Below are 45,333 nucleotides of genomic sequence, written 5' to 3' on the forward strand. Positions count from 1 at the left end.
CGGATGCACCGGTGGTGACGCTGAAGGTCAGAGAGGCAGAGTCGTCAGCATCGGTGGCTGTCAGCTGGCCAGAAATTGCTGAATCGCCTTCGTTTACTGTAGCCGTCACATCCGCACCGGCCACCGGTGCGTCGTTGGTGCCGTTGACAGTAATCTTAATCTGCTGGGTATCAGTAGCACCGTTCTCGTCGGTCACTGTTACCGGGATGGTCAGGGTCTGAACATCGCCTGCATCTAAACCGTCGTAGGCAGCATCCTGTGGATCAAAACTATAGGAGCCATCCGCATTCAGGGTGAAACCGGCCGGTACGCTGGCACCGTTAGTTACACTGAAGCTCAGGCTTGCAAAATCATCAGCATCTGTCGCGGACAGTTGGCCAGAGATAGCGCTGTCGCCTTCGTTCAAGGAAGCCGTCACATCCGCACCGGCGACCGGCGCATCATTGGTACCGTTGACGGTAATCTGGATTTGCTGAGTATCAGTGGCGCCGTTCTCATCAGTTACGGTCACAGGAATGGTCAGGGTCTGAACATCACCCGCATCTAAGCCGTCGTAGGCAGCATCCTGTGGATTAAAGCTATAGCTGCCATCGCTATTCAGCGTAAAGCCTGCCGGCACAGAAGCACCGCTGGTTACATTGAAGCTTAAGCTGGCAGAGTCATCTGCATCCGTCGCGGACAGCTGGCCAGAGATAGTGCTATCGCCTTCATCAACAGATGCTGTTACATCCGCACCCGCTACTGGGGCATCATTGGTGCCGTTGACGGTAATCCGAATCTGCTGAGTATCAGTGGCACCGTTCTCATCAGTAACTGTTACCGGGATGGTCAAGGTCTGAACATCACCGGCATCCAAACTGTCGTAAGCGGCATCCTGAGGATTAAAGCTGTAAGAACCGTCGGCATTCAGCGTGAAGCCTGCCGGAACAGACGCACCGTTGGTTACGCTAAAGATCAGGGACGCAGAGTCGTCAGCATCGGTAGCAGAAAGTTGGCCGCTGATAGCGCTGTCACCTTCATTTACAGAAGCTGTCACATCCGCACCAGCCACTGGCGCATCGTTGGTGCCGTTAACAGTAATCTGGACCTGCTGGGTATCAGTAGCACCGTTCTCGTCGGTCACTGTTATCGGTATGGTCAGGGTCTGCACATCACCCACATCCAGGCTGTCGTAGGCTACATCCTGTGGATTAAAACTGTAGCTACCATCTGCATTCAGGGTGAAACCTGCTGGTACGCTGGCACCGTTGGTTACACTGAAGCTCAGGCTTGCAGAATCATCCGCATCGATGGCAGATAGCTGGCCAGAGATAGCGCTGTCACCTTCGTTCACATTGGCAGTGACATCCGCACCGGCTACCGGCGCATCATTGGTTCCGTTAACGGTGATCTGGATCTGCTGTGTATCAGTTGCACCGTTCTCGTCGGTCACAGTGACCGGGATGGTCAGAGTCTGGACATCACCCGCATCCAGGCTGTCATAAGCAGCATCCTGTGGATTAAAGCTGTAGGAACCATCCGCATTCAAGGTGAAACCTGCCGGCACAGATGCACCGTTGGTTACACTGAAGCTCAGGCTTGCAGAGTCATCGACATCCGTCGCTGACAGCTGGCCAGAAATCGCTGAGTCACCTTCATTCACACTGGCGGTGACATCCGCACCCGCTACCGGTGCATCGTTGGTGCCGTTCACCGTAATCTGTATCTGCTGGGTATCAGCGGCACCGTTTTCATCAGTTACGGTCACAGGAATGGTCAGGGTCTGCACGTCGCCTGCATCCAAACTGTCGTAAGCGGCATCCTGTGGATTAAAGCTGTAAGAACCATCCGCATTCAGGGTAAAGCCAGCCGGTACGCTAGCACCGTTGGTCACGCTGAAGGTCAGGCTGGCAGAGTCATCGGCATCTGTCGCTGACAGCTGGCCAGAAATTGCAGAATCGCCTTCATTCACACTGGCGGTGACATCCGCACCAGCCACCGGTGCATCATTGGTGCCGTTCACAGTGATCTGAATTTGCTGTGTATCGGTGGCACCGTTCTCGTCGGTCACAGTGACCGGGATGGTCAGAGTCTGCACATCGCCAGCATCCAGGCTGTCATAAGCAGCATCCTGTGGATTAAAGCTGTATGAGCCGTCGGCATTCAGCGTGAAGCCTGTCGGCACAGATGCACCATTGGTCACGCTGAAGCTTAAACTGGCAGAATTATCGGCATCGGTAGCAGACAGCAGACCTGAAATCGCAGAATCGCCTTCGTTCACGCTGGCGGTGACATCCGCACCGGCCACCGGCGTATCGTTGGTGCCGTTGACGGTGATCTGGATTTGCTGAGTATCGATGGCACCGTTTTCGTCGGTTACGGTAACTGGGACGGTCAGGGTCTGTACATCGCCTGCATCCAGGCTGTCGTACGCCGCATCCTGTGGATTAAAGCTGTATGAGCCGTCGGCACTCAGCGTGAAGCCTGCAGGCACAGATGCACCGTTGGTTACACTGAAGCTTAAGCTCGCAGAATCATCAGCATCTGTCGCTGACAACTGGCCAGAAATTGCTGAATCACCTTCGTTCACATTAGCTGTGACATCTGCACCAGCCACCGGTGCATCGTTTGTGCCGTTCACAGTAATCTGAATCTGCTGAGTATCCGTGGCACCGTTCTCATCAGTCACTGTCACCGGGATGGTCAGGGTCTGCACATCACCCGCATCCAGGCTGTCATAAGCAGCATCCTGTGGATTAAAGCTGTAGGAACCATCCGCATTCAGGGTGAAGCCTGCCGGTACGCTAGCGCCGTTAGTAACGCTGAAAGACAGGGACGCAGAGTCGTCAGCATCTGTCGCTGATAGCTGGCCAGAAATTGCTGAATCACCTTCGTTCACATTAGCTGTGACATCTGCACCAGCCACCGGTGCATCGTTTGTGCCGTTCACAGTAATCTGAATCTGCTGAGTATCCGTGGCACCGTTCTCATCAGTCACTGTCACCGGGATGGTCAGGGTCTGCACATCACCCGCATCCAGGCTGACATAAGCAGCATCCTGTGGATTAAAGCTGTAGGAACCATCCGCATTCAGGGTGAAGCCTGCCGGTACGCTAGCGCCGTTAGTAACGCTGAAAGACAGGGACGCAGAGTCGTCAGCATCTGTCGCTGATAGCTGGCCAGATATAGCAGAATCTCCTTCCAGCACAGTACTGTAAACATCCGCTCCAGCCACCGGCGCATCATTAGTACCGGTAACGGTAATCTGGATTTGCTGAACATCTGTAGCACCCAGTTCATCTGTCACCGTTACCGGAATTGTCAGTATCTGGCTGTCACCCACTGCCAGATGCTGGTATGCCCCGGCATCCGGCTCAAAGCTGTAGTTCCCGTCTGCATCCAACGTAAAACCTGCCGGTGTATCCGCCCCCGGTGATACTGCAAACGTCAGTATGCTGCCATCATCAACATCCGTTGCACTCAGTTGCCCGGAAATTACTGCATCACCTTCCTGCACAGAGGCAGTAATATCAGCACCGGCAACCGGTGCATCATTAGTGCCGTTAACCGTGATACGAACCTGCTGCGTATCTGTCGCACCATGCTCATCGGTAACTGTTACAGGCACAGTAATCACCTGTGAATCACCGGCTCCCAGACGCTGGTATGCATCATCCGCGGGATCAAAACTGTAGTTCCCCTCACTGTCCAGCGAGAAACCTGATGGCAATGAGGCTCCGTTAGCCACAGCAAAGGTTATAACTGCACCGTCATCAGCATCCGTCGCGGTTAACTGACCACTGATCGCAGTAGCCCCCTCATCCAGACTACTGACTATATCCGCACCGGCAACCGGTGCATCATTGGTACCCGAGATGGTGATTTTGATGAACGCTGTATCCTGCAAGCCACCGGAGTCAGTAACCCGGACAGGTATAGTGAGCTGCTGAGAATCTCCCACTCCCAGATGGTCGTATGCGCCACTGGTCGCATCAAAGCTGTAATCTCCGTTAGCCTGTAATGTAAAGCCAACCGGTAACTGATCAGGATCAACTGCTGTAAACGTCAGTTGATCACCGGCATCCTGGTCTTCAGCGACCAGACTTGCATTAATAATTCCCTGATCTTCAGCAACAGTCACTTCTGCCGCCTGCAATACAGGTGCTTCATTAACATCTGTCAGATTAACGGTAACCGTTTTGGTAAAGGTATTTCCGCTGGCATCAGTAACTGTAATTTCAACGGGATATTCAGAACGGGTTTCAAAATCCAACGTAACGCCAGTGCCTACAACTAGGGTATTACCGCTGACTTCAAAAATGTTGGCTCCTTCACCGGTGAGACTGAAACTGAGCTGATCTGCACCCTGATCATCGGTACCCAGAATTGTCGCGACGAAATCACCTGCAACAGCGCCTTCAGCAACATCTGAATCTGACAGGTTAATGTCACTTGGGGCATTATCTATAAACGCCTGTTCGTTCTGTAACGCTTCAGCCAGATCATCGAAATTAATTTCAACCGGAATCTGAGCAGTAAAATCACTGTTATTACTGTTAACCCGTATATCTATACCCAGTTGCTGGCCACGGACAGGTGTTAAGTCCACCAATGTAGATAAACGGTTACCTTCCAGCGCAAACTGCGTTGAATCCAGAGAAAAACTGAAGTCACCACCGGAAACGGGCAGTTCAAGGGTGGCCAGCTCGGTACCGGCAGGAATCGTGCCGCCATCAGGCAGTTGAGAAAATGAGTTTACGTCAGTAAAGCTGAAGCCGGTTGAGGAAAACTCTGGAGAATAATCCTGTTCGGAAGTAGCAGTGAGATCTTCCTGCTGTTCGTCTATTCTGCCCTGCAGGTTTTGCTTAAACAGCTCTTCATTATGTTGCTGTTCATCCCCAAGGTACTCTTCTTCCAGATCTCGCGCCCGGCGGCTGTTGCCCAAACCCTGATTGAACAGGTCTTCGGTTGCTTTATCCCTTGCGTTAACAACACTGCCGCCTTTGCTTTCCTCAGCCATGGTTTACTGCCTCTGGTTTTAAACTTTTGTAAAACTCTATCAATGCACGAACAATACGCTGTAGAGACAATCACTTACAGCAAAATCTTCTGTAATCACTTGTGTCTCAGCAGGATTAGTAGCAATATAAGTCGGCGTTATAAGAATGGAATTTATTGGATCTTATCCGATGCCCGAACAACCTATTTTCGGAATAATTGAACACAACTCATGAGTATAAAGACGTCACATGTGTTTTCCGTAAAACGGCTCAGGACTCCCGGAACCTGGAGTCAACCCAGCGTCCTGATGTCATCGCTGGCAATCAACATTCTTGCGCTCGCACTGCCTACCGTTATTCTTCAGGTCTATGATCGTATAATACCCAATCAGGCCATCGGTACTTTTATATTCCTCATTCTGGGTATGCTTGGCGTCGTCATTATTGATACCGCACTGCGTATATTTCGCTCCTCAATTCTCAGCTGGCACGGTGCAAAGTTTGATCACCGCGAAAGCCTCAAGGCAATGAACCGTATACTCGATGCTGACAACCAGGCATTTGAGGACAATACAGCCGGTTACTATCTCGATAAAATTCAGGCACTTGAGCAAATCCAGGAGTTCTATTCTGGCCAGTCAGTCCTGCTGATCATGGATCTGCCTTTCGTCATCCTCTTCCTGGGGCTGATCTGGCTGATCGCCGGACCACTGGTAGCGATTCCAATTGCTCTGCTGGTTGTTTTTCTGGTAGTTGCATTCGTCACCGGACGCAAGCTGAGAAAGGCGCTGGAAACCCGTTACACCATGGAAGATCGCCGTCAGAATTTCATTATCGAATCCCTTAAAGGCATTCACACCATTAAATCCATGGCGATGGAAGCACTGATGCTGCGTCGCTACGAAAAGCTTCAACACCAGTCTGCAGAAAGTGTTTATGAACTAAGCCGGGTTAACAGCATTGTCCAGGGCATTGGCGCGACATTCTCTCAACTGGCAGTGGTCATTTTTGTCGGTGTTGGCAGCCTGTTTGTTATTGAGGGCGACCTGACTGTAGGTGCGCTCGCGGCCGGCACTATGCTTTCAAGCCGGGTACTGCAACCAGGCCTTAAAGCCATGGGATTCTGGACACAATTTCAGTCACTTCAACTGGCACTGGAAAAAGTTAATCAGCTGTACGCCCTGCCTACAGAATCCAGTGGTGAACTTAAAACCGAACAGGGCCTGAGCGGTAAAATTGAACTGCGGGAAGTCAGCTTTAAATACCCTCATCAGGAAAATGACCTGCTTCACAATTTGTCTCTGACGGTTGAGCCCGGACAGGCAATCGGCATCACAGGCAACAACGGTACAGGCAAAAGCACCCTGATAAGCCTGTTATCCGGTTTTACCCAGCCAAATGAAGGGCAGATCCTTCTTGATGACCACCCCATGCTGAACTACAACACAGAATTCCTGCGCGCCGAAATCGGCATCATGCCGCAAAAAGGCGTTCTGTTTGAAGGCAGCATTCTGGAAAACATGACTCTGTACCGGGAAGGCGAAGCCCTTGAACAGGCACTGGAGCTATCTAAAATCCTTGGTCTGGAAGAAATTGTTGCCCGCCTGCCGGACGGCCTTGATACACAGATTGGCGGTGCTGCTGTCGATACACTCTCTGAAGGCGTACGCCAGAAAATCATCATGGTACGGTCACTGGTTGGCCACCCTAAAATCATCTTATTTGATGATGCCAACGCCAACTTCGATATTAAGAACGACAACCGGCTATTAAAGGTTATCGAGCAAATGAAAGGTAAACGCACTATGGTCATCGTGTCGCACCGCCCTTCTTTCCTGAGACTTTGCGACAAGCAATATCAGTTGGCGAACGGTCAGCTTGAACCTTATATTGATCCTTATCAGGCACAAATGGCTGCCCGGCAAAAACAGCAGACATCCCAGGCATGAACCAGATGACGACGCCCCCAGCTTTTGAACGCCCACCCATTGTATCCGAGCGACTGGCGGAAGCGCTGCGCACCGATAACAATGATGAATTCCACGATACTTCCCCTTACGCAGCCTGCCTGCTGCCACTTCTGCGGGAACTGGGCTGGAATAATTATGCCCGGGATCTGATTGAGGCTCTGCCGCACTTTTCTGAGCAGATAGACCTGATCGACCTGCGTAATATTCTCGTCACTCTGGGTTATGACAGCTCACCGCTGAAGACCGATATCCACTCTCTGCGGGATGAGCTTTACCCTGCCCTGTTTATCTCCAACGGCGGCAAGGTACTGTTACTGCAGGGTAAACGCGATGGCCTGATTTATTATTATGACGCCCAGACCAATCAGTATGAATCAACGCCTCAGCTACGTCTGAAAGGTACTGCGTACCTGTTCACTGACAGCAACGCCAGTTACGGCAATAACCCAACAGATGTACCGGGTGATGACTGGTTTGGCAATTTGCTGCAACGCTTCCAGAAAATGATTATCCACCTTCTGGGCATGACCTTTATTATCAACCTGGTCGCGCTTCTGGTGCCCATTTTTATTATGGTCATCTATGACAAGGTCATCGGAGCAAAATCTGCAGAGACCCTGCCATTCCTTATTTCAGGGGTTACCATACTGCTGATCACCGACCTGGGGTTACGCTTTCTCAGGGCTAAATTGCTGGGTATTACCGCCGGCAGGATGGACTACCTCATAGGCAATGAAACCTTTAAGCGCATGTTGTATTTGCCACCACTCTATACAGAACGCTCCACCGTTGCCGCTCAACTGTCCCGTTTGAAGCAGTTCGATTCTGTGCGTGATTTTTTCACCGGCCCAAGCGCAGCCGTTGCCCTGGAACTACCATTCGTTGCTATGTTCCTGATTGTAATTGGCATCCTTGGCGGCCCGCTGGCCCTGATTCCGCTGGGCATGGTTATGGCTTTTATTATTCTTGGCCTGATCTGGATTCCGGTTATAAACACCCGCATCCTTCGCGCCGGCAAAGCCCGTACGGATAAACAACGCATCATTATGCAGACCGTTGCCGGCCGCAAAGAGATCAAAGCCATTGGCGGCGAAACTGTCTGGTGGGAACGTTTCCGCGAAAATTCCGGCGAAGCGGTACTGGCAAACTATCAGACGTTTCTCTCCAACAACCTGATGAACAACCTGGCGCAAGGGTTGATGACCTTCTCAGGCGTTGCCGTACTGGCCATCGGTACAATGCAGGTAATCAACGGCGAAATTACGATAGGTGCACTGATCGCTATCATGGCACTGGTCTGGCGGGTACTGTCACCACTGCAAAGCGCTTTCTTGTCATTTTCTAAATTCCAGCAAGCCCTGAAAGCCATCAAGCAGATTAACCAGCTAATGCGTCTGCGCAACGAAAGAAAAGGCGGCAAATCAGGACTGGTACTTTCCAACCTGAAGGGCAACATCCGCATCGACAGAGTCAGCTTCCGCTACGGCCCTGACCGCGACCCTGCACTGCTAGGCGCATCATTTGAAGTTAAAGCCGGCGAAATGATCGCAATTACCGGCAACACCGGCTCCGGCAAATCCACGCTGATTAAAATGATTGCCGGTATGTACGCACCGCAGGCCGGCAGCATCAGCATGGACAACATGGACTTGCGACAACTGAATGCCATGGACCTTCGTCGCGCCGTAGCTTACGTCCCTCAGCAAACACACATGTTCCACGGCTCAATTGCACAAAACATCCGTCTGAATAACAGCCTGGCAACGGATGAAGATATTCGTGCCGCCGCGATGGAAGCAGGTGTACTGGAAGAAATTTTGGCCCTGCCTCAGGGCTTTGACACCCGTCTCGGGGACACTGTCATCGACCATATGCCTCCGGGCTTCCTGCGCTCACTGTCTATGTGCCGCGCCTTTGTCAGCCCGGCCAAAATCCTGTTACTGGACGAACCGGGAGCCTCACTGGATCTGGAATCAGATAATCGCTTTATAGAGCAGCTCAAACGCCTGAAAGGCAACCGCTCTATTGTCATGGTCAGCCATCGACCAAGCCATATTCGCCTGGCGGATAAAGCCGTATTAATGGAACAGGGCACAGTTATCCATATAGGCCCTCCACAAGAAGTTATCGCACTGACGCTGGAGAAGTCAGCATGAGTAAAAATAATAATGTGTTTTCTTCCCATGGCGGCGCCAGCCTGCCCCGCGCCCGAGCCCGCTTTCTGGCTCAGGCAATTCAGCTGGAAGAACACGAACCGGCCGGCATTATTAATGCGGCTATCTACTTCACCGCCTTTATTCTGGTGGCCGCAATTGTCTGGGCAACTCTGACTAAAGTTGACGAAGTCACTTCTACCCGCGGCGAAGTCGTGCCTGCCGGTCTGATCCATGATGTTCAGCACCTGGAAGGCGGTATCGTCAGTGAAATTCTGGTCCGCAACGGCGATCAGGTACAAAGCGGCGACTTATTACTGCGCTTTGCACCTCCTGCCAGCCAGTCTGAACTCCAGCAACTGGAAATTCGCCGGGCAGCCTTCATTCTCGAAAGCGAACGCCTGCAGGCCATTCTCGATGACCGGATTCCGTCTTTTGGTGAAATTGGCAACAGCTACCCAGCCCTTGCCGACAAACAAATGACAATCTACTCAGCACAACTGGCCAGCCAGAACAGTGAACTGAGCGTCATTGACTCGCAGATTCGTCAGCGGAATGAAGAAATCAAACAGCAGCGCAACAAGGCTAAATCTATCCGCAAGAAAGTAGAACTGCTTAAAGAACAGGTATCGATCCGTTCCAAGCTGGTTAAAAGTAATGTCGTTTCTAAAGCGGAACTTCTGACCAGCCAAACCAGCCTGGCCGATGCCCAGAGCGAAAGCCTGAGCATTGTTGACGGCATCCGGGTCGCAGAATCAGCTCTGACCGAAGCCGAACAACGCCGCATTGAACTCAGCGCCCGCTTCAAAAAAGACATCGAACTGGAAGCCGGTAATGTCGGCGAAGAACTGGCTGAAATAGAACAGTCACTGATCCGGGTTCGCGACAGAGTTAAACGACTGGACATCTACGCACCACTGACAGGCATCGTCCAGGATCTCTCTATTACCCGAATCAACGCAGTTGTAGATCCTGGTCAGGTTATTATGCAACTGGTACCAACTGATGATGAGGTCATCATTGAAGCACGCATACTGCCTAACGAGATCGGACACATAAGTGTCGGCCAGCGCGCAGAAATCAAAGTAGACAGTTACGACTCTGCTCGCTTCGGCACTGTTGACGGCGTCATCGAGCGACTCTCCGCAACAACTTACCTGGATGATAAAAAAGACCCTTACTTCAGGGCTGAGATAAGCCTGACAACCAACTGGGTGGGGGATAACACAAAGCTGACGCTGTCACCCGGCATGACTGTCACCGCGGACATCAAAACCGGCAACAAGTCTATTATGGACTATCTGCTAAAACCTATTTCCCGCGGACTCGACACCGCCTTCCGGGAACGCTGAGAACATAAGCCGCCTGCAACCACAGGCGGCTTTTTTAATGGCGTACGGTCTGATTCACTCTAACGCAGGCACACCGCCCGAGAGCCAGCCAGCTCTACTTCCCTATCAGCCTCCAGGCACAACTGACGACAAGCAGTAAAGTGCCTGGCAATAACCAGCCTCCCCCCCCCTCACAGCAAGGCAAGAAATCCCTCTGGAGACTTCATCACAATCAGCATAAACAACATGCATTTTTGAAATAAAATAAAGCCTCGACCAACATCAGCACTTCTCTGGATCCCTCATTGCTTCATCCCCGACACAATCAGCCCTGCATAGACTTCATACCCCTGCAGAATAAACCGCCATCCTAATCAGAAGCGCCATAATAACCCATAGCATAGACAGGGCTGAGAGCCCGCCTAAAGGCTATAAAAGCCAGAACACATACACGGTAAAAGACCGTATCAATTACAGCTCTCAGAGGAGCTCAGAGCATGAGAAAAAATATTGATAACTGAAAAGCTTAAGAGAAAAAGAAACGAATTGTTTAAAACAAAAAGAGAGGAGACAGTGGCGCGCCCGGCACGATTCGAACGTGCGACCGCCTGGTTCGTAGCCAGGTACTCTATCCAGCTGAGCTACGGGCGCTTAATCACTGCAAAACTGTCTCAGAAGTATCATAGGCAAAACATCAACTTTACAGCATTTACTCTGCTGTAAACTTTTTGCTCTACATTTGAAAAAACACAAAGACTTAAAACAGATACTCGGATTAGGATGGCGCGCCCGGCACGATTCGAACGTGCGACCGCCTGGTTCGTAGCCAGGTACTCTATCCAGCTGAGCTACGGGCGCTTAATCCAAGTTTTGTTGTTTATCCCACCATTTCACTCAATCCTAAGATTAAGTGGCGCGCCCGGCACGATTCGAACGTGCGACCGCCTGGTTCGTAGCCAGGTACTCTATCCAGCTGAGCTACGGGCGCTAAATGGCGGTGAGAGAGGGATTCGAACCCTCGATAGAGTTTCCCCTATACGCCCTTAGCAGGGGCGCGCCTTCAGCCACTCGGCCATCTCACCTCAACAACGGCGCGTATATTACAAGAATGATTTTCAAAAGAAAAGCATTAATTTCAGAAATTTACTCTTGATTGCCTTCTTGCTTTTCTTTCTGAATACGCTGATAAATTTCTTCACGATGCACAGACACATCTTTAGGTGCATTAACACCAATACGCACCTGATTACCCTTCACACCCAGGACAGTAACAGTGACGTCGTCACCAACCATTAGCGTTTCACCTACACGGCGAGTAAGAATTAACATTAAATAATCTCCTTATTTAAGCGCCAGAGCGTCCTAATCTGTAATAGTAACAACAGATTAACAGACCTCTGGCGTTAAACAAATAAAATGTGCAACAACAGCAACACAGAACTACTTAAACAGTGGCTGCTATTCACTAACTGTATCAACGGCATTCAGATCAAACGCTGAATGCAGACCCCGGACAGCTAACTCCAGGTACTTTTCAGCAATGACAACAGAGACCTTAATCTCTGAGGTAGAAATCATCTGAATGTTGATGTTTTCATTAGCCAGGGAATCAAACATCTTACTGGCCACACCTGCGTGCGAACGCATGCCTACACCAACAATTGATACTTTAGCTATCTTGTTATTACCAACAACTTCACGGGCACCCAGCTCTTCTTTAACCTTCACCAGAATCTCTTCTGCCTGGTTAAAATCATTGCGGTGCACAGTAAATGTAAAGTCTGTTGTGTTATCTGCCGACACATTTTGCAAAATCATATCGACTTCGATATTAGCACGACTGACTGGACCCAAAATCCGCGAAGCTACGCCTGGAATATCAGGGACACCCAGTATTGTCAGTTTTGCTTCGTCGCGGTTAAAGGCAATCCCTGAAATGACCGGTTTTTCCACTGTATCCTCTTCCTCTGTAGTTATAAGCGTTCCTGGTCCATCCTGAAAGCTGTGTAATACACGCAACGGCACATTATATTTGCCAGCGAATTCCACAGCCCGAATTTGCAGTACTTTTGAACCAAGGCTGGCCATTTCCAGCATTTCTTCAAAAGTAATCTCGTCGAGACGCTGAGCGCCTTCAACAACCCGCGGATCGGTTGTATACACACCATCCACGTCTGTATAAATCTGACATTCATCAGCCTTCAGCGCAGCAGCAAGCGCCACACCTGTAGTATCAGAGCCACCACGCCCAAGCGTAGTAATGTTACCCAGCTCATCTACCCCCTGGAAACCGGCAACCACAACAACGCGGCCCATATCCAGCTCAGCACGCATCTGGTCAACTTCAATATCCTGAATACGCGCCTTCATATGGCTGTCATCAGTCAGAATCTTAACCTGACTGCCGGTGAATGAGCGTGCGCTCACACCACGGGCCTCCAGTGCCATACATAATAGCGCAATGGTCACTTGCTCACCGGTAGAAACCAGCACATCCATCTCACGTGGAGAAGGCTGCTCCTGCATTTCCTTAGCCATTCCAATCAGACGATTGGTCTCGCCACTCATTGCAGAAACAACAACCACAACATCGTGACCAGCCTGACGAAAGCCTTTCACTTTATCGGCAACAGCCTGAATCCGCTCTACCGAGCCAACAGAGGTGCCACCATATTTCTGTACAAATAGGGCCATTTACCTATTTCCTTAATAGCCTTGCAGACTAAAAACTACGACAAATTGTTTTCCACCAGTCCGGCAACTTCTGCCAGAACAGCAGGCAACGCTGCTGCATCGGTACCACCACCCTGAGCAAAATCCGGACGTCCACCGCCCTTACCACCCAGCTTAGCTGTTAATTCGCGAACCAGGTCGCCAGCTTTTACTTTAGCAGTCAAATCTTTGCTGACACCGGCAGCAAGACTGACTTTACCGTCAGCTACTGTCGCCAGCACAACAACAGCACTGCCTAATTTATTCTTCAACTGATCAATTGTGTCACGCAGTGCTTTCGGCTCAATACCTTCAAGCACTTCCGCTAATACTTTTACGCCAGCAACATCCGCAGCAGCGCTGACCAGGTCAGCCCCTTTCGCTGCTGCCAGCTTCGCTTTCAGCTGCTCAAGCTCTTTTTCCAACTGACGGGTCTTACCCTGCTGATCTGTCAGCTTATCCTGTAACTGCGCGCTCACTCCGGCCATAAAGTCCAGAGCTGCCTTTCCGGTAACCGCTTCTACCCGGCGAACACCTGCAGCAATACCGCCTTCTGAAACAATCTTCAGCAAAGCGATATCACCTGTACGCTGCGCATGAGTACCACCACACAGCTCAACAGAGAAGTCTCCACCCATCGTTAAAACACGTACTTCATCATCGTACTTCTCACCAAACAGCGCCATTGCGCCTTTTTCTTTGGCGGAATCAATATCCATGATGTCAGTTTCAATCAGCGTGTTACGGCGAATTTCTTCATTCGCCATATCTTCTACTGCTTGCAGCTCTTCAGCCGTTACTGCTTCAAAGTGCGAAAAGTCAAAACGCAAACGTTCTGCATCATTCAGGGAGCCTTTTTGCTGAACATGTGAACCTAATACACGACGCAGCGCTTCGTGAAGAACGTGAGTCGCGGAATGGTTAACAGCAGTCTTCTGACGTCGTTCAGCATCAACTTCAGGGAAAAGAGTATCACCAACTTTAATAGTTCCCTGTTGCAGCTCACCGTGATGCAGGTGACTCTTACTTTCTTTAGTACAGTCAGCCACAGCGAAAACCAGGTCTTCTGCTTTAAGTAAACCGCTGTCACCTACCTGACCACCAGACTCGGCATAGAAAGGAGTCTCATCAAGTACAACAATCCCTTTATCACCGGCATTAAGAACATCTACAGCAGCACCGTTCGAGAACAAACCAACAACTTTGGCTGAACCCTGTAAATGCTCGTAACCAGTAAAGCTGGTTTCACCTTCCAGTGATAGTCCGTCGTTATAATCAACACTGAACTTACCTGCCGCACGCGCCTGTGTGCGCTGTTGCTCCATTGCCGTTTCAAAACCGGCCATATCAATGGTCAGTTCCTGCTCACGGGCAACATCTGCAGTCAGGTCAACCGGGAAACCATAGGTGTCGTAAAGTTTGAAAACTGTTTCACCGGGAATCTCTGTTCCTTCCAGCTTGGAAATAACAGTTTCAAGCAGCCCCATGCCATGCTCAAGCGTCTTGGCAAACTGCTCTTCTTCTTTCAGCAGGACTTTTGCAATCAGTTCTTGCTGAGTTGCAAGATCCGGATAAGCAGCACCCATTTCGGTAACCAGTGCAGCCACCAGCTTATGGAAAAACGCGCCCTGTGCACCCAGTTTCTTACCATGACGTACCGCACGGCGAATAATACGGCGCAAGACATAACCTGCACCTTCATTACTCGGAATAACACCATCAAGTATCAGGAATGAACATGAACGGATGTGGTCGGCGATAACCCGCAGGGATTTATTGTCCAGATCGTTGCTACCGACAGCAGCGGCAGCAGCCTTCAACAGGTTCTGGAACAAATCAATTTCATAGTTGGAATGTACGTTCTGCAGAACTGCAGCAATACGCTCAAGCCCCATACCGGTATCAACTGATGGTTTCGGTAATGGCGTCATTTCACCGTCAGCAGCACGGTTAAACTGCATGAATACCAGATTCCAGATTTCGATATAGCGATCACCATCTTCTTCAGGGCTGCCCGGAGGCCCACCCCAAACGTCCGCACCGTGATCGTAGAAGATTTCAGAACTAGGTCCGCAAGGCCCGGTATCACCCATAGACCAGAAGTTATCTTCATCCAGTTTTGAGAAGCGCTCCGGATCGATGCCTACTTCTTCCTTCCAGATTTTTTCCGCTTCATCATCGCTAATATGAACCGTAATCCACAGCTTTTCTTTCGGCAGCTGCAGTACTTCTGTCAGGAACGTCCATGCAAAATTAATCGCATCACGCTTGAAGTAATCACCAAAGCTGAAGTTACCCAGCATTTCAAAGAAAGTATGGTGGCGCGCTGTATAACCTACGTTATCCAGGTCGTTATGCTTACCGCCGGCACGCACACAGCGCTGCGAGGTAGTCGCACGGGTGTAAGGACGCTGATCACTTCCCAGGAACACATCCTTAAACTGAACCATACCCGCGTTAGTAAACATCAGGGTAGGGTCGTTGGCAGGGATCAGTGAACTACTTTCAACAATCTGATGGCCGTTGTTTTCAAAGTAGTTTAGAAATGCCTGTCGCAGTTCGGCACTTGTCATATTTTTCATACAGTTATCGCTCGCAACACCTAAAATAGCACCCTGATCGATTCATTTACCTACGCATTCAATCAAAAGCAACCGGAAAAAACAGTGTAAAAATGGCGATGTAGTATATAACGTGACAAAAAATTGTTCGAATATTTTTAGCAACTAAGGCTTATATTAATATTTCTCTTTGATTAACAGGATTTATTCTTCTTTTGCATCAATAGCATAGCGAGTCTGTTCTGCATCAAATCCCCTTTGCATCATGTAACGCATGCGTTTTGCGTACCCCTTCGCATCAAAACTTTCTTCGCTTCTGAATTTACGGCGATAGACATCCAGCGCCTGTGCAAACCAGTCAATTTCCTGCTCCTGCATTGCCAGATCAAGCATGTCTGAAGATATACCTTTATCTCTCATATCGAACTGAATTTTTTTAGGACCAAAACCCTGATATACCCTCTGGCGCAAAAAGCTCTCAACAAAACGCTGATCGCTGACATAGCCACTTTCCTGCAAACTGAATATGACATTATCCAGCATGTCCTCATCTGCACATCTCGCAACTAACTTCGTCATCAGCTCTTTCACTGAGTGCTCCCTGCGAGCTAACAAACCCAAGGCTGCATTTTTAATATCCGACTCAGTCTCGAGTGTTTTTCCGGTTTTTCCTGAACGGTTAAAACCCATAGAGTTTCCCCTTTTTAACAGACACAAAAAACCCCGCTAAAAGCAGGGTTTACAGTTCATCATTTCATTTACACCGAACGATGTTTGTTACAGATCCAGCTGAGGAGCCGCTTCTGCCTCTTCATCTTCTTCCTGAGTAACAGGCGTTGTCAGCAGCTTGGCACGGATAGCTGCTTCAATTTCAGAGGCTACATCTGAGTTCTCTTCCAGATAACGCGCCGCATTCGCTTTACCCTGACCAATCTTATCGCCCTTATACGCATACCATGCACCGGACTTATCGATCAGACCTTCTTTCACGCCCAGATCAATAACCTCACCCATGTGGTAGATACCCTGACCATAAAGGATCTGGAATTCAGCCTGACGGAACGGCGGAGCAACCTTGTTCTTAACTACTTTTACGCGGGTTTCGTTACCAACAATTTCATCGCCCTGCTTCACAGCACCGATCCGGCGAATATCCAGACGAACGGAAGAGTAGAATTTCAGAGCGTTACCGCCGGTTGTCGTTTCAGGACTACCGAACATCACACCGATCTTCATACGAATCTGGTTAATGAAGATAACCAGTGTATTGGCATTCTTGACATTCGCAGTCAGCTTACGCAATGCCTGAGACATCAGACGCGCCTGAAGACCTACATGGGAATCACCCATATCGCCTTCAATTTCGGCTTTAGGTGTCAGTGCAGCTACAGAGTCGATTACCAGTACATCTACAGCGCTGGAGCGCACCAGCATATCTGTAATTTCCAGCGCCTGCTCACCGGTATCTGGCTGAGACACCAGCATTTCATCAACATTTACACCCAGTTTTTCTGCGTATGTCGGATCCAGCGCATGCTCCGCATCAACGAATGCACATGTTTTACCAAGCTTCTGAGCTTCCGCAATAACCTGTAATGTCAGAGTTGTCTTACCGGATGATTCCGGACCGTAAATCTCAACAATCCGACCCATAGGCAAACCACCGATGCCTAACGCAATATCCAGCGTCAGGGAACCGGTCGACACAGCAGGAATAACTTCACGCGGCTGATCACCCATGCGCATAACCGCACCTTTACCAAACTGACGTTCGATCTGACCCAGGGCAGCATCAAGAGCTTTCTTTCTGTTGTCGTCCATATTAGAACCTATAAATCTGTGGAGAATTAAATACTGTACGTTTGCACAGCATTATTATCGGAGGTTAATCACATTGCAAGTAAAAATATGTTTTTTTATACAGTATTTTTATCCAGTAACTTTATCAGTCCGCTAAGTGCCTGTTCTATAGTCTGAAGTCGGACAGAATGCCGATCACCGGAAAACTGAAAAACCTGTGAAACTGACTTAGCAGGACTCTGCCAGGCGATCCATACAGTCCCGGCAGGCTTTAATTCACTACCACCACCGGGCCCAGCCACACCACTGACAGCTACACTCAACTGAGCCTGACTGTTGGCCACAGCACCTTTCGCCATGGCCAGCACCACCTCTTCACTGACTGCGCCATGAGCTTCAATAAGCTCTGAAGGAACATCCAGCATCTTATTTTTAGCCTGGTTACTGTAGGTGACAAACCCTGCGTCAAACCATGCCGAGCTACCTGCCAGCTCTGTGATTGCAGTCGCAATCCCTCCGCCGGTGCAGGATTCAGCTGTCGCAATCATCACTCCCATATCTTCTGATAGCTTTGCCAGCTTACGAACCTGTGTCTCAATAATATCTGTAGCCATATACTCACTTACTCAATAACTGGGGAGTTGTACATAGGATGTAGTCTGTCTGACCGCTATACAAGTTAAAGTAAAAGCAGATGGATCATTTGATCCAACAGCAAATACGAACAAATCAGGCTAATCAACAGCTATTGCTTCACCCCCTAAATGCCGCTGCCATATCCTGTCCAGAGTGCCATTTTCCAGCAGAACCTCATAAGCAGTATTAAAAGCGCCAATAAGGTACTCCGCATCCGGATGTTCTTTACTGATAATCAGATACTCTGAGATTGTACGAAAGGGTTCTTCAGCAGCCACTATGAATGACCTCATTTCCGCACTCAGCACTCTTTCTGCTGAACTCCGGCCAACCAAATCATTTGAAATAACAAAATTTACTCTCTTTGCCGATAACATTTCAAAGCAACCGTCCATATCACGTGCTTCAAAACGCTGTAAAACATTCTTCTCAATCATATTTTCCAGCTCGGGCTCAGTCTGGTAACCCAATGGCTGACAATAAGATAATCCTTTCAGATCATCAGGCCCAGTAAAGCTGAACCTGGTCTCCTGATGCATAAACACCCTGATATTTATCCGGTTCACCGGCCGTGAATAAAGAAACAGCTGAGCTCTTTCACGTCCCCAGGCATAAGGAAATGTCGCATCGCTCTGAACATTAAGTACCCGCTGATAAACACGGTTCCAAGGATAAAAAGATAGCTCTGTTTTATACCCTATTTCATCGAAAACTCGCGACACAACTTCTGAAACCACACCTCCCTCAGACAATTCCATACTCGCGTAGGGAGCATAATCCGGTCCCGTAACCAGATGAATGACACGCTTATCTGCAACCGCATAGCTCACGGTCATACAAAATGAAACAGCGATCAGGAGCACTCGCATTACAACAGACCTGAGAATCATGAATATTTACTCTGTTACAAATCATTCAAACATTCTTTTTGCGTTTACAGCCGGAATTTATAACAAAATTTTCTGAACACTGCAGAACTTAGTACTATGAAAACTCATAGGCTTAAACACATTCACACGATCAGAAGTACATCGCTGGTTAATCATTCAGATGTTCGTTGCAAAACACCTCTCAAAACATACACACCTGATTCTCGAAGCACTCAGACATAAGTGAAATAAAAAAGCCCTGACATGCAGGGCTAAAAGGTGAGAATACTCATTGAAAGGCTTGGCCAATAATACTAACCAAGCTCTTCCGTTACGCCATTCAGAACAAGATGTCAGGAGTCTCCAGATTAAGCCCTGAATGATTCTGATCTGTCGTATTCAATGCATAGAATGCATCATCAATTTGATCAGTACGGTTATCGACAGCCCCAGACTGAACAAGAGTTGTTGCATTCTCATCCACCAAGCTGCCAACCAAGGTGTCAAGCTCCTCTTCGCCATCCTCATCAAGCAAATCGGCAATGTCCAGACCCACAGAGTCATCCCGGCCAAAAACCTTCTCACCACCATCAGACAGACTTACAGCCGAAAATGCCTGCACTTCCAAGTCATCCATGATGAAGATAGGACCATCAATAGTAGTAGGACCATCAATAGTAGTAGGACCATCAATAGCAGTAGGTCCATCAAGAGTCGTAGGACCATCAGGAGCAGAAGCAGGGCGATCGATTATAATTTCCGGAGCTTCGTTGACGTCCCGGACATTAATATCAAACGCAGTATTCTCAACACTGCCATTACTGGCAGTCGCCTGCACCTGAACGGTATGGCTGTTTACTGCTTCATAATTCAACCCGCCAGCAACAGTAATCTCACCGGTTTCAGAATTAATTGCAAAACGGCCTTCCGCATCATCTGTTAAGGCGTAGCTAACAGTATCATCCGGACCTGCAACAGCGTTGGCAGTAATACCTACACTGGTGCCAACTGCACTGTTTTCATCTACAGCGTTATCTGCAGTGTCAAGATCTGAAATCTGGCTAAGCGGTGTAATTTCAGCAACATCAATAACACCAATTGTCAGTACTTGCTGATCTGAAAGCCCGCCGTCATCAGTCACTGTTACTGTTACTTTAACCGAGCTCTCAGTTTCATAATCAAGACTCTGGTCGGCCTTCAGCTTCAGAACACCATCAACAACTTCAAAACGATTGTCATCTACTGTGTAAGCTACAGCATCAGCGCTGTCTGGATCCAGCATCGCTAATGTCGCAACAGATGCTCCGAATACACCTTCCTGTACAGACAGGATTAACGGACGTCCCTGCGCATCCAGTTCCTGAACACTCAGGTTATCAATACCCCAGGACTCATTTTCAATAAACTCATCCAGAGTACTGCTTAGCTTCAAGTTAAGCTCACTGCCCGGATCGGCTATTTCCAGACGAACTTTATGAATCTGGTCCGTTCCCTCTACATACCAAGCTGATGTAAAACCTAAGTCAGCGCTTTCCCCCTGCGGCTCAAATGACCAGTTAACATTTCCCGAAGTACCCGACAGTTCAGCTTCATCACTATGTACAGATAGCGGAATACGAATCCCTTCACCTGCTACTTCGATAATAAACTCTTCATCATCCCAGGAATCTATCTCGTACAGATCAAACTCGATAACGGCCTTATCAGCATCTCCAGCAAGAGCAAAAGTCTTCTCAACAACATCATTACCCACAGGGCCACCAGACCAGATATTAGTACCAAGCTGGTTACCAAAACGCCCCAGGAAGGTCGTGAAGTTATCACCACCATCTGTTGTCTTGTTATTACTCCAGCCGGCTGCACCGTTTTCAAAGGTTTCTGTGACGCGCCCTCCCTGAGGAACTACAACCAGCGTTGGCGCTTCATTCACATCATTTACTGCAATGGTGAAGTTCTCTTCACTACTGGTGCCATTGCTTCCTGTCGCCAGAATTTTAACCGTATGACTACTGGCAGCTTCAAAATCCAGCTCGCCTGCTACAGTGATCTCACCGGATTCAGAATCGATTGCAAAACGGCCACCTGCGTCATCCATCAAACTATACGTCACAGTATCATCAGGACCCGCGGTAACACTCGCAGTGATACCAACACCAGTACCCACAGCGCTGTTTTCATCCACTGCATTTTCTGCAGTATCAGCATCTTCAATAGCGCTTACCGGCACCATTTCATCAACGTCAATTACACCGATTGTAAGCGTCTGCTGATCCGTTAAACCTCCAGCATCAGTGACCGTTACTGTAACCGTTACTGAGCTTTCAGTTTCATAGTCCAGACTCTGGTCTGCTTTGAGCTTCAGAACTCCGTCTACAATTTCAAAGCGATCATCATTAACAGCATAACTTACGTCACCTGCGCCATCTGAATCCTGCGCAGATAGAGTAGCAACAGCAGCACCTGCTACGCCTTCCGTAATTGACAATGTTAACGGATTACCTAATGTATCAACCCCCTGAACACTCAGGTTGTCGATTCCCCATGATTCATCCGCCACTCTCTGATCCAGAGTATCGCTCAGGGCTAGCGTAATGGTGGATTCAGGCTGATCAATTTCTAAACGTACCTTATGGATCTGATCACTATCACTCCAGGAAATCCCATGGGTACCTGCCAGTGCAGCGCCATCGCCCTGAGTAACCAGAGACCAGGTAACATTTCCGCTAACACCTTCAGTTGTTTCGTTATTCTCCGTCCAGTTCAAAGGAATTTCGATACGCTGACCAGCCACATCAATGCGGAACAGCTCACTATCCCAGGAATCAATTTCATACAAGTCAAACTCAATGAAGGCTTTATCAGCACCGGGGTCAATTGCAAATGTCTTCTCAACTGAACCACCGTTACCAAAACGTCCAAGGAAAGTGCTGAGATGCTCCCCGCCGTCTGTAGTGGTGTTATTCGTCCAGCCTTCAGCTCCGCTCTCAAACGTTTCGATAACAGCACCACCCTGACCGGTTACGACCAATTCCGGCGCCTCATTCACATCACTAACAGCAATCGTAAAATCTTCTTCACTGCTGGTGCCGTTACTGCCTGTCGCCAGCACCGTAATTGAATGACTACTGGCTGTTTCATAATCCAGCTCACCTGCAACGGTGACTTCTCCGGTTTCAGAGTCAATCGCGAAACGACCATCCGCGTCATCAGTCAAAGAATATGTAACCTTATCTCCTGAACCAGCATTAGCCTGAGCAGTAATACCTACTGCAGTTCCCGGCGCACTGTTCTCATCCACCGAGTTATCCGCTGCATTCGTATCAGTAACGGTCTCTACAGGTATTACTTCATCAACATCAATTACACCTATGTTCAGTGTTTGTTGATCAGTTAAACCTTCTTCATCCGTCACCGAAACCGTTACGGTCACTGAACGTTCAGCTTCATAATCCAGACTCTGATCAGCTTTCAGCTTTAGATTACCATCTACAACTTCAAAGCGATCATCATCAACGGCATAACTTACAGCACCAACACCGTCTGGATCTGTCACGGATAATGAAGCAACAGTGGCACCGGAAATACCTTCCGTAATTGACACAGTCAAAGGATTTCCTGATGCATCCACTCCCTGAACACTCAGGTTATCAATCCCCCAGGACTCATCTGCTACGCTCTGATTCAGCGTATCACTCAGTTTTAAAGTTAAAGATGACTCTGGCTCCATTATTTCCAGACGCACCTTATGGATCTGATCATTATCAAACCAGCTACGCCCTTCCTGACCGATCAATACATCATCTGCTTCCTGTGTAACCAAAGACCAGCTTACATTCCCAGACTCGCCAGATTCTGTTTCAGCTCCCCCTTTCCAATTCAAAGAGATGTCTATCTGCTGACCCATCACTTCAATGCGGAAGTTTTCACCATCCCAGGAATCGATTTCATATAAATCAAACTCAATAACTGCTTTTTCTGCGCCGGGATCTATATCAAACGTCTTCTCAACGGCACCACCACTGCCAAAACGCCCAAGGAAAGTACCAACGTTCTCGCCGCCATCAGTTGTTGTATTGTCACTCCAGCCTGTTGAACCGTTTTCAAAAGTCTCCGTTACAGAAACCTTCTGACCATTTACTAATAACGTCGGAGCTTCATTTACGTCATTCACTGCAATGGTGAAATTTTCTTCACTGCTGGTGCCATTATTACCTGTCGCCAACACTGAAATTGTATGACTACTGGCAGCTTCATAATCCAGCTCACCTGCAACGGTGACTTCTCCGGTTTGCGCGTCAATCGCAAAGCGACCTTCTGCGTCATCAGTCAAAGCATATGTAACCTCTGTACTTGTACCGGGATTTGCCTGAGCAGTGATACCTACGGTGGTTCCCAACGCACTGTTTTCATCCACTGAGTTATCTGCTGAATTGGTATCAGTAACATTATCCACTGGTGACACACCGGTGATATGTTCTTCAGTCATTACACCAAAGCTCAGCGTCTGCTGATCGCTCAGACCGCCTTCATCGGTCACCGTTACTGTAAGTGTTACAGACGGATCTTCTTCATAACTCAGCGCCTGATCTGACTTTAGCTTAAGTACGCCATTAACGACTTCAAAGCGATCATCATCAACACTGTAAGTGACATTCCCTGATGTATCGGGATCACTCACACCTAATGCTGCAATCTGATAACCTGGCAGGCCTTCCAAGACCGCCATTGTTAACGGATTACCCGCGCTGTCCTGGCTTTGAACGCTTAAGTTATCAATACCCCAGGATTCATTTTCAATACTTTCATCCAGAGTACTGCCAAAGGTTAAATCGAGATAATCTAAATACGCAGGAGCATCCATGAGAAGAACTCCACCCGGATTTTTCACTTCCAGGCGAACCTTATGAATCTGATCCTTTGTCCACTTCGAAGAAAAACCTAAATCAGCCCCGGGAGCTTGGGTTACCAGCGACCAACTAACATCTCCCTGAACACCTGAGCTACTTTCGTCATCACGGCGACCGGACAGCGGAATTTCTATCTCTTCACCCTGTACCTGAACGGTGAAGTTTTCGTTATCCCAGGAGTCAATTTCATATAAATCAAACTCAATAACCGCTTTATCCGCTCCGCGGACCACATCCAGTACAGTGCCAACTTCCTGATTACCATAGCGACCTAAGAAGTTGCTGAAGTTGGCACCGCCATCTGTAATGGCTTCATTCGTCCACCAAGTATTTGGGGTACCATTCTCGAAAGTTTCCACACCTGTATTGCGGAGACCTTCCATACCCACGATCAGGGTAGGCGCCTCATTGACGTCATTGACTGCAATAGTGAAATCTTCTTCACTGCTGGTGCCGTTGCTGCCTGTCGCCTGTACCGTAATTGTATGACTGTTGGCTGTTTCGTAATTCAGTTCACCTGCAACAGTGACTTCTCCGGTTTCAGAGTCAATGGCGAAACGACCATCCGCGTCATCAGTCAAAGAATATGTAACCTTACCTCCTGAACCAGCATTAGCCTGAGCAGTAATACCTACTGCAGTTCCCGGCGCACTGTTCTCATCCACTGAGTTATCGGCTGCGTTGATATCAGCAATGCTCTCTACGGGTATAACTTCATCAACATCAATTACACCTATGTTCAGTATCTGCTGATCAGTTAAACCTTCTTCATCCGTCACCGTCACCGTTACTGTCACTGAACGCTCTGTTTCATAATCCAGGCTCTGATCAGCTTTCAGCTTTAAGGTGCCATCTACAACTTCGAAGCGATCATCATCAACGGTATAGCTCACAGCACCAACACTGTCTGGATCCGACACGGATAATGAAGCAACAGTGGCACCAGAAATTCCTTCCGTAATTGACACTGTCACAGGATTACCTGATGCATCCACTCCCTGAACGCTCAGGTTATCAATTCCCCAGGACTCATCTGCTACGCTCTGATTTAACGTATCACTCAGTTTTAAAGTTAAAGATGACTCTGGCTCCGTTATTTCCAGGCGCACCTTATGGATCTGATCATTATCAAACCAGCGACGCCCTTTTTGACCGATCAATACATCATCTGTTTCCTGTGTAACCAGAGACCAGCTTACATTCCCGGACTCACCAGACTCTGTTTCAGCTCCACCTTTCCAATTTAAAGAGATGTCTATCTGCTGCCCCATCACTTCAATGCGGAAGTTTTCACCGTCCCAGGAATCAATTTCATATAAATCAAACTCAATGACCGCTTTTTGTGCGCCGGGATCAATATCAAACGTCTTCTCAACGGCACCGCCGTTGCCAAAACGCCCAAGGAAAGTACCAACGTTCTCGCCACCATCGGTTGTTGTATTGTCACTCCAGCCTGTTGAGCCGTTTTCAAAAGTCTCTGTTACAGAAACCTTCTGACCATTTACTAATAACGTTGGGGCTTCATTCACGTCATTAATAGCTACCGTAAAGGTTTCTTCGCTTACCGTACCGTTACTGGCTGTCGCCTGTACACGTACGGTATGACTACCAGCAGCCTCATAGTCCAATACAGCGGCAGTTGAAATTTCTCCGGTTTTCGGATCTATGGCAAAACGCCCTTCAGCATCATCCACCAAACTATAAATAACTGAATCATCCTGCCCCGCTACAGCACTGGCAGTTATCCCTACGCGGGTGCCAATCGCACTGTTTTCATCCACGGCATTATCCCCGACATTACTATCAACAACCGAGCTGACCGGAACAATTTCGTCCAGATCTGAAACAGCAACCGTAAATTCTTCTTCGCTGGTCGTGCCATTACTGGCTGTTGCCAGCACTCTTACGGTATGGCTGTCAGCCGTTTCATAATCCAGCTTACCTGCTACGGAGACTTCACCTGTTTCAGGATCAATTGCGAAACGCCCACCGGCATCATCAATGAGGCTATAGGTAACTTTATCGTCCGGGCCCGCAGTAGCAGTGGCAGTAATACCAACGGTTGTTCCCACCGCACTGTTTTCTTCCACGGCATTATCCCCGGCATTACTATCAACAACCGAGCTGACCGGAACAATTTCATCCAGATCTGAAACAGTAACCGTAAATTCTTCTTCACTGGTCGTACCGTTACTGGCTGTTGCCAGCACTCTTACTGTATGACTCTCATATGCTTCATAATCCAGCGGTCCTGCCACGGTGATTTCACCTGTTTCAGGATCAATTGCAAAACGCCCACCGGCATCATCAAGAAGACTATAGGTAACTTTATCGTCCTGGCCCGCAGTAGCAGTGGCAGTAATACCAACTGCCGTACCTATGGCACTGTTCTCATCTACCGTATTTTCAGCAGTGTTGTTATCTTCAATTGCACTTACCGGCACCACCTCGTCAACATCACTGATAATGATGTTAAATTCGTTTTCAACTGAAGAACCATCTGCTGAAACGGCACGAACCAGCACAACATGGGAGCTGGCTGTTTCATAGTCCAGGGGGGCTGCCGCTGTCACTTCACCCGTTTCAGCGTCAATTGCAAATAATCCTCCTGCATCATCCACCAGCTCATATCGAACGGACTCGCCATCAGGATCAGTTGCTTTAACACGCAAACCAACGGGTTCACCTACAGCGATATCTTCCGGAACCGGGCCTGAAGAAGTTGAAACATTTGTCAGTTGCGGATCAATTGGCTCCCCTGCATTAAGCACGCCAACGGTGATGTTCATTTGGTTGGATAAGCCGCCTGAATCGGTCACGGTTACAACCAATGGCACTAAAGCGGCTTCTTCATAGTCCAGACTGAATTCATCTTTGAGCTTAAGTTCGGCACCAACAAACTCAAACCGTGCATCATCAACACTAAAGGTGTGAGTCTGACCATTGTCCTGATCATTCGCTCTAAACGTACCGATAGTCGCGCCAGATAAATTTTCAGCCACGGTAAAAGTAGGGGCGGGTGAAGTGACAGCCGATTGCTGTCCATTGATGCTTGATGAAGCCGGGGCAAATATGCCCTGAGCGTTATTGATATCTTTATTAGCCATGTCCATTCCTTGGTTATGTACGGCGCGACTGTTCACTGCACGGCAAGTGTGTATTCACTGCATCCTCTGGTTAACAAACTCAGAGGGGCTCTCCGGCAATCCATCGCCCAGCCTGAAAAACAAATTTAAAAGAGGAAAAGCCCCTCTTAAAGCAGAGTGCTAATCTAACTACAGGAGCTGAATTAAGCCTTAATTCCCGAACCAGCGAAGCAAGTAACTTTTTATACACAAGGAAAGGTTTCCTTCTGTAACATAAAGTAATAAAAATACTGAACACTGCTATCAGACTAAATGAGAGATAATTTCTGATTACAAAACAAGGCTATAAAGCATAAACAAGAACCGTATCTTACATAAATCCAGAATCTTTCCTTTTTAGACTGACATCTGAGCTGTTCAAAAAATACAGCGCTTAAAAATAATATTTTCGTGCTACAGCAAGGTTTAATATACGCCTGCACTTCCGACTTAACGTTAATCCTTCATAAATCTACTAATCGATATAAAACTTAATTTCCATTATCCTGTTGCAAACTTTCTGCCAAAAAGAGTAAATTATTTTAACGCCCATATAAAGCTGACTGACATTACAACAAAAATCACAAAGCTTTACTTATTGATAGACACAAAATAATGAAATCTAAGCACTTGATTCTAACGGCACTGATACTTATATCCCAGATACTGACATTACCGGTCAGTGCTTATGATTCAGTATGGACGTCATCCGAACACCCCGGAAGTATGCAAACATTTTTTCCCACATACACTCCCGATAACGGCAAAGTTGCTAACTGCAGTGACGTCATTCTGACTTCTCCCAATCAGATTAATATTTGTGAAAACGCCAACTGTACAGCTGTTGAAGTATCTTCAGTGCTGATACCCAAAACAGATAATACGTATCAGAGTCTGCCGTCTTATTTTTCACAACCTTCAATGCCAGATCAGTTTACGGATGCCTTTCTTTATCCCCCCTATCGCCCTCCTATAGTGCTTTAATATTTATTTTAAAAGTTCTGATCTAAATCACTGCATACCAAAATCATCAGGCCTTTTAATTATCAAAGAAAAGCGCTTATAAAGATTTACATTAAGAAAAGCCATATATCTGACGGATTATATTCAGACGCACAGGAACCAAATAAATATCATAATTTCAATGGTTTATTTGAATCTTTACGGTCGATAAACAATCTATATATCATGACACTTTAAGGAGTAAGGAGGCCCCATAAATGTCACGTACACATAAACAACTTTGCAAAGCTGCAGCACAAACACTACTTGTAGAACTGGAACATTCATACACTGCGCCGCAGAATCTTATGTCTCTCTCTAATAATGACCTGTTCTTTTTAGCCAATCTGACATACGGCCAACAAAAGTTTCTTACGGAAAAAGCGGAACAGTTCATGCAGGTACAGGTCGACCTGGATGGCCTTCGCTTAAAGATGAAAGAAATCAGAGAGCTCGAAGAGCTCAAGGAGCTTGAAGATAATTACCTTCTGCTGGGCGCCCCCTTATGTCTTATGCGACGGTTGTTCGGTCTGCACGCTGCAGAATTTTCACATCGTCGAAAACTGCTGAACATTGGGGGGACTTCAAATGGCCGCCCCCGGCAGTGTGACGAACCAACCGAACATATAATATGGATGAAATGGAACGAACTCAGAGACGTAAACGAACGTCATAAATTTCTGAGAGTTGCGAAAGAAACAGGCGTGGATTTACACCAGATCTGGTCCGCTCTCAAAGACCATCTTAGCTGACAATAAAATACTTCTGACACGGATAGAAAAAACCTTCAGGGAAGCATCAGCGATAAGCTGGTCTTCCCACCACAAACCTTTAAAAAAACTCCGAGCTATCTTTACCGGTCTGGCGTCTTTAACTGTTAGTGGTTTAGAGAGGCTTTTGATATGCTGTTTCACTTTTAAGATTATGTCTCAGAGAATGACTGTTGGCTGAAAAAATCTGAGAATACCGGTTAAACTCTGTCGTTGTTAAAACTACACGTTTAACCACATTATCGCCGACTGATAGCGGATATCACCAGACAGGTGATGCACACTCTGAACACTCAGTAAAACACTGATAAATTTAAGTTAAAAGCCTTTTAATGAGTAAACTCACAGAACATTCTGCCCCTTCCAAAACAACACATACTCCAATGATGCAACAGTACCTGAGCATCAAGGCAGAGCACCCAAACCAATTGGTGTTCTATCGTATGGGGGATTTTTATGAGTTGTTTTACGACGACGCGAAAAAAGCTTCGCAGCTGTTAGATATATCACTCACAGCCCGCGGGAAAAGTGGCGGCAACCCAATCCCTATGGCAGGTATCCCGTTTCATTCTGCCGATGGATACATTGCCAAGATCGTCCGCGCAGGCGAGTCTGTTGCAATCTGTGAGCAGGTAGGTGATCCGGCTACCAGCAAAGGTCCGGTTGAACGGAAAGTCATGCGTGTCGTTACACCCGGCACGATTAGTGATGAGGCACTGCTGGATGAACGTCGTGAAAGCCTGCTTGTGGCAATTAACCACCAGCAGTCCAGCTACGGTATCGCTATTGTTGATATTAGCAGTGGCCGCTTCAGCCTGTTGGAAATCACTGGCGATGAAGCCCTGCTCGGGGAACTGGAACGCCTGAAACCGGCCGAAATCCTTTATAACGATACGGTGACCCTGAGCGAACAACTTCAGGGATATAAAGGTTTACGCCCCCAGGCCCCGTGGCATTTTGAACTGGAAACCGCTGAACGTCTGTTATGCCAGCAGTTTCAGACACAGGATCTGACAGGCTTTGGCTGTGAACATGTACCATTGGCACTGGGTGCTGCCGGCTGCCTGCTGCAATACGCAAAAGATACCCAGCGTACCAGCCTGCCACACATCCGCCGTCTGATTCTGGAACAACGGGACGAAAGTGTCATCTTAGATGCCGCCACCCGTAAAAACCTTGAAATAGATATCAACCTTGCCGGCGGAAAAGAAAACACGCTGGCATCCGTCATTGATAAAACCGCAACACCTATGGGCAGCCGGATGCTGCGACGCTGGCTTAATCGCCCCCTGCGCTGCCGTAACACATTACTTGGCAGACAGGCCGCCATTCAGTGGCTGATGGATAACTACAGGTTTGAGCAACTTTCGCCTTTCCTAAAGCAGATTGGTGATATTGAACGGGTACTGGCACGCATCGCCCTTCGTTCTGCCCGCCCGCGTGACCTTGAACGTCTTAAAAATGCCTTTCAGACACTGCCGGATATTCAGCAGCTGCTGTCAGGCAATCTTCCGGCACGCCTGAGCGAACTATCAGACAGTGCCAGCGAATTCCCGGAACTCAGTACACTGTTGCAAAGCGCCATTATTGAAAACCCGCCGGTGGTTATCAGAGACGGTGGCGTCATTGCCAAGGGCTACGACAGCGAACTGGATGAATTACGCGGCTTAAGCGAAAACGCCGGCAGTTACCTGGTCGAACTTGAGCAGAGAGAACGGGAACGCACAGATATCTCCACCCTGAAAGTGGGCTATAACCGGGTACACGGATACTTCATTGAAGTCAGTAAATCCCAGGCAATCGATATGCCTGCGGAGTATATCCGTCGCCAAACACTTAAGAATGCCGAACGGTATATCACTCCCGAGCTGAAAGAGTTTGAAGATAAAGCTTTGAGCGCCAAGAGCCGCGCACTGACCCGTGAAAAAGCCCTTTATGAAGCGCTGGTTGAGCAACTGGCGGAACAGCTTGCTCCCCTGCAAGACAGCGCTCAGGCCCTTTCTGAACTTGATGTACTGAGCAACCTTGCCGAGCGGGCAGACAGCCTGGAGTTTATAGCCCCGACCCTGATCGACAAGCCGCTTATCGAGATACAGCAAGGGCGTCATCCTGTCGTGGAAAATGTACTGGATGAACCTTTCGTCGCTAATAATCTGACATTATCACCACAGCGGCAGATGCTGATTATCACCGGTCCGAACATGGGTGGTAAATCCACCTACATGCGCCAGACAGCCCTGATCACTCTGCTGGCTCATATCGGCAGCTACGTACCGGCAACAGCGGCAACTATTGGTCTGGTTGACCGGATCTTTACCCGCATGGGATCTTCTGATGACCTGGCGGGTGGGCGCTCCACCTTCATGGTTGAAATGACCGAAACCGCCAATATTCTGCACAACGCAACCGAACACAGCCTGGTACTGATGGATGAAGTAGGCCGTGGTACAAGTACCTTTGACGGCTTATCACTGGCCTGGGCTGCAGCAGAATATTTAGCGAACGAAGTCAAAGCCTTAACCTTGTTTGCGACCCATTATTTCGAGCTGACGGTATTACCGGAACTCAGCCAGGCAGTCTTTAATGTGCATTTAACAGCGATGGAACATAAAGACCATATCGTCTTCATGCACGAAGTACAGGAAGGGCCTGCCAGCCAGAGTTACGGTTTACAGGTAGCACAACTTGCCGGGGTACCTCAGCATGTTATTCGCCGGGCTAAGCAGAAACTGGTCCAGTTGGAAGATGATGCCGGTCACAGTGAACACAAGCGACAAACGCCACCAATGCAGGAAGATCTGTTCTTTGCACCGACACCTCATCCTGCCCTGACATCACTGCAGGAACTTAACCCGGATGACCTTTCCCCCAGAGAAGCGCTGGAGCAGCTATACGCCCTGAAGCAGGCTGCAATGCGTCAATAAGCAAGATTTCTGCTGAACATAAAAAAAGCTGCCATTGGCAGCTTTTTTTTGTGCAGAGGGTCATCATCTAAGCCGTGGCTATCGCGCCTTTACCCACTCCTTCAAACGCCTTCACCATCACATCACAGTCAGGATTAGCCTGCTTCACCTGCTCAGCCAGGTGACAGGCAATCTGTTCAACAGTGGTTTCAGTATCCATCAGATGGCAACGGCTGGCCGGCAGTTTAATTTCAAATTCCCCCTGCGGCGCATCGTACCGGTAATGATGCTCTTCACCTTCACCACTCTGCAGATGACTACGGGTACCGATATAGATATCACGCAGCGTTTCCGCCCAACGTGCCTCTTCTTCAGAAGCACGCTGACCATTCAGGAAAATCTCTATGCGCGAACGGTGGCCGTGTGCGATACGTTGACAGTTGCCGTCATGCTGCTGCAAGCCATGACTATAGTGATAATACGCACCCTGAATATTTTCAGGCACGAAGCTGATCTCCAGCCCCTGCACTTCATCCGGGAACAGTGCCAGCAACCGATCCTTACACCAACGCGCCAGGCTCTCAGGTGTCACACTGTCCAGCTCAACCAGAACAATCGCCTGGCGGGGTGAGCGGCAGTAGAACGTTTCGCCGCCCGGATATTTCCACGCAACTTCGGTTTGCTGTGCATCCTGCTGTAACACCAGATCATTCATTCCGGTCGGCACAACCAGCGCATGATCTATACAGTCATCAAACCAGCGCTTAACCGCTTTCTTAACGATTCCGAAGTCGCAAATCATCCCCTGTTCATTCAGGCTGCCATCCAGCACCAGCTGTACGAGCCAGGACTCGCCCAGCAAGCCCCGCCGGGCATCCAGATAGGAAAAATCAACATTGGTTAAATTATCAACAAACAGCTTCACGTCGCTTCACACAGAATCGGTTATTAAATGGGCCGCTATATTAGCTCAATCCGAAAGCTTTTGCATGATTCAGCCATACAACTGAGCCCCAAGACTGAGGTATAATCCCGCCTTTATCCATTACAGCGGTAACCATTCAGATAATGCGACTCGACAAATACCTCAGCCAGGCAACCGGCCTGCCCCGCAGCCAGGTCAAACGCCTCATCAAGAGTCAGAAGGTGCAAATCAATGATGCAGTCAATCAGGACCACGGTTTTCAGGTGAAATCCGGTGATCTTGTCCTGCTGGACGGCCGTGAAATTCCACCGCCGGGCCCCCGTTATCTGATGTTATATAAGCCTCAGGATACAATTTGCGCTACGGAAGATCCGGAACACCCAACGGTTATTGACCTGCTGGATCTGGACAACATTAAGAACCTCCATCCGGCAGGGCGTCTGGATATCGATACCACAGGCCTGGTGCTGATTACTGACGACGGTCAATGGTCCCACCGCGTAACGTCTCCGCGCCGCCACTGCGACAAAGTGTATCTTGTCACCACAGAAGATCCGATCAGCCCTGAAACAGCCCCTGCTTTTGCCGAAGGCATAATGCTACGCAACGAAGACCAGCCAACATTGCCGGCGACACTTGAACAGCTTGATGACTGTCATGCCCGGGTCACCCTGCAGGAAGGCCGTTATCACCAGGTGAAGCGCATGTTTGCAGCTATGGGGAACAAAGTAGTCGCCCTGCACCGGGAAAGCATTGGCAGTATCACACTTGATGAGGACCTGGAGCCGGGTGAATTCCGCTTCCTGACTGCGGAAGAGGTTGCAAGCATCTGATGAAAGACTTTGCATTTGATCTGCTGCGGCCTGAACTGATTCAGGCCACAGGAACAACCCTGTGGATTGCTGATGAAAACGCTCTTCAGCCGGAACTGGGAATTGCACCACGTACAAATATTATCGTCATCAGCAACCGCATTGACCTGACTGATACGCTTTCAGAACAGGGCTGGCAATGCCGCTTTACTGATTTTGACTTCTCCGGCTATCCGGACGGCAGCATCGATACGCTTATTTATCGTATCTCTAAAGAAAAACCGATTGTTCATCACGTGATTAATCAGGCCATCCGCCTGCTAAAGCCCGGCGGTCAGTTGTTTATTGCCGGATTAAAGAACGAAGGGATTAAAACCTATCTTGATAAAGCCAAGAAACGTTTTGATGGTCAGCTTCAGACGGCTAAATCCGATAAAAATACCTGGATGGGTATCCTGACACGGCCGGATGATTGCGACACGGAATTACTCGATGATCAGGATTACGCTCAGCTGCGTGAAATTGCCAGTGACGCAAATTATGCGTATTCAAGCAAACCCGGGGTATTTGGCTGGAACAAAATTGATAAGGGCAGTGAATTTCTGATCGAGCAACTGCCACTGTTTATGGAACGCCTAAAACAGCTACCAAACCGTGTACTGGACCTGGGATGCGGCTATGGTTATCTGGCTATGAACTGTGCCAGCGATGACTGCTTTGTCACCGCCACAGACAATAATGCAACCGCCCTGCAGGCCTGCCAGGACAACTTCACCCAACATAACATCAATGGTGAAGTTATCCCGGCTAACTGTGCAGAAGGCATTTCGGAGCGTTACCCAATGGTTATCTGTAACCCACCGTTTCATCAGGGTTTCAGTGTTGTCGGTGACCTCACTGATATCTTTTTGCGCGCAACCCGCCGCCGACTGGAAAATGACGGCATAGCGGCTTTTGTGGTGAATTTACATATACCACTGGAACGCAAAGCCAGCGCACATTTCGACCGGGTTGAAACAATTGCTGATAATGGTAGTTTCAAACTGGTATTACTGGCTAAACCTAAACGTTAATCACTCTTTTTATTTCAGGAATTAAGATGGCTTTTACCTATCTCAAGCAAACCTGGTTCTTCTTCAAAATGAATCTGACCGCCATCATGAAGATACAGTTGCCGTTTATTATCATACTTAACATTATCGGCACCATCGTGCTCAGTTCACTGGACGGCGAACAACAGGAAATAGACCCCTCAGTCATGATGCTGTCTCTGGTCAGCCTTCTGTTTCTGCCGCTGTACTGGGGTGCAACCATTGCCTATCTGGACTCTGTTGTTCAGGATCGTCCTCTGACCGCTTTCCAGGCACTTCAACTAAGCCTCTCCCGTTGGGGATCGCTGTTCCTTACGTACTTTATTTCCGGTGCGGGCATCGTATTAGGTCTGATGATGTTCATTATTCCGGGCCTGTATCTGACGGTACGCTGGTCCTTTGCCGACTACCACTGTATGCTGGAAAAATCATCGCCGCTGGAAGCAATGAAGGACAGCTGGGATACCACCCGTGATTACTTCTGGGACTTACTCACCGGGCTGGCCTGCCTCTTTGTGCTGATCACCGGTGCAAACGTAACGGTTAGCTGGTTATTCAGCACCATCGGCATTGATTCCCTGGCCGTGCGCTCACTGCAGGATATCTTTTTTGGCTTTTTGAACTGCCTGTTTATGATCTATGGCTTCCGGGTATTCTGTGTCATGCGGGAAAAGCAAAGCTGATCAGTACATATAAAAAAGGCCACTTTAAGTGGCCTTTTTTCTAGCTTTCCGCCAGCAGTCTGCGAATATCCGCTTCAATGGCATTTGCCTGGCCAGTATTGGCATGAGTTTCACCAATATACACTGAACGTACCTGTCCCTGTTTATCCAGAATATAAAATGCCGGCCAGTAACGGTTGCCCATTGCCCGCCAGTAAGCAAAATCATTATCCATCATAACCGGGTGATGCAGTTTAAACTCAGCGATTTTCTCAGCAACATTATCACGCACTTTCTCATGCTCAAACTCAGGGGTATGAATGCCCAGCACGATAAAGTCATCATCAGCAAAGGTTTCCTCAAGGCTGTTCAGCCAGGGAAAAGACCGGTAGCAGTTCCAGCAGTCAAAGGTCCAGAAGTCCAGCAGAACAACCTTACCCCTTAAATCTTCCAGACTTAACGGCGGGCTGTTTAACCATGCCAGGGGATCTGTCTGAGTCAGTGCCGGAGCCGGCACCGGTTGCTTTAACTGAGCAGCCTGGGCAACACTGCTTAACATCAGGACGCCAAACGCCAGCAGTGCCGTGCGTATCAGGTTCGTCATAGATTGTTCCTCTCGTCGACATAAGTCGGCTCACCCTCGCAGGGTTAATTCTCTGACTGTAGATCTCCAACTCAGTTCCAAAAAGGGACTTTCCGCTTGCATAAGAGCTTTATTTATAGATAATGAGAATTATTATCATTTAATTAAAGGAATGGATATGACTGTACTGGCCATTAATGCCTGGTTAAATACTGAACACCCCAGTATCAGCCTGACAAACTCAATTACCGGCCAGCTTATCGCCTGCTGGCAGGACCAGGCTGTTCAGCAACTCTTTGACGACGGTATCATTACTCTCACAGAATTACACAGTTCAGATCGTAGTACATTGTCACGACTGTCTCATGATTTGCTACTCATGGCCTGTGCCAGCAGCCTGTGCCAGCGTCAGAGTGACGGATGCTTCAACTGCATTACCGGTCGCCTGCTGCAAAGCTATATGCAGCACAACCGCACCTCTGTTAAGCAAACAGCGCATTACCAGCCGTTAACTCTTACCGGCTAATTCTGTCCGTTCTCAGACGGTGCAAGTAACTGTGCAATAACCGCCGGTGATTCAGGGGTACTGAAGTAATATCCCTGAATTTCATCGCAGCCCTTCTCCTGAAGGAAAAGTAACTGTTCTTTCGTTTCGACACCTTCAGCAATCACAGCAATGTTCAGATTATTTGCCATACCAATAATGGCTGTCACAATCTCAGAATCACTTTTGCCGTTAAACAGAGCCTGCACAAAGGAACGGTCGATCTTAAGCTTATCCACATCAAACAACTTCAGATAATTCAGTGATGAATACCCGGTACCAAAGTCATCAATGGCCAGACAAACCCCATGCTCGCGAATACTGTTCAGTATCTCAGTCGCTTTATCCACATTATCAATCAGCGATGTTTCTGTCAGTTCAAGCTCAATCCTGTCAGCAGCCACACCTGTAGAACTGATAATACTGAGAATTTCCTCATCGAGGCGGCCCAGCTTAAATTGCTTCCCGGATATATTCACCGCCATCTTAAGGCTCTGATCAAACCGCTGATGCCAGTCTTTCAGCTGTAAGCAGGCGGTCGTAAACACCCAACGGGTTAATATCGAGATCAGACCAGCATTTTCAGCAATCGGAATAAAAACTGCCGGCGAAATCCAGCCACGTAAAGGATGATACCAGCGTAACAGAACTTCAAATCCGGTAATCCGGTGATCCTGCGCACAGACCTGAGGCTGGTACACAACGGTCAGCTCCTGATTATCCAGCGCTTTACGTAAATCCCGTTCGATCAGCAGATGCTCCTGCAGTACCTTCCCCATCTGATCGGTATAAAACATGAAACTGTTCCGGCCGCTCTCTTTAGCTTTATACATGGCAATGTCTGCGTGCTGTAGCAGTGACTCTGCATTCTCACCATCCATCGGGAAAACGCTGATTCCGATACTTGCACTGACGTGTACTGCAGACTCTCCGCCAATATCAAAAGGCCTCTCCAGCGCCGCAACCATTTTTCCAGCGACTTTAGCCAAATGTTCAACAGCCTGAATGTCGGTAAACATAACCACAAATTCATCACCGGAAATCCTGGCAACCGTATCTGACTGCCTTACTTGCTGCCTCAGTGTTTCAGCAACCGCATTCAGCACCCGGTCTCCTGCTCTGTGGCCAAGGCTGTCATTTACCCGTTTGAAATGATCCAGATCGATAAACATGACCGCCAGCATGGCTTTATCACGACGGGCTTTTTCGATTGCCTGTCCAAGCCGGTCATATAACAGTACACGGTTTGCCAGCCCGGTCAGAGCATCATAATGCGCCATATGATGGAGACGCTTACGGGAATTGTCGTATGCACTGATATCTGAAAAAACACCGGCATAGTGACTCACCGATCCTTCATCATCCCGTATCACGTTTATGTTCAGCCATTCAGGGTAAACCTCCCCGTCTTTTCGACGGTTCCAGATCTCCCCCTGCCATTGGCCTGTATCCAGGATTGAATGCCACATTGCTTTATAAAACTGTGTATCGTGACGCTCAGAACTGAGCAGGCGTGGTGTCTGACCGATTGCTTCAGCAGCAGAATAACCCGTTGTATCTACGAATGATTTATTCACCTGAATAATCCGCAAATTGCTGTCAGTCACCATCACCGACATCGGTGTTTCAGCAATCAGCCGTTTACAGATTTCAGGTTCAAATACAGAATCAGAGCAGTTAATCATGTAACTCAGACACTCCGGTCGCGCATAGGGACACACTTTCATACCCTCAGCAGAAAATATTTCCCGTGAAATACAGAGCATTCAATTCCGCTCTGCCGGTAAAAGTATTATTCAGAATCTTCCTTCTGCTATCATTCTGCGCCAGTAAAAAGGCAACTTCTTTGCGTTGAATCAAACCAAAGCTTCACACATGCCGAAACCGGTGGAAAGTTATCTAAACACCTGTTCATAATGTACATTTTTTGCACAAAACAGCTGTTCAAATACGTAAATGAAGCGCTTTAGAATGCGACTTTAGACTGTCAACATGGGTAGCCAAAGGCTTTATCCTGAGTATCCGGAATGATACAAATGTGCTTCAGCCCAGAAGTAGCAGAGCGATCCGTTCCCCAATGAAAAGAAAGATCCCTATCAGCCTTCCTCCCCGTCCGGAAGCACTTGTAACCATCGCTAAAGCACTTAAATCTGATGATGTGAATCTTGACCACGTTTACCGGGTGCTTCGCTCTGATGTAGCCCTGTTTTCCTCAGTCATATCCACGGTTAACAGCCCCGCAATCGGTGCCGCCACTAAGATCAAGTCAATAGAACATGCGGTCAACATGCTGGGGCTGAAAAAAGTCTACTCTGTGGTCCAGATTGCTGCACTTAAGAACAGCTTTCCGGCCCATATTCGCCTGGAACGCTTCTGGGATACGGCAACAGAAGTTGCACAGATTGCGGTTATGCTAGCCCGTCGTTATAAAATGATTACCACCGACGACGCCTACACGCTGGGTATGCTGCACGACTGTGGCATTCCACTGATGCTAACCTATAAGAATGACTTTCTGGATGTTATGCGCAAGCTCAACGGCAGCGACCTGCAGGAAATTCATCAAGCTCAGCTACGGCTCTATAGCGTCAGTCACTTCCAGGTAGGCGCCGCTCTGGCACGCAACTGGTTTATCCCAGAGGATACCCATTTAGCCATCGCTGCTCAGGCAAATTATCTGGATGTGCTCAAACAAAAAAATGATGAGCACGAAGATATGCGAAAACAGTTGTGCACACTATTGCTGGCCAAAGAAATCAGCGCCGCTTACCGCATGTACTGGCGACTTAACGATACCGAAGAAACATTATTTGAGCTCAAACCGGTTCTGGCCTTTCTCGGCCTTTGCGATCTGGACTTTCTGGATCTTAAGGAAGAAATCATGCCACTGCTGGATGAGCTGGCCGCTTGCTGACTCTTGCGACCCCGACATAAACACAAAAACCGCCACTGGCGGTTTTTTTTCGCCAGTAACACTGACAGCGATCGCTAACACTTATTTTCAGACAAAAAAAACCCGCCATAGGCGGGTTTTTCTTAGCTTACTCAGAATTACTTCTTAGCAGCTTTCTTTTCTTTTTCAGCTTCGATCACTGCTTCAGCAACAGAGTTCGGGCAAGGCATGTAGTGTGAGAACTCCATAGAGAACTGACCACGGCCTGAAGTGATAGTACGCAGGTGACCGATGTAACCGAACATCTCAGCCAGAGGAACGTCAGCCTTAATACGTACACCAGTTGCACCAGCTTCCTGATCCTTGATCATACCGCGACGACGGTTCAGGTCACCGATAACGTCACCAACGTGATCGTCCGGAGTGAATACGTCAACCTTCATGATAGGTTCGATCAGCTGAGGACCGGCCTTAGGCATAGACTGACGGAATGCACCTTTCGCTGCGATTTCGAATGCTACTGCAGAGGAGTCAACCGCGTGGAAACCACCGTCGAACAGTTCGATTTCAACGTCCAGAACAGGGAAGCCAGCCAGAGGACCTTCATCCATCATGCCCTTGAAGCCCTTCTCGATAGCCGGGAAGAATTCCTTAGGAACGTTACCACCAACAACGGTAGATTCGAACTTGAAGCCAGAGCCAACTTCACCTGGCTTGATTCGGTAGTCAACCTTACCGAACTGACCAGAACCACCAGACTGCTTCTTGTGCGTGTAGCTGTCTTCGATTGCCTGAGTGATAGTCTCACGGTAAGCAACCTGTGGCTGACCTACTTCCAGCTCAACGCCGTAAGTACGCTTCAGGATGTCTACTTTGATATCCAGGTGCAGTTCGCCCATACCTTTCAGGATGGTTTCACCGGAATCTTCGTCAGTTTCAACAACGAAAGACGGATCTTCTGCAACCATCTTACCGATAGCAACACCCATCTTCTCAGTAGAACCTTTATCTTTAGGTGCTACAGCGATAGAGATTACCGGCTCAGGGAAGATCATCGGTTCCAGAGTACACGGAGCTTTAGGATCACACAGAGTGTGACCAGTCTGAACGTTCTTCATACCAACAACCGCCAGGATGTCACCCGCCTGAGCAGAGTTCAGTTCGGTACGCTCATCAGCGTGCATCTCAACCATACGGCCGATACGTTCAGTTTTACCAGTGTAAGAGTTCAGGATGGTATCACCCTTGTTCAGTACACCGGAGTAAATACGGATAAAGGTCAGGGCGCCGAAACGGTCGTCCATGATCTTGAATGCCAGTGCACGCAGAGGCTCATCAACAGATACCAGAGCGTGTTCGCCAGTCTCGTCACCGTTCTCATCAGTCAGTGGCTGAGGATCAACTTCAGTCGGGCTTGGCAGGTAGTCAACAACAGCATCCAGTACCAGCTGAACACCTTTGTTCTTGAACGCAGAACCACAGTAAGTTGGGAAGAAGTCCAGAGCGATAGTACCCTTACGGATGCAACGCTTGATGTCTTCGATAGAAGGCTCTTCACCGTCCATGTAAGCCATCATCAGATCGTCGTCCTGCTCAACAGCAGTCTCGATCAGCTTCTCACGGTACATCTCAACGTCATCAACCATGTCCGCTGGGATATCAACGATTTCGAAGTTTTCTGGCAGGCCAGAATCATCCCATACGAATGCCTGACGGGACAGCAGATCAACCAGACCGATGAAACCGTCTTCACGGCCGATTGGCAGAGTCATAACCAGTGGGTTAGCACCCAGTACGTTTTCAACCTGATCAACTACACGCAGGAAGTCTGCACCGATACGGTCCAGCTTGTTTACGAAGATGATACGGGCAACTTCAGATTCGTTCGCGTAGCGCCAGTTAGTTTCAGACTGTGGCTCAACACCGCCTGAACCACAGAATACACCTACACCACCATCCAGTACTTTCAGGGAACGGTATACTTCAACTGTGAAGTCAACGTGACCCGGAGTATCGATGATGTTGAAACGGTGATCTTTCCAGTAGCAGGTAGTCGCTGCTGACTGAATGGTAATACCACGCTCAGCTTCCTGTTCCATGAAGTCGGTGGTAGATTCACCGTCGTGTACTTCACCAGTCTTGTGGATCTTACCGGTCAGTTTCAGGATACGTTCAGTCGTGGTAGTTTTACCCGCGTCTACGTGGGCGAAAATACCGATATTACGATAGTGTGATAAGTCTGCCATTGCTTCACTCAATTCTATGTGGGCGTAAATTGCGCGACATTATACAGAACTTTGTGTCTATTTGGATAAGTTTTAAGCAGGACGCAAAGTTTTTTTCAAAAAAAATTCATTTAGCCCGGCCATGAACAGCAAAAAATATGAAAACCGTGCAGCTTTATCGAAAGATACGTGAATTTCGCTGCCATTTATCCACCAAAAAGTGTTTATTTTTCCAAAAGGTAAAACACTTAATCAGTACCTACTATCATAAAAAAAGGCAGTTAAAAACTGCCTAAATTCCGGTCGGTGAGGCTTCCGAAATACTAAGATGTAATTAGCCCGCGGCGAGCCATAATCGTCTCGATTTCAGGCAAGCTTGCAGGATCATCAATAGTCGATGGAATAGAGTAATCCTGCTTATCTGCTATCTGACGTAACAGTTTACGCAAGATCTTACCTGAACGGGTCTTAGGCAAACGCTGCACGACAACTGCTTTCTTAAAGCAGGCAACGGCCCCGATCTGCTTACGGACCATCGCAATAAGCTCTGCTTCCAATTCAGCCTCATCAAGCTCAATACCATTTTTCAGCAACACAAGGCCGATAGGCTGTTGCCCTTTCAAACTGTCATTAATACCGATAACAGCACACTCAGCAACAGCTGGGTGACCGGCTACAACTTCTTCCATTTCACCGGTTGATAAACGGTGGCCAGCAACATTAATAACGTCATCTGTACGGCCCATGATGAAAACATATCCGTCTTCATCCTTATACCCACCGTCACCGGAGCTGTAATAACCCGGATACTCAGACAGGTAACCTTCTTTGAACCGGTTAAAATCACCCCATACTGTTGGCAGACAACTTGGCGGTAACGGTAATTTTATTGCGATACTGCCCTGCTCACCTCTGGGTAACTCATTCCCCTCGGCATCCAGGATCTGCACGTTAAAACCGGGAACCGGGACTGTCGACGAACCCGCCTTGGGCGGAAGATGCTCTACACCTGTCAGGTTACCGCAAATTGCCCAGCCCGTTTCAGTCTGCCACCAGTGATCAACAACAGGCTTACCCAGTGTATTAGTTGTCCACTCATAGGTTGGCGGATCAAGACGTTCTCCAGCCATGAATACTGTTTCCAGCGCACTCAGATCATAAGCCGCCAGACAGGCAGAATCCGGATCTTCTTTCTTGATTGCCCGGAAAGCAGTGGGCGCTGCAAATAATGCTTTAACCTTATACTCTGCGCATACCCGCCAGAATGCACCGGCATCCGGGGTTTTGATCGGCTTACCTTCATACACAACGGTCGTGCAACCGGCCAGCAACGGGCCGTAAACAATGTATGAATGACCTACCACCCAGCCAACATCAGACGCCGCCCAGAATACTTCACCAGGCTCCATATTATAGATAGCCTTCATACTGTACTTGAGCGCAACAGCATGACCACCGTTATCACGCACAACCCCTTTTGGCTTACCGGTTGTGCCAGAGGTATAAAGAATGTAGAGCGGATCAGTTGCCTTAACAGGTACACAATCAGCCGGCTCAGCCAACTCCATTGCCTGATGCCAGTCTGTATCCCGCCCTTCTATCATCGTTGCTTCAGCCTGAGGGCGCTGCAAAATCACACAGGCATCAGGTTTATGACGGGACCGTTCAATGGCTTCATCAAGTAAGGGCTTGTACTGGATAATCTTGCTTATCTCGATCCCACAGGAACATGAGACGATTACTTTAGGTGCCGCGTCTTCAATACGCACGGCAAGCTCTTTTGGTGCAAAGCCACCGAACACAACTGAATGAATCGCACCAAGACGCGCAATTGCCAGCATGGTAATAACGGCTTCGGCAACCATCGGCATATAAACAACCACCCGGTCACCTTTGCCGACACCCTTCTCCTTCAGAACGCCTGCAAACTTAGCAACTTCATCCCGTAGCTCTGCATACGTGTATTGCTGCTTATGACCGGTAACTGGTGAATCAAAGATCAGAGCGGTCTGCTCACCGCGACCGTTCTCAACGTGATAGTCCAGTGCCAGATAAGACGTATTCAGCTCACCATCTGCAAACCAGCGATCAATACCATTACTGTCTTTACTCAGGATCATTTCCGGCTGCCGGTACCAGGCAAGATCTGCCGCTTTTTCAGCCCAGAAAAGCTCCGGGGTCTCAATGGATTTGGAATACTCTGCAATATACGTCATGACAGCAGCCTCATTAGTTTTGTTATGGCCTGACAGTTTCTGGCTCGGGAAACTGCTTGCTCAGGCTAAGGTATCTGTTTAAAAAACACTCTAACCGACTAAAGGCATAAAGAAACTAAGACATAAGGCTAAATTGTCGACGATAACTAGAAAAAACGAGGCATATCAATACATAAATGACAACAAAAAACACAATTGTCGACAATAAGGAGAGTTGCAATCATAATTTAGGCATTAAAAAACGGGACAAATGCCCCGTTTTTATACGTCAGATAAGCACAGAAAATTACATCATGGCAGGGTTAGGCACGTCCTGAGATCCCACACGCAGCGCATCTTCAAGTGAAACCGAACCGTTAAATAATGCTCTGCCGACGATTGCACCGGCAATATTAGGAAGAAGCTGCAGTCTGGAAATATCATCAAGTGTTTTTACTGTACCACTTGAAATAACCGGAATTCGTAATTCGCTGGCCATTTCAGTCGTTGTTGCCAATGTTGCTTCGGCATGATCAATATCATAATTAATATCGGTATAAATCAGTGCACATATACCCGAATCCTGCAAAGCATGTCCTACCTCAAGAGGTGTAAAGGCCGTAGACTCACGCCAGCCGTTAACCATGACATGATCATCTTTAGCATCAATACTTGCGACTACCCGGCCCGGATAATGCGAACAGACTTCCTGCAGGAAATGCCGGTCCATAACCGCTGCAGTTCCCAATACAATTCTTTTAGCTCCGTGATCAAACCACCATTGGGCAGATGTCATTGTGCGTATACCGCCACCTACCTGAACGGGCACGCCAGCTTTATCGATAATTTCACAGATAACTTCAGCATTATGCTTACCACCCTGGACAACACCATCCAGGTCAACCAGGTGTAAATTGGTAGCGCCTTGCTCTACAAATTTCAGAGCAGTTTCTACAGGGTCAACATCGTAATGAATCGGACTTTCTAAATGACCATGATGTAAATTGACACACTTACCGTCCATTAACTCAATATCAGGAAAAATAATCATTCCCTACCTCCACGTATGTTTACACTCAATAAAACATACTTAAGCATAGACACAAATTATGGATTCCCCAGAAAACGATGTCGGTAACAGGTCATTTCGTGCAAAAAAAAGCAAAATAAATCAATAATTTCCAAGTAAATCTAAATGAGATTTTTTCAACAGCCATAACTAAGCACTAAACATCCAGTAAGACTGACTGTCTGCACTGACGACAGGAGCATTTTTACAGATGAAATAAACCCGCTACAGCGTAGCGGCCAGTTTCTTAAAGAGAGTCTTAATCAGGTGCTTAGTGATGACCTACTCTCGGCCAAGAGCTTGGCGATTGAGCCGCTTTCCTGCAGACGAAAACAACCCTGCTACAACGTAGCGGCCAGTTTCTTAAAGAGAGTCTTAATTAGGTGCTTAGTGATGATCTACTCTCAGCCCAGAGCTTGGGAGCTTGAGAGCCTAGCGACAGAGTCACTTTCCTGCAGACGAAAAAAAACCCGCTACAGTGTAGCGGGTTTTCTTAATTAGGTGCTTGGCGATGACCTACTCTCACATGGGGAAGCCCCACACTACCATCGGCGCTAAGACGTTTCACTTCCGAGTTCGGTAAGGGATCGGGTGGTTCCATCTCGCTATGGTCGCC

Annotated in this window: 25 protein-coding genes, 4 tRNA genes and 1 rRNA gene; 10 read left to right on the top strand and 20 right to left on the bottom strand. The window is 48.3% G+C overall.

The annotated features are described in order from the left end of the window. A partial coding sequence (locus tag JYB63_RS22060; RefSeq protein ID WP_205660103.1) for a beta strand repeat-containing protein occupies positions 1-4,999 on the bottom strand: 4,999 nt, incomplete at its 3' end. Between the two features lie 288 nt (positions 5,000-5,287). Between JYB63_RS22060 and JYB63_RS22065 the strand changes: the two genes are divergently transcribed. The 3 genes from JYB63_RS22065 to JYB63_RS22075 are packed head-to-tail and all read left to right on the top strand — an operon-like array spanning position 5,288 to position 10,454. Further along, on the top strand, positions 5,288-6,928 hold the full coding sequence (locus JYB63_RS22065; protein ID WP_205660106.1) for a peptidase domain-containing ABC transporter: 1,641 nt from the start codon (positions 5,288-5,290) through the stop codon (positions 6,926-6,928). A 5-nt stretch (positions 6,929-6,933) separates the two neighbouring features. Continuing rightward, positions 6,934-9,105, top strand: coding sequence for a peptidase domain-containing ABC transporter (locus JYB63_RS22070; protein ID WP_205660107.1), 2,172 nt, complete (start codon positions 6,934-6,936; stop codon positions 9,103-9,105). Further along, entirely contained in the window at positions 9,102-10,454 is a 1,353-nt protein-coding gene (locus tag JYB63_RS22075) for an HlyD family type I secretion periplasmic adaptor subunit (RefSeq protein WP_205660108.1), read from the top strand. The genes JYB63_RS22070 and JYB63_RS22075 overlap by 4 nt, the downstream gene beginning before the upstream one ends. A gap of 553 nt (positions 10,455-11,007) precedes the next feature. Here the strand turns inward: JYB63_RS22075 and JYB63_RS22080 are convergent. The 12 genes from JYB63_RS22080 to JYB63_RS22135 form a co-directional block, all read right to left on the bottom strand. Then, positions 11,008-11,084 (bottom strand) — tRNA-Arg (locus JYB63_RS22080). 130 nt (positions 11,085-11,214) lie between these two features. Next, positions 11,215-11,291 (bottom strand) — tRNA-Arg (locus tag JYB63_RS22085). Between the two features lie 53 nt (positions 11,292-11,344). Next, positions 11,345-11,421 (bottom strand) — tRNA-Arg (locus tag JYB63_RS22090). A 4-nt stretch (positions 11,422-11,425) separates the two neighbouring features. Continuing rightward, positions 11,426-11,515 (bottom strand) — tRNA-Ser (locus tag JYB63_RS22095). Between the two features lie 61 nt (positions 11,516-11,576). After that, positions 11,577-11,762, bottom strand: coding sequence for a carbon storage regulator CsrA (gene csrA, locus JYB63_RS22100; protein WP_205660109.1), 186 nt, complete (start codon positions 11,760-11,762; stop codon positions 11,577-11,579). 129 nt (positions 11,763-11,891) lie between these two features. Then, the gene (locus JYB63_RS22105) at positions 11,892-13,127 is read right to left on the bottom strand and encodes an aspartate kinase (RefSeq protein WP_205660110.1); all 1,236 of its coding nucleotides are present in this window, start codon (positions 13,125-13,127) and stop codon (positions 11,892-11,894) included. A gap of 35 nt (positions 13,128-13,162) precedes the next feature. Continuing rightward, positions 13,163-15,718 carry an alanine--tRNA ligase gene (gene alaS, locus JYB63_RS22110; protein WP_205660129.1) on the bottom strand — a complete coding sequence of 852 codons (2,556 nt, stop codon included), beginning with the start codon at positions 15,716-15,718 and terminating at the stop codon, positions 13,163-13,165. A gap of 192 nt (positions 15,719-15,910) precedes the next feature. Beyond that, a complete protein-coding gene (locus tag JYB63_RS22115; RefSeq protein ID WP_205660111.1) occupies positions 15,911-16,396 on the bottom strand; it encodes a regulatory protein RecX in 486 nt (161 codons plus the stop codon). 87 nt (positions 16,397-16,483) lie between these two features. Continuing rightward, on the bottom strand, positions 16,484-17,527 hold the full coding sequence (gene recA / locus JYB63_RS22120; protein WP_205660112.1) for a recombinase RecA: 1,044 nt from the start codon (positions 17,525-17,527) through the stop codon (positions 16,484-16,486). A gap of 95 nt (positions 17,528-17,622) precedes the next feature. Further along, the gene (locus JYB63_RS22125) at positions 17,623-18,120 is read right to left on the bottom strand and encodes a CinA family protein (RefSeq protein ID WP_205660113.1); all 498 of its coding nucleotides are present in this window, start codon (positions 18,118-18,120) and stop codon (positions 17,623-17,625) included. Positions 18,121-18,240: 120 nt separating this feature from the next. Further along, positions 18,241-19,011 (bottom strand): substrate-binding periplasmic protein, encoded by a 771-nt coding sequence (locus tag JYB63_RS22130; RefSeq protein WP_205660114.1) that lies wholly within the window; start codon positions 19,009-19,011, stop codon positions 18,241-18,243. Positions 19,012-19,351: 340 nt separating this feature from the next. Beyond that, positions 19,352-27,061, bottom strand: a complete 7,710-nt coding sequence (locus JYB63_RS22135; RefSeq protein WP_205660115.1) for a cadherin domain-containing protein — start codon at positions 27,059-27,061, stop codon at positions 19,352-19,354. 1,202 nt (positions 27,062-28,263) lie between these two features. Between JYB63_RS22135 and JYB63_RS22140 the strand changes: the two genes are divergently transcribed. After that, positions 28,264-28,797, top strand: coding sequence for an STY4526/YPO1902 family pathogenicity island replication protein (locus tag JYB63_RS22140; protein ID WP_205660116.1), 534 nt, complete (start codon positions 28,264-28,266; stop codon positions 28,795-28,797). Positions 28,798-29,147: 350 nt separating this feature from the next. After that, positions 29,148-31,739, top strand: coding sequence for a DNA mismatch repair protein MutS (mutS, locus tag JYB63_RS22145; protein WP_205660117.1), 2,592 nt, complete (start codon positions 29,148-29,150; stop codon positions 31,737-31,739). A gap of 67 nt (positions 31,740-31,806) precedes the next feature. Here the strand turns inward: mutS and JYB63_RS22150 are convergent, their stop codons facing one another. Continuing rightward, positions 31,807-32,643, bottom strand: a complete 837-nt coding sequence (locus JYB63_RS22150) for a 6-carboxytetrahydropterin synthase (RefSeq protein WP_205660118.1) — start codon at positions 32,641-32,643, stop codon at positions 31,807-31,809. A gap of 143 nt (positions 32,644-32,786) precedes the next feature. On the opposite strand from JYB63_RS22150, the gene rsuA reads away from it, so the two are divergent. Genes rsuA through JYB63_RS22165 form a run of 3 tightly spaced genes read left to right on the top strand, consistent with a single transcriptional unit; the run spans position 32,787 to position 35,229 of the window. Further along, positions 32,787-33,476 (top strand): 16S rRNA pseudouridine(516) synthase RsuA, encoded by a 690-nt coding sequence (gene rsuA, locus JYB63_RS22155; RefSeq protein WP_205660119.1) that lies wholly within the window; start codon positions 32,787-32,789, stop codon positions 33,474-33,476. Further along, positions 33,476-34,528, top strand: a complete 1,053-nt coding sequence (locus JYB63_RS22160; protein ID WP_205660120.1) for a class I SAM-dependent methyltransferase — start codon at positions 33,476-33,478, stop codon at positions 34,526-34,528. Before rsuA ends, JYB63_RS22160 begins: the two co-directional genes overlap by 1 nt. A 26-nt stretch (positions 34,529-34,554) precedes the next feature. Further along, the gene (locus tag JYB63_RS22165; protein ID WP_205660121.1) at positions 34,555-35,229 is read left to right on the top strand and encodes a YciC family protein; all 675 of its coding nucleotides are present in this window, start codon (positions 34,555-34,557) and stop codon (positions 35,227-35,229) included. A 40-nt stretch (positions 35,230-35,269) separates the two neighbouring features. On the opposite strand, the gene JYB63_RS22170 is transcribed toward JYB63_RS22165, so the two are convergent. Then, positions 35,270-35,812 (bottom strand): redoxin family protein, encoded by a 543-nt coding sequence (locus tag JYB63_RS22170; RefSeq protein ID WP_205660122.1) that lies wholly within the window; start codon positions 35,810-35,812, stop codon positions 35,270-35,272. Between the two features lie 157 nt (positions 35,813-35,969). Here JYB63_RS22170 and JYB63_RS22175 point away from each other — a divergent pair, with 157 nt between their 5' ends. Then, positions 35,970-36,317, top strand: a complete 348-nt coding sequence (locus tag JYB63_RS22175) for a hypothetical protein (protein WP_205660123.1) — start codon at positions 35,970-35,972, stop codon at positions 36,315-36,317. Here JYB63_RS22175 and JYB63_RS22180 read toward each other — a convergent pair. Then, positions 36,314-38,020 carry a putative bifunctional diguanylate cyclase/phosphodiesterase gene (locus JYB63_RS22180; protein ID WP_205660124.1) on the bottom strand — a complete coding sequence of 569 codons (1,707 nt, stop codon included), beginning with the start codon at positions 38,018-38,020 and terminating at the stop codon, positions 36,314-36,316. The two genes, JYB63_RS22175 and JYB63_RS22180, sit on opposite strands and share 4 nt — an antisense overlap. A gap of 392 nt (positions 38,021-38,412) precedes the next feature. On the opposite strand from JYB63_RS22180, the gene JYB63_RS22185 reads away from it, so the two are divergent. Further along, positions 38,413-39,249, top strand: coding sequence for an HDOD domain-containing protein (locus JYB63_RS22185; protein ID WP_205660125.1), 837 nt, complete (start codon positions 38,413-38,415; stop codon positions 39,247-39,249). A gap of 137 nt (positions 39,250-39,386) precedes the next feature. Here JYB63_RS22185 and fusA read toward each other — a convergent pair whose 3' ends face one another. From fusA to rrf, 4 genes are all read right to left on the bottom strand, one after another. After that, a complete protein-coding gene (gene fusA, locus JYB63_RS22190) occupies positions 39,387-41,474 on the bottom strand; it encodes an elongation factor G (protein ID WP_205660126.1) in 2,088 nt (695 codons plus the stop codon). Between the two features lie 302 nt (positions 41,475-41,776). Beyond that, the gene (locus tag JYB63_RS22195) at positions 41,777-43,705 is read right to left on the bottom strand and encodes a propionyl-CoA synthetase (RefSeq protein ID WP_272873603.1); all 1,929 of its coding nucleotides are present in this window, start codon (positions 43,703-43,705) and stop codon (positions 41,777-41,779) included. 250 nt (positions 43,706-43,955) lie between these two features. After that, complete coding sequence (locus JYB63_RS22200; protein WP_205660128.1) at positions 43,956-44,699, bottom strand: 1-(5-phosphoribosyl)-5-[(5-phosphoribosylamino)methylideneamino]imidazole-4-carboxamide isomerase; 744 nt, start codon at positions 44,697-44,699, stop codon at positions 43,956-43,958. Between the two features lie 521 nt (positions 44,700-45,220). Further along, positions 45,221-45,333: ribosomal RNA gene (rrf, locus tag JYB63_RS22205) — 5S ribosomal RNA — on the bottom strand; the annotation flags it as partial.

This window comes from Aliamphritea spongicola (assembly GCF_017051665.1).
Classification (GTDB): Bacteria; Pseudomonadota; Gammaproteobacteria; order Pseudomonadales; family Balneatricaceae; genus Amphritea; species Amphritea spongicola.

Bases quoted from the DNA above. Each gene is read 5' to 3' on its own strand.
- JYB63_RS22075 (WP_205660108.1), top strand. From the start codon at position 9,102: ATGAGTAAAAATAATAATGTGTTTTCTTCCCATGGCGGCGCCAGCCTG.
- csrA (WP_205660109.1), bottom strand. From the start codon at position 11,762: ATGTTAATTCTTACTCGCCGTGTAGGTGAAACGCTAATGGTTGGTGAC.
- fusA (WP_205660126.1), bottom strand. From the start codon at position 41,474: ATGGCAGACTTATCACACTATCGTAATATCGGTATTTTCGCCCACGTA.
- JYB63_RS22185 (WP_205660125.1), top strand. From the start codon at position 38,413: ATGAAAAGAAAGATCCCTATCAGCCTTCCTCCCCGTCCGGAAGCACTT.
- alaS (WP_205660129.1), bottom strand. From the start codon at position 15,718: ATGACAAGTGCCGAACTGCGACAGGCATTTCTAAACTACTTTGAAAAC.
- JYB63_RS22130 (WP_205660114.1), bottom strand. From the start codon at position 19,011: ATGCGAGTGCTCCTGATCGCTGTTTCATTTTGTATGACCGTGAGCTAT.
- JYB63_RS22175 (WP_205660123.1), top strand. From the start codon at position 35,970: ATGACTGTACTGGCCATTAATGCCTGGTTAAATACTGAACACCCCAGT.
- JYB63_RS22170 (WP_205660122.1), bottom strand. From the start codon at position 35,812: ATGACGAACCTGATACGCACGGCACTGCTGGCGTTTGGCGTCCTGATG.
- JYB63_RS22160 (WP_205660120.1), top strand. From the start codon at position 33,476: ATGAAAGACTTTGCATTTGATCTGCTGCGGCCTGAACTGATTCAGGCC.
- JYB63_RS22140 (WP_205660116.1), top strand. From the start codon at position 28,264: ATGTCACGTACACATAAACAACTTTGCAAAGCTGCAGCACAAACACTA.
- JYB63_RS22105 (WP_205660110.1), bottom strand. From the start codon at position 13,127: ATGGCCCTATTTGTACAGAAATATGGTGGCACCTCTGTTGGCTCGGTA.
- JYB63_RS22115 (WP_205660111.1), bottom strand. From the start codon at position 16,396: ATGGGTTTTAACCGTTCAGGAAAAACCGGAAAAACACTCGAGACTGAG.
- JYB63_RS22070 (WP_205660107.1), top strand. From the start codon at position 6,934: ATGACGACGCCCCCAGCTTTTGAACGCCCACCCATTGTATCCGAGCGA.
- JYB63_RS22180 (WP_205660124.1), bottom strand. From the start codon at position 38,020: ATGATTAACTGCTCTGATTCTGTATTTGAACCTGAAATCTGTAAACGG.
- mutS (WP_205660117.1), top strand. From the start codon at position 29,148: ATGAGTAAACTCACAGAACATTCTGCCCCTTCCAAAACAACACATACT.
- recA (WP_205660112.1), bottom strand. From the start codon at position 17,527: ATGGACGACAACAGAAAGAAAGCTCTTGATGCTGCCCTGGGTCAGATC.
- JYB63_RS22165 (WP_205660121.1), top strand. From the start codon at position 34,555: ATGGCTTTTACCTATCTCAAGCAAACCTGGTTCTTCTTCAAAATGAAT.
- JYB63_RS22200 (WP_205660128.1), bottom strand. From the start codon at position 44,699: ATGATTATTTTTCCTGATATTGAGTTAATGGACGGTAAGTGTGTCAAT.
- JYB63_RS22125 (WP_205660113.1), bottom strand. From the start codon at position 18,120: ATGGCTACAGATATTATTGAGACACAGGTTCGTAAGCTGGCAAAGCTA.
- rsuA (WP_205660119.1), top strand. From the start codon at position 32,787: ATGCGACTCGACAAATACCTCAGCCAGGCAACCGGCCTGCCCCGCAGC.
- JYB63_RS22065 (WP_205660106.1), top strand. From the start codon at position 5,288: ATGTCATCGCTGGCAATCAACATTCTTGCGCTCGCACTGCCTACCGTT.